The following is a 41,209-nucleotide window of genomic DNA, read 5'->3' as shown; positions in this document are numbered from 1 at the left end:
GGCCAGGCGCGCCTCGGTGGAGGCGATCACCGCGTCGGCGCCCTGGGCGCCCTCGCCGCGGGCACCGGCCAGTTGCCGGTGCAGCGACTCGACGTCGGCCGTCTGGTCCAGCGCCTGCCGCTGCCCGGTGGGCAACGGCAGGTGTTCGAGGTAGTCGCCAGTGGCGGCGACCGAGGTATCGCGGGTGCTGTTATTCATTGGCAGGTAGCTGGTAAGTCCAGGTTTCGCTGAGCGGTTTATCACCCTGGGCGAGGTTGGCGCGCATTTCCACCGGCTTGGTCTGATCCTTGACCTTGAGTCTCAGGGTCAGGCGATAGCCCTTGGTAACCGGGTTGTAGCGCACAGAGTTCTCGACCAGTTCACCGTTGGCGTCCAGGCTGACCTGGGAGCCGACCTGCGAATCCTCGGGCAGATCGTCGAGATTCGGCCCTTCGAAATCGATGATGTAGGCCAGGCTGCCATCGGTCTGACGGACCAGGTTGGACTGGCGCACATCGCCGGTGGACAGGCGAGTCTGAGCGACCCAGGCCAGGTCCTTGGTGTGCAGGTTGGGTTCGTCGGTGGTGAAGTGCAGGCGATAGCTGACATCGATCGGCTGGCCCTTCTCCGGCAGGGTGTCCGGCGTCCAGAAGGCCACGATGTTGTCGTTGGTCTCGTCCGGAGTGGGGATTTCCACCAGTTCGACATGACCCTTGCCCCAGTCGCCCTTGGGCTCGACCCAGCCACTGGGACGCTTGTCGTAGCGCTCGTCGAGGTCCTGGTACTTGTAGAACTCGTGGCCGCGCTGCAGCAGACCGAAACCACGCGGATTCTCGATGGTGTAGGTGCTGACCGAGAGGCGACGCGGGTTGTTCAGCGGACGCCACAGCCACTCGCCGTTGCCGGCGTGGATCGCCAGGCCATTGGAGTCGTGCAGGGCCGGACGATAGTTGACCTGGGCGCTCGGCTGGTTGGGACCGAACAGGTACATGCTGGTCAGCGGCGCGATGCCGAGCTTGTTGACGTTGTCGCGCAGGAACACCTTGGCTTCGACGTCCACGGTGCTGTCCTTGCCAGGCGTCAGCACGAAACGATAGGCACCGGTGGCCCGCGGCGAATCGAGCAGTGCATAGATCACCAGGTTGCGGCGATCCGACTGGGGCTGTTCGACCCAGAACTCGGTGAAGCGCGGGAATTCCTCGCCGGACGGCAAGGCGGTGTCGATGGCCAGACCGCGGGCAGACAGGCCATAGACCTGGTTCTTGCCGATCACACGGAAATAGCTGGCACCGAGCATGGTCATCAGCTCGTCATGCTTGTCCGCCTTGTTCAGCGGATAGAGCACCTTGAATCCGGCGAAGCCGAGATCCTTGAGCTGTGCCTGGTCGATCTGCAGGTTGCCGAAGTTGAACATCGAGGGATCGTATTTGATCTCTTCGACGTTGTTGGCCGTGACCTCGTTGATCTTCACCGGCACGCTGTAGTGCATGCCCTCGTGATAGAAATTCAGCCGGAAGGGCGTCTTGGCATCCTTCCAGTAGGCCTTGTCCTGATTGAAGGTGATCTGCTGATAGTCGGCATACTTCATGCCGCTGAAAGATGCGGGCAGGTTGCTCTTGGGCGCGACGAATTTCTGGCCGGAGAGTTCTTTGGCCCTGGCGGCCACGTCGTCCAGGCTGAAGGCCAGGGTCTGGGCACTGAACAGACCCAGTGCGACGGAGAGCCCGATCAGGGCGAAGCCCTGCTTGCCCGGCTTAACTTTGGAATGAGATAACACGCAGCCTCCTAAATCAGCGTACGAATACGTTTGGCGACGGATAGTCGCGAAACGGATAGGCAGTGGTCCGACTCCCTCAGGGGTCAATGATTCCCCGGTTGGACGACCGTTCAAACTCGAACTGCGCAATCATAGACACTTGGTAGGGCGCTGTAAGGGGCGCCCTCACTAAATCGACAATAAAAATGTCACCGGTCCGTCGTTGATCAGGGAAACCTGCATGTCCGCGCCGAAGCGACCGGTCTGGACCTCGGGCTGGAGGTCACGGGCGAGGCCCACCAGGTGACCGAACAGCCGTTCGCCCTGGGCCGGGGGCGCGGCGGTGGAAAAGCTCGGCCGCCGCCCGCTGCGGGTATCGGCAGCCAGGGTGAACTGCGAGACCAGCAGCAGACCACCGCCGACATCCTGCAGGGACAGATTCATGCGCTGTTCGCCGTCGGCGAATACCCGGTATTCCAGCAGCCGCTTGAGCATCCGGCCACAGGCCGCTTCGTCATCCGCCGGTTCGATGCCGACGAAGACCAGCAGCCCCGGACCTATGGCGCCGACCGTCTCGCCCTCCACCTCGACGCTGGCGCGGATGACCCGTTGCAGCAGCGCCTTCACTCGGCCTCCTGGGGCAGATCGAGCAGCTCACGGGCGATCTGGTCGGTCGCCCGCACCAGGGCGTCGCAGATACCAGGCTCGCTGGCCGCATGACCGGCGTCGCGGATGATCTGCAATTCGCTGCCCGGCCAGGCGTGGTGCAGGGCCCAGGCATTGTCCAGGGGGCACACCATGTCGTAGCGGCCGTGCACGATCACCGCCGGGATATGGGCGATCCTGGGCATGTCGCGCAAGAGCTGGTCGGGTTCGAGAAAGGCTGCGTTGATGAAGTAGTGGCACTCGATACGCGCGATGGCCAGGGCATGCTCGCTGAATTTTTCCAGCACGTCGGGATTGGGCCTCAGGGTCACCGTACGGCCTTCCCAGCACGACCAGGCGCGGGCGGCGGACATCTGCGCCAGTTCGTCCGGGCCGGTCAGGCGGCGATAGTAGGCCTGAATGAGATTGCCGCGTTCTTCCTCGGCGATGGGATGCAGATAGTCCTGCCAGAAATCGGGAAAGAGCCGGCTCGCGCCCTCCTGGTAGAACCAGTGCAGATCCACCGGGCGACAGAGAAAGATGCCGCGCAGGACCATGGCCTTGACCCGCTCGGGATGGCGCTGTGCATAGGCCAGGGCCAGGGTGGAACCCCAGGAGCCGCCGAACAGTACCCACTGCTCGATACCCAGGTGTTCGCGCAGGCGCTCGATGTCCTCGACCAGGTGCCAGGTGGTGTTGTTCTCCAGGCTGGCATAGGGGGTGGAGCGCCCGCAGCCGCGCTGATCGAAGGTGACGATGCGATAGAGATTGGGATCGAAGAAGCGCCGGCTCAGGCGATCGCATCCGGAGCCGGGTCCACCATGGATGAACAGCACCGGCAGACCGTCAGGGGAACCACTCTCGTCGGCATAGAGCAGATGGGGGGCTTCGACGGCCAGTTCGTGGCGGGCGTAAGGCTTGATTTCCGGGTACAGATTCAGCATGTCGCGCTCCGCGGGGCAGGGTCGGCCCCTTCATCATAGACCTGCACCTTACCGGGTTTCTACGCTGCCCGGGCTTGCCTCGCGTCCAGCGGCGCCCGCACCATCGACAGCCTGTCGCCAAGGAGATCGCCATGTCCCATGCCAAGCTGCAATTGCTGCTGATCGATCCACAAAACGATTTCTGCGACCTGCCGGGGGCGGCCCTGCCGGTGCCCGGCGCGGTGGCCGGGCTGCAGCGTGTCGCCGCCCTGATCGAACGCCTGGGTACCCGACTCACCGCGGTCCGGGTGACCCTGGATTCCCACCAGCCGCTGCACATTGCCCACCCGCACGGCTGGCAGGATGCCCAGGGCCGGCCGCCGGCGCCCTTTACCCAGATCAGCGCGGACGACGTGGCCAGCGGTCGCTGGCAGACCCGCGATCCGGCCGAGCGCACCCGTGCACTGGCCTATGTGCAGGCCCTGGAAGCCGGGGGTCGCTATCGCCTGGTGATCTGGCCGGAGCACTGCCTGGTGGGTGGCTGGGGCCATGGCGTACAGCAGGATGTCCACCAGGCGCTCAATGCCTGGGGACGCCAGCAGGGACGTCTGGTGGAATTCATCGCCAAGGGCGGCAATCCCCACACCGAACATTATTCGGCGCTGCGCGCCGAGGTTCTGGATCCGGCGGACCCGGGCACTGCGGTGGACGCCGGACTGATCGCCCGGTTGCAGGCCGCCGACACCCTGCTGGTGGCGGGCGAGGCGCTGTCGCACTGCGTGGCCAGTACCCTGCGTGACCTGCTGGACTGCTGGCCGCCGGAACGGCGCCAGGACCTGATGCTGCTCACCGATTGCAGTCATTCGGTGCCGGGCTTCGAAGCCCAGGGCGAGGCGTTCCTGGCCGAGATGCGTGCAGCCGGTATCCGCCTGGCGAACTCGACGGACGAGTTCTAGCCCGTCCGTACGCGGCGTTACTTGATTTCGTAGAGACCGGTGTAGGCCGCCGAAGCCAGCTGATTGAGGTGGATCATGAAGCGGCCGACCGCATTGGTCGCGTCCGCCGGCACCGGCAGCTGATCGACCTTGAGCGCATGCAGCTGAAAGATGTAGCGGTGCGGGTGGTCACCCTTGGGCGGCGCCGCGCCACCGAAGCCACGGGTGCCGTAGTCGTTGATCAGTTGCAGCGCACCTGCGGGCAGCCCCGAACCATCGGCGCGACCGGCGTCTTCCGCCAGGCCCTGGGTGCCGACCGGGATGTTGACCACCACCCAGTGCCAGAAACCGCTTCCGGTAGGGGCATCGGGATCGTAGACGGTCAGCGCCAGGCTCTTGGTATCGGCGGGCAGATCGGCCCATTGCAAGGCGGGCGAGATGTTCTCGCCATGGGCGCCGAAATCGGCCACGTCGAATTCGTGGCGCTTGGACATGAAGGCGTTATCGGAAAAGGCGTCGGTCCAGAGTTTCACGGGGGTGCTCCTGAGGCCTAGGGCATGTGGGCGTCGGTCTCGCGCCAGACCAGACGATTGAGGTTGTAGCCTTTCTCGCGGGCAATACGCAGCAGCTTCTCGCTCTGCGCCGCGGAGATCTCGGGCTTGCGCGCCAGCAACCAGAGGTACTTGCGATCCGGACTGCCGACCAGGGCGGTCTTGTAGTCGTCGTCGACATAGAGGATCCAGTAGGGCCCCTTGGCCACATTGGGCAGCACGCCGCTGAACCAGGTGTCGAAGCGCACTTCCAGGCGATCGGTCACGCCCGGCTTGATCGGGGTAGCGGTACCCGTGGCTTCCTGGACCTTGCCGCTCAGCGTGCGGCAGCGATTGAACACGGCCACCGAGCCATCGGCCATGACGTGATAGTTGGCGTCGGACTGGGCGCACTTGCGCTGGAAGAACATCGGCAGCCGCGCCACCTCGTACCATTGGCCCTGGTAACGCTGCAGATCGACATTGCCCGCGGTGAGCGGCGGGACTTCGCGCGGACCGCTGGCGCAGGCCGCGAGCAGTCCGGCGGCGCCCACCAGCAGGAGAATCTTGGTAGAGGTTTTCATCGCAGACCCTGCCCGGCGAACATCGCCACCTTGTCGTTGAGATACTGCACGCTGATGAAGGAGCCGCGATCGCCCCAGGTACAGGTGGTGACGCCCAGGGCGCCCGCGCATTCCGTGGGTGCACCCAGGACCTGCTCCACCTCGGCCTTGGTCTGGCCGGCCTTGAGCCGGGAATAGTTTTCCTGATTGACCTTGCCGCAACCGGCCAGCAGCAGACCGCCCACCAGCAACAGCGCCATGCGCCCCTTCATAACTGCCTCCTCTCATCCTGACGGCAAGGCTATAGAGCCCGCCCGGCCGCCAGGGTTCGCTTCGTCAGCTGGCGAGATAGGAGGAACGGGTCAGACCCAGGCGCATGGCGTCGAGGAACTGGGTGCGTTCGCGGGCGGTGAGGCGCGCGCTGGCGACCTTGTCGCGGTAGTAGGTCATCAGTTCCTCGGGCGAGAGGTGCACGTACCTGAGCATGTCTTCGATGGTGTCGTGGGTCTCGATGCCGCCATGGCGCACGCTGCCGTCGGCGTCCTGGTAGACGTTCACCGAATCGGTGTCGCCGAACAGGTTGTGCATGTCGCCGAGGATTTCCTGATAGGCGCCCACCAGGAACACCGCCAGCAGATAGTCCTCGCCTTCGCGCACCTCGTGCACCGGCAGGCTGGTCTCGATGCTCTGCTCGTCGACGTACTGCTTGATCTTGCCGTCCGAGTCGCAGGTCAGGTCCTGCAGCACGGCACGGCGCACCGGCTCCTCGTCCAGGCGGGTCAGGGGCACGATGGGCAGGATCTGGTCGATGGCCCAGGTATCGGGCAGGCTCTGGAACACCGAGAAGTTGCAGATGTACTTGTCGGCCAGCTTGTCGTTGAGCTCGTCGAGCACCTGGCGATGGGAGCGCTGGCGCGCCTTGAGCTGGTTGTACAGGCGCCGGCAGATGGCGAAGTAGCACTGCTCGGCCAGCGCCTTGTCGCTCAGGCTCAGGGTGCCGGAGGCGTACTGGGCGGCGGCTTCGCTGACGTACTGGGTGGCGCGCCAGTAGGTCTCGGTGACCATTTCCGGATCGGTGTCGCCCAGCAGTTCGGCCAGCCACTGGACCACCTCGGCCTTGCCTTCGAAGCGCTCGCTGGCGGGCACGCTGTCGTTGTGGCGCTCGACGTCGGTGACCTGCATCACCAGCATGGCATGGTGCGCGGTCATGGCGCGGCCGCTTTCCGAGAAGATGTTGGGATGCGGCAATTCCTGCTGGTCGCAGAATTCCTTGAGCATGCCGACCACGGTACCGGCGTAGTCGTCCATGTCGTAGTTGATCGAGCTGGCGTTGCGCGAATGGGTGCCGTCGTAGTCCACGCCCAGACCGCCACCGACATCGATGTGATCCAGCGGCAGGCCCAGGGCGCGCAGCTCGGCGTAGTAGCGGATGGCTTCGCGGAAACCCTGGCGATAGTCGGCCAGGTTGGCGATCTGCGAACCCATGTGGAAGTGCAGCAGGCGCACGCCCTGCTCCAGGCCGGCGGCGCGGAAGCGCTCGATCACCGACAGCAACTGGGCCGCGGAGAGACCGAACTTGGACTTCTCGCCACCGGTGTCGGCCCATTTGCTCGACGCCAGGGACGACAGCCGCACGCGCAGGCCGATCTGGGGGGTGACCTTGAGCTCGGCCGCCTCCTCGATGACCAGCGGCACCTCGGATTCCTTCTCGATGACGATAAAGACACTGTGGCCCAGCTTCTGGCCCATCAGCGCCAGGCGGATGAATTCACGGTCCTTGTAGCCGTTGCAGACGATGGTGCCGCCCTTGGGCGCCAGCGCCAGCACCGCCATCAGCTCCGGCTTGGAGCCGGCTTCCAGACCGATGGAGACGTCGCGGGTGGCGATGATGTTTTCCACCACCGCTTCCTGCTGGTTGACCTTTATCGGATAGAGGGCGGTGTAGCGGCCCTGGTAGTCGAGGCGCTCGATGTTGCGATCGAAGGCACCGGTCAGGTGGCGCACCTGGCCCTGGAGAATGTCGGGGAAACGCACCAGCAGCGGCAGCGACAACCCCGCTTCGCGCAGCTGGCCGACCAGCACATGGAGGTCGATCGGCTGGCCGTCCGGGCCGTGGGGGCGGACTTCGACGTTGCCGGTATCGCTGATGGCGAAGTAGCCGGCACCCCAGTGGCGAATACCATAGACGCTGCGGCTGTCCGCCACGGTCCACTGGCTGCCGTCATCTTTGCGCGTGCGTCGTGGGGACATTCGCGGGAATCTCCTGTAGGGAATCTTGCTTTGGATGGACCGCCGCCAGGGGCGGTAAGTTGTGCGCGGGAGCTGGAAGGCCTGGCCTAGCCACCCGCTCGCCTGGTCTTGAAACCGCGTTTTTCGAGTTCGCCGAGCAACAGGTCGACATGGTCGCCCTGGATCTCGATGACGCCATCCTTGAGCGCCCCGCCGGTCCCGCAGCGCCGCTTGAGCGCGCTGGCCAGGTCCTTGAGTGCTTCCTCGTCCAGGGGGACGCCGCTGACCGTGGTCACCGTCTTGCCGCCACGGCCTTTCGTCTCGCGCCGGACCCGGGCGATGCCATCACCGGTCGGGGCCGCTGCCTGGGGTTCTTCCGGGCGAATGCGGCCGACGTCGGTGGAGTACACCAGCCGGCTGAGATCCGCCAGCGACGAGGTTTTCTTGCTCAAGGGACGCTCCTCCCAGTCTGATTCAGACGCCGGGCGCCTGGAGGAAACCTTGGATGCAGCGCCGACCGGCACGGGCCGCGCTGGTCCGGGGCCGCGCAATGTAGCAGCATCGCCCGCGGATGCTAAGGCGCGAATGCGAGAAATTAAGGCAGGGATGCGACATCCGCCCGGCCGATGGCCAGGCGCAGGGCCTCCAGCGAATCCGGGCAATAGGGCCGCTGACGGGCCTCGGCGAGAATCGCCGCCGGGGCCAGGAAGCGTGCCTCCAGCACCTCTTCCGGCTGCAGCCGCAGCGGACCGTTCCAGTGGGCGCTGAACACCCCGCCCCAGAGGCGATTGCCCGGCTCCTCGAAATAGAAGGTGCCGTGCTCGCGCAGGGGGACGCCACTGACGCCCAGCTCCTCGGCCAGCTCCCGGACCGCCGATTGCGCATAGCTCTCGCCCGGCGCCACCATGCCGCCGGCGGCCACGTCCCAGTAGCCCGGGTAGAGCGCCTTGCTCAGGGTGCGCCGATGCACGCAGAGTTCGCCGCGGTCATTGAACAGCAGGATGAAGGTGCAGCGACCGATCAGGCCACGGGCACGCAATTCCGCCCGTGGCACCTCACCCTGGATGCGGTCGTCGTGATCGACCCAGACCACCAGTTCCCGGTCGGAGGCGGCGCGATGCGCCGCTTCGCGAGCGTCCGGTGTCATCAGCCCTGTTCCAGCAACTGGCGCAGGTCGATGATGGCGGCGTTGGCGCGGGAGATGTAGTTGGCGATCACCAGCGAATGGTTGGCCAGGATGCCGAAGCCGCTGCCGTTGAGGATCATCGGACTCCAGACCGGCTGCTGCGCCGCCTCAAGTTCGCGGATGATCTCGCGGACGTTGACCGTGGCGTTCTTCTTGGCCAGGGTGTCGGCGAAGTCCACCTCGATGGCGCGCAGGATGTGCGACAGCGCCCAGGCCTGACCGCGGGCCTCGTAGAAGACGTTGTCGATCTGCAGCCAGGGCGTCTCGACACGCTGCTCGTGCACCTCCGGCACCTGGCCGGCGGGGATGTCCTGATTCGGCCGTACCTCGGCGTCCAGGCGCACCCGGCCGACGCTGGCGGACAGCCGCTGGGACAGCGAACCCAGGCGGGTCTCGACGTCACCCAGCCAGTTGCGCAGGTTGTCCGAGCGTGAATAGAAGTAGGCGGTGGGCTGGCCCTGGGTATTCTGGCCACCCAGGCGCGCCAGGTAGCGATCCAGGGAAGCGATGCCGGCGCGGTATTCCGATTCCGACGAGGGCATGGCCCAGCTGTGGTTGTCGAAGTTGAAGCGCGGCTCGGCCTGGGCCAGGTCGACGTCCTCGGTGGACTGCGACTGGGAGCGGGCGAAGTCCTTGCGCAGGGCGCGCGCCAGATCGCGGGTCTGCACCAGCACGCCGTATTCCCAGGACGGCATGTCGTCGAGCCAGAGGCCCGGCGGGAAGATGTCGTTGGAGAGATAGCCGCCCGGCTTGTCCAGCAGGGTGCCGGCCACCTGCTTGAGGGTCTCGACCGTGGTATAGCCGAGCACCAGCTTGCGACCACTGGCCGCGGCCGCCTCCTGGGCATGCTGCTGCACCGGGAAGAAGTCCGGTTCGCGACTCCAGTACCAACCTATCGCCAGGGTGACCAGCAGGTAGAGCGCGATCAGCACTGCCACCAGCCGGAGCCATCCCGACCTCAAGTTCCACTCCCGCATGGGCAATTCCTTGCAATGATTTCAAAGATGTTGGCGCTTGGACCCCCGCCCGCGACGCCGGTTGCGCCGCCATCGCCGGCGGTACGGGCGCGACGCGCCGGGCAGCCGCTTCCGAGACTAGGGTAACAGGCGACGGACGCTACTCCAGAAGCGACCGACAGTGTCCATGCGAGCGGCATAGCCGCCGCTAACCAGGGTACCGCCTCTCCCCTGCCAGCCAGCAATTGGTAGCATAGGGCCACCATCTCAAGAATGACGGAACAATTCGTGAGCGAACCAGATGATCCGAGCCGGGACCGCCTCAAGCTGCACTTCGCGCAACGGGTCATCCACCAGTCGCGCCAGGTGCTGGAGATCTGGCAACGGCTGCAACGAGACGAATGGACGGCCGGCAGCCTGGTCGAGCTGACCGACGCCAATGCACGCCTGCTGCAATATGCCAAGCGCTTCGAGCAGCAGGGTCATGCCGAACTCGCCGAGGCCATCGGCGCGTCCCTGGCCCAGGTCACCGCCAATCGCGGCCGCCTCAACAGCCAGGCCATCACCGAACTCAGCCAGGCCATGCAGAGCCTGTCGCGCACCGGGCTGCGCCAGGGCGACCAGCTGGAGAGCACCAGCCTGCCGCCGTTGCGCAAGCCCATCTACATCGCCCTGCTCGACAGCGAGCGCGCCGAGCGCCTGGCGCAGCAGATGGAATACTTCGGCGTCACCATCCAGATCATCCATGGCGCCGACGACTTCCGCGCGATGATGGACAGCCGCCACCCGGCGGTCATCGTCATGGACGTGGACTTTGGCGGCGCGGGCGCCGGCATCCAGCTGGCGCTGGAAGCCCAGAGCGGTCTGGAGCGCAAGCTGCCGGTGCTGTTCTACAGCCACCAGGAAGCCGACACTCCCTTTCGCCTGGCCGCGGTGCGTGCCGGCGGCCAGGAGTTCTACACCGGCACCCTGGATTCGGCGCGGCTGCTGGAAAAGATCGAGACCCTCACCCGCACCGTCTACTACGATCCGATCCGTGCCCTGGTGGTGGATGACTCCCGCGCCCAGGCGATGGCTACGGAAATGGCGCTCAACAGCGCCGGGATCGTCACCCGCACCCTGATGCAGCCCGGCGCGGTGATGGCGCACCTGGCCGAATTCGTGCCCGACCTGATCATCCTCGACATGTACATGCCCGAGTGCACCGGCACCGAGCTGGCCAAGGTCATCCGTCAGCACGAACGCTACGTCAGCGTGCCCATCATCTATCTGTCGGCCGAGGACGACCTCGACAAGCAGCTGGACGCCATGAGCGAGGGCGGCGACGACTTCCTTACCAAGCCGATCAAGCCACGCCACCTGATCGCCACGGTGCGCACCCGCGCCGCCCGGGCGCGCAGCCTGCAGGCGCGCATCGTCCAGGACAGCCTCACCGGCCTGTACAACCACACCCACACCCTGCAGCTGCTGGAAGACGCCTGCTTCCGCGCGCGGCGCAGCCAGCGGCCGATCACCTTCGCCATGCTGGACATCGATCACTTCAAGCAGGTCAACGACCACTACGGCCACCCCATGGGCGATCGGGTGATCAAGAGCCTGGCACTGTTCCTCAAGCAGCGCCTGCGCAAGTCCGACCATATCGGCCGCTATGGTGGCGAGGAATTCGCCATCGTCCTGCCCGATACCGACCTGGCCACCGCCACTCGCCTGATCGACGAGATCCGCCAGCGCTTCGCCGAGATCCACTATCCGGCGCCGCCCAAGGAACTCAGCTGCACCTTCAGCGCCGGCGTGGCGCAGCTGCAACCCGGACAGGAGATGCCCGCGCTGGCCAAGCAGGCGGATGAAGCCCTCTATGCCGCCAAGCATGCGGGACGCAATTGCGTGCGCCAGTACGTCTAGCCAGACCGACCGGATGCCTCTGCTATGATCGGCCGCTGCCGATCGCCGAGAAGCCCATGCGTGTCCTGCTGTTCCTGCTCACCCTGCTGCTGACCCTGCCCGCCACCGCCGGCCTGTTCGATGCGCCGCGCCCGACGGCCGCGCTGGGCCTGGACGGTCAGCGTCCCGCTCAGCAATTCCTGCCGGTGGATCAGGCCTTTCGCCTGGAGCAGCGCCGCGACGCCGAAGGCCGCCCCCAGGTGCGCTTCATCATCGCCGAGGGCTATTACCTCTATCGGCAGCGCTTCGCCTTCGACGCCGACCCCGGCCTGCTGACCGCGCCGGTGGCCCTGCCACCCGGCGAGCCCAAGCACGACGAATGGTTCGGCGACGTCCAGGTCTATCACGCCGGCGTCGACATCCCCCTGCCCCTCGCGCCCGACCGCGGCGGCCGGATCCAGGTGACCTACCAGGGCTGCGCCGATCGCGGCCTCTGCTATCCGCCGGAAACCCGCACCCTGACTATCGCCGGCCCCGCGGCCTCCTCCGCGGCGAGCCCGGCGGTCGCCGCCCCGCCCCCTGACCAGGTGGGGTGGAACAGAATCCTGCTGGCCTTCCTCGCCGGCCTGGGACTGACCTTCACCCCCTGCGTCCTGCCGATGCTGCCCATCGTCTCGGCGGTGGTCCTGGCCGGCAAGGCGCGCCCGGGCCGTGGCCTGCTGCTGGCGCTGGCCTATGTGGTGCCCATGGCGCTGAGCTTCGCCGCCCTGGGCGCACTCATGGGCGTCTTTGGCGCCAGTCTCAACCTGCAGGCGCAACTGCAGTCGGCCTGGGTACTGATTCCCTTCGCCGCGCTGTTCGCGCTGTTCGCCCTGGCGATGTTCGGCCTCTTCGAACTGCGCCTGCCGGCGGCCCTGCGCGAGCGCCTGGAACAACTCGCCAGCGGCACCCGCGGCGGCTCCCTGGGCGGCGCGGCCACCCTCGGCGTGCTCTCCAGCCTGATCGTCTCGCCCTGCGTCTCGGCGCCCCTGGCGGGCCTCCTGCTCTACATCAGCAGCACCGCTGACTGGTTCGGCGGCGGCCTGGCGCTGTTCGCCCTGGGCCTGGGCATGGGTGCCCCGCTGATCCTCATCGCCGCTGGCGGCGGCGCCCTGCTGCCACGCAGCGGCGCCTGGCTGGTGGGCATGCGCAACGCCTTCGGCGTGCTGCTGCTGGCGGTGGCCCTGTGGCTGCTCGAACGCCTGCTGCCGGGACCACTGACCTTGGCCGCCTGGGGCCTGCTGGCCGCCGGGGTCGGACTGTTCCTCGGCGCCCTGGAATTCGTGCCCAAGCCACCGCGCCAGCGCCTGTCGCAGCTGGCCGGTCTGACCCTGATGGTCTATGGCGCGGCGGCCGGTATCGGCGCCCTGCGCGGTGCCAGCGACCCCCTGCGGCCGCTGGGCGACGCCGCGGCACCCGCGGTGGCTGCCCGCGCGGAGGTCATGCGCAGCCTGAGCGATCCCGCCGCCCTGGCGAGCAGCCTCGGCAGCGGGCGACCGCTGCTGGTGGACGTCTATGCCGACTGGTGCATCAGCTGCAAGCTGATCGAGCGCGAGGTCTTCGGCAACCCCGAGATCCAGGCGCAATTGCGCGACTTCACGCTGATCCGTTTCGATATGACGCAAAGCACCCGGGAACAGCGCCAGTGGCTGGAGCAGCACGGCCTGTTCGGCCCGCCGGCAATCCTGTTCTACGATGCACGAGGCCGCGAGCAGGCCAAGGCGCGCATCGTCGGCGAAATCGATGCCGCGGGCTTTCTTGCCCGCCTCGACGAAACAAAAAGGCTTATCACCAGCGATTAAAAGAATTTCGCCCAACGTGCGGGCATTTCCGGCAAACGTCTAGCGACTGGACAGTCACCTCCGGTTGCGGCATAGTCCGCGGCCAATCTGGTTGCGAAATCGCGAGGCAAGTTGGCTATGGCGCATCTGCTGGTACTGCACGGGCCCAACCTGAATCTCCTGGGCACCCGCGAGCCGGGCGTCTACGGCGCCACCACCCTGGCCCAGATCAACGCCGACCTCGAAGCCCGCGCCACCGCGGCGGGGCATCGCCTGCAGTCGCTGCAAAGCAACGCCGAGCATCTGCTGATCGAACGCATCCACACAGCGCGCGACGAAGGGGTGGATTTCATCCTGATCAATCCGGCTGCCTTCACCCATACCAGCGTCGCCCTACGTGACGCCTTGCTCGCGGTGAGCATCCCATTCATCGAAGTGCACCTGTCGAACGTGCACAAGCGCGAAGCCTTCCGCCACCACTCCTATTTTTCCGATGTGGCGGTCGGTGTCATCTGCGGGCTCGGCGCCAGTGGCTATCGCCTGGCGCTGGAAGCCGCCTGCGAACAGCTCGCCGCCCGCGGCTGAGCGCGACCCAATATCCAGAACATCACCTGAACCCGAGGGGAGAGCCAACGCCAATGGACATCCGTAAAGTCAAGAAACTGATCGAGTTGCTGGAAGAGTCCGGTATCGACGAGCTGGAAATCCGCGAAGGCGAAGAGTCCGTCCGCATCAGCCGCAATACCGGCCGCAACCAGGGCATGCAGACCGTTTACGCCGCCGCTCCCGCGCCGGTCGCCGCGCCGGCTCCGGCCGCCCCGGCCGCTGCTGCGCCGGCTACCGAAGCCGCCGCTCCGCAACTGACCGGTAACGTGGCTCGCTCGCCCATGGTCGGCACCTTCTACCGCGCTTCCTCGCCCAGCACTCCGGCCTTCGTCGAAGTCGGCCAGCAGGTGAAGAAAGGCGACATCCTGTGCATCGTCGAAGCCATGAAGATGATGAACCACATTGAAGCCGAAGCCAGCGGTACCATCGGCCAGGTGCTGGTCGAGAACGGTCAGCCCGTCGAATTCGACCAGCCGCTGTTCACCATTGTCTAAGCCCGTGGAGCCCACGATGCTGGAAAAAGTCCTGATCGCCAACCGCGGGGAAATCGCCCTGCGCGTGGTGCGTGCCTGCAAGGAGCTGGGCATCAAGACGGTGGCGGTTCATTCCACCGCCGACCGCGAACTGATGCATCTGTCCCTCGCCGACGAATCGGTGTGCATCGGCCCGGCCCCCTCGCCCCTGTCCTACCTGAACATCCCGGCCATCATCAGTGCCGCGGAAGTCACCGGCGCCACCGCCATCCACCCCGGCTACGGCTTTCTCGCCGAGAACGCCGACTTCGCCGAGCAGGTGGAGCAGTCCGGATTCGCCTTCGTTGGCCCCACCGCCGACGTGATTCGCCTGATGGGCGACAAGGTGTCCGCCAAGAACGCCATGAAGCAGGCCGGCGTGCCCACCGTGCCGGGCTCCGACGGTGCCCTGCCGGATGACGAGGCCGAGTGCCTGCGCATCGGTCGCGAAGTCGGCTATCCGGTGATCATCAAGGCCGCCGGTGGCGGTGGTGGTCGCGGCATGCGCGTGGTCGAGGACGAGGCCGAGCTGATCAAGTCGATCAAGCTGACCCAGACCGAAGCCGGCGCCGCCTTTGGCAATTCCATGGTCTACATGGAGAAATTCCTCGGCAATCCGCGTCACGTGGAAGTCCAGGTGCTCTCCGATGGCCAGGGCAACGCCGTGCATCTCTACGACCGCGACTGCTCGCTGCAGCGCCGGCACCAGAAGGTCATCGAGGAGGCGCCTGCGCCCCAGATCGACGAGAAGGCCCGCGAAGAGGTCCTGGCGCGCTGCGTCAAGGCCTGCATCGACATCGGCTACCGGGGCGCCGGCACCTTCGAGTTCCTCTACGAAGACGGCCGTTTCTACTTCATCGAGATGAACACCCGCGTGCAGGTGGAGCATCCGGTGACCGAGATGATCACCGGGGTCGACATCGTCAAGGAGATGCTCAGCATCGCCGCTGGCAATCCGCTGTCGATCAAGCAGGAAGACATCAAGATCACCGGTCACGCCATCGAGTGCCGGATCAACGCCGAAGACGCCAAGACCTTCATGCCCTCCCCGGGCCTGGTCAAGCACTACCATGCACCGGGCGGCAACGGCGTGCGGGTGGATTCGCACCTGTACAGCGGCTACAAGGTTCCGCCGAACTACGATTCGCTGATCGCCAAGCTGATCACCTGGGGCAAGACCCGCGACGAGGCCATGGCCCGGATGCGCAACGCTCTGGACGAACTGATCGTCGACGGCATCAAGACCAACGCCGACCTGCACCGGATGCTGACCCGCGACCAGGCCTTCTGCCGGGGCGCGGTGAACATCCACTATCTGGAGAAGAAGCTCGGCATGCGCCACTAAGGACGTGACGGCTGCGCGTCGGCCAGGCTGCGTTGGAAATCGCCTGGATCGCCAGCCCGGCCTAGGCGGCCCCGTCGGAATGCCCATTTACCCTAGGGAGAATGGGCCTTCTCGGCGATTTCCGCCTTGCCTGACCTGGCTCGCTCGCCCCGTCGGCTTCTTACCTAGTAAACGGGCTGCCCTCGGGCAGCCCGTTTACATTTACCCTCCCCGCTTTGACCCGATTCAGGTAGCCCACCATGTCCTGGCTGCAAGTCCGCCTCGCCCTCACGCCCGCCCAGGCGGAAACCTACGAAGACCTCATGCTCGAACTGGGCGCCGTCTCGGTGACCTTCATGGACGCCGAGGACCAGCCGATCTTCGAGCCCGATCTCGGTACCACCCCGCTGTGGTCCCAGACCCACCTGCTGGCGCTGTTCGAAGGCGATACCGACGCCGCGGCCCTGGAACAGCGCGTGCAACTGCTGGCCAACGGCCTGACCTACGAGCTGGAACGCCTGGAAGACCAGGAGTGGGAACGCAGCTGGATGGACAACTTCCAGCCCATGCGCTTCGGCCAGCGACTGTGGATCGTCCCCAGCTGGCACGAGGCCCCGGAACCCGAGGCGGTCAATCTGCTGCTGGATCCGGGCCTGGCCTTTGGCACCGGCACCCATCCCACCACCTCGCTGTGCCTGCAATGGCTGGACGGCGAACCGGTCAGCGGCCGTCGGGTGCTGGATTTCGGCTGCGGCTCGGGCATCCTCGCCATCGCCGCCCTGCTGCTGGGCGCCGAGCGCGCCGTGGGCACTGACATCGACGTCCAGGCCCTCGAAGCCTCGCGCGACAACGCCAATCGCAACGGCATCGATCCGGCCCGCTTTCCGCTGTACCTGCCCGCCGATCTGCCAGGCGAGCAGGCCGACGTGGTGGTGGCCAACATCCTCGCCGGTCCGCTGGTCGGCCTGGCCGAGCAGATCACCCGCCTGACCCGCATCGGCGGTCGCCTGGCCCTTTCCGGCATCCTCGCCGAGCAGGCCGAGGACGTCCGCGCCGCCTACGCCGGCTGCTTCGACCTGGAACCCACCGCCACCCTCGACGGTTGGGTGCGCATCAGCGGGACCCGCCGCCGCTGATGCGCCATGGCACCACCGGTCCGCTCACCCGGCGGCCCGGTGGGGGCCCTTCTTTCGCCAGGGCCTTCGGGTACACTAGCGCGCTTCACTCCCTGGCTGTCGCCTCGCCATGACCGAATCCCTCGTCGCCCAGTGTCCGCATTGCCATACCCGCTTCCGTGTCACCCAGGAACACCTGGCCGCCGCGGACGGCGACGTACGCTGTGGCGTCTGCCTGGAAGTGTTCAACGCCAGCAACCAGGCCGCGCCCCTGACGGCACCGGAACCCGCGCCCCCCGTGGCCGCGCCGGCGCCCACGCCCAGCGAAGCGGCCTGGCCCCATGACGAACTGGACCTGAGCCACCTGGAGCTGGACGCCGAGGTCGCTCGCCTGGGCGCCCTGGAAGAACAGCGCCGCGCGCCGGTCGCTCCCATGGCGCCTGCCGCCGTGGCCGCACCGCCCGCCGGGACCACGCCCCGGGAAGAGCCGGCACCGGCCCTGGGGCTGGCTGCCCGCCGTCCCCAGGACGACGAAGAGGCCTACGAGCTGCCGTCGCTCGGCGCCGTATCCGCCGCGCGCGAACCCGAGCCGGAGTCGCTGCGACTGCAGGCCGAGCCCGAGGCGGAGCCTGAGTCCCTGTCCCTTACCGCCGCCGAGCCGGAACCGCAATTCGAACCCGAGCCGGCCTTCGCGCCGGAGCCCGAGCCCGAGCCTGCCATCAGCCCCTTGCCTGCCGTAGCGCCGGTGGCCCCGCTCGCGGCCGTGCGCGCCCCGCTGAAGCCCGCCCCGGCCACGCCGCCTGCGCCCCTCACCGCCGCGCCGGCCGAACGCCAGGAGCCCGCGCTCGGCCGGGTCGAAGCTGACGACGACGAACGCGCCGAACCCGGCCTGGGCCGCCTCGACGACTGGCAGGAGCCGGCTGCCGAATCCTTCAGTGCCGCTCGCGACAGCGACGACGAGCCGCCACCGGCCAAGGCCGCGAGCGGCCTGCGCAGCGAGCCGGAATGGCAGGACGATCCGCTGCTGGACCTGCACGACGAACCGCTGCAGCTGGACAGCCACCCACAGCGCCCGCGCTGGAGTCGCCGCCTGTTGTGGATCCTGCTCTGCCTGCTGGCGCTGCTCGGCCTGGCCGGCCAGTACGTCTATTACCACTTCGACGAACTGGCGCGGCAGGACAGCTATCGCCCGCTGTTCGTCCAGGCCTGCGCCAGCCTGGGCTGCAAGGTGCCGTCCAAGGTCGATGTGCAGCAGATCCGCAGCAGCAACCTGGTGGTGCGCAGCCATCCGCAATTTTCCGGAGCGCTGCGCGTCGATGCCATCCTCTACAACCGGGCACCCTTTTCGCAGCCCTTCCCGCTGCTGGAGTTGCGCTTCGCCGACCTCAATGGCCAACTGCTCGCCAGCCGCCGCTTCAAGCCGGGCGAATACCTGAATGGCGAACTGAAAGGCCAAGACGAGATGCCGCCGCAGACGCCGATTCACATCGCCCTGGACATTCTCGACCCCGGTCCGCGAGCCGTGAATTACAGCCTGAGCTTCTTCTCGCCGGAGTAGCGCCAGGGTGAATTGCTCATAAACTAGCCAACTCGCGCTTTATCCGGAGGCGGCGAGCGGGTATCATTCCCAACCCTTTTCAAGCACAGCAGCCCCTGTCCGCGGCCGGTTTCCGGCGCAGGCGGAACAGGCGCCTATTCGCCAGGGAAAAAGATATGTCGATGGTACGCATCGGCCCTTATACCTTGCCCAACCCGCTGATTCTCGCGCCCATGGCCGGGGTCACCGACCTGCCCTTCCGGCGCCTGTGCCTGGCACTCGGCGCCGGCATGGCCGTGTCGGAAATGGTGACCAGTGACGTGCGGCTCTACGACAGCCGCAAGTCGCGGCTGCGCCTGATCCACGCCAGCGAGCAGGAACCGCGTTCGGTGCAGATCGCCGGCGGCGATCCGGCGATGCTGGCCGAGGCGGCCCAGCGCAATGTCGAACTGGGTGCCCAGATCATCGACATCAACATGGGCTGCCCGGCGAAAAAGGTCTGCAACAAGGCCGCCGGCTCCGCGCTGATGAAGGACGAGACCCTGGTGGCCGAGATCCTCGCCGCCGTGGTGGCCGCCGTCGACGTCCCCGTGACCCTGAAGATCCGCACCGGCTGGAATCCCGACAATCGCAACGGCCTGCGCATCGCGCAGTTGGCCGAAGCCGCGGGCATCCAGGCCCTCGCCGTGCATGGCCGCACCCGGGACGACCGTTTCCTCGGCGCCGCCGAGTACGACACCATCGCCGCCATCAAGCAGGCGGTCGGTATCCCGGTGTTCGCCAACGGCGACATCGACAGCCCGGAAAAGGCCCGTTGGGTGCTCGAACACACCGGCTGCGACGGCCTGCTGATCGGCCGCGCCGCCCAGGGGCGGCCCTGGATCTTCCGCGAGATCGCCCACTACCTGGCGACCGGCGAGCACCTGGCGGCGCCCGATGATGCCGAGGTGGAGGCCATCCTGCTGGAGCATCTCGACGCCCTGCATGCCTTCTACGGCCCGGAAATGGGCGTGCGCATCGCCCGCAAGCACGTCGGCTGGTACCTGGCCGACCGGCCGGGCGCCGCGGAATCGCGCGCCCTGTTCAACCGACTGCAAGACACCCAAGCCCAGCACGCCAGCATTCGCGCGTTCTTCGCGCAGCCCCCGACCGGGAAGCAGGTGGCATGAATTCGATGACCGAGACTTTGACTGGAACAGCGCCTGTGAGTGACAACGGCGACCTCAAGCAGCACCTGACCGCTCCCCTGCAGGAGGGTCAGACGCTGCGCGACAGCGTGGAAAAGGCGCTGCGCAACTATTTCGCCCACCTCGATGGGCAGCCGGTGACCGACGTCTACAACATGGTGCTCTGCGAAGTGGAAGCACCCCTGCTCGAAAGCGTGATGAATTACGTCAAGGGCAACCAGACCAAGGCGTCGGAGATGCTCGGGCTCAATCGCGGCACCCTGCGCAAGAAGCTCAAGCAGTACGACCTGCTCTGATCCGCCTCATCGCCGGCGGCCCAGGGGGCTTGACCGGCGGTCTTTCTCCTCCTGATGGACATGACCATGACCGACCAGACCTCTCGCCTCCCCGTCCGCCGTGCGCTGATCAGCGTGTCCGACAAGACGGGCGTCGTCGACTTCGCCCGCGAACTCGCGGCCATCGGCGTGGAAATCCTGTCCACCGGCGGCACCTACAAGCTGCTGCGCGATGAAGGCATCCCGGCGTTGGAAGTCGCCGACTACACCGGCTTCCCGGAGATGATGGACGGGCGCGTCAAGACCCTGCACCCGAAGATCCACGGCGGCATCCTCGGTCGTCGCGGCGTCGATCACGAGGTGATGAGCGAACACGGCATCCGCCCGATCGATCTGGTCGCGGTCAACCTCTACCCCTTCGCCGCCACCGTGGCCAAGCCCGGCTGCAGCCTGGCCGATGCCATCGAGAACATCGACATCGGCGGCCCGACCATGGTCCGCAGCGCGGCGAAGAACCACAAGGACGTCGCCATCGTGGTCAATGCCAGCGACTACGAGGCCATCCTCGACGACCTCAAGGCCGGTGGCCTGACCTATGCCCAGCGCTTCGACCTGGCGCTCAAGGCCTTCGAACACACCGCGGCCTACGACGGCATGATCGCCAACTACCTGGGCAGCATCGACCAGCAGGCCGAGACCCTGACCACCGAAGGCCGCGCCGCCTTCCCGCGTACCTTCAGCGCCCAGTTCATCAAGGCGCAGGACATGAGATACGGCGAGAACCCGCACCAGCAGGCGGCCTTCTATGTCGAGCACGCCAGCGAAGCCTGCGTGGCCACCGCCACCCAGCTGCAGGGCAAGGAGCTGTCCTTCAACAACGTCGCCGACACCGATGCCGCCCTGGAAACCGTGAAGAGCTACGGGGAGCCGGCCTGCGTCATCGTCAAGCACGCCAACCCCTGCGGCGTGGCCGTCGCCGGCGACATCCGCCAGGCCTATGAACTGGCCTATGCCACCGACAGCGAATCGGCCTTCGGCGGCATCATCGCCTTCAACCGCGAACTGGACGCCGAGACCGCCCGCGCCATCGTCGAGCGCCAGTTCGTCGAGGTGATCATCGCCCCCCGCGTCAGCGCCGAGGCCCGCGAGGTCGTCGCCGCCAAGGCCAACGTCCGCCTGCTGGAGTGCGGCGAGTGGCCCGCCGAGCGCAAGCCCGGCCTGGACCTCAAGCGCGTCAACGGCGGCCTGCTGGTGCAGAGCCGTGACATCGCCATGATCACCGCCGACGATCTCAAGGTGGTGACCCGCCGCGCGCCCAGCGAGCAGGAACTGCAGGACCTGATCTTCGCCTGGAAGGTGGCCAAGTTCGTCAAGTCCAACGCCATCGTCTACGCCAAGGGCCAGCAGACCGTGGGCATCGGCGCTGGCCAGATGAGCCGTGTCAATTCGGCGCGCATCGCCGCCATCAAGGCCGAGCACGCCGGTCTGGCGGTGGCCGGTGCGGTCATGGCCTCGGACGCCTTCTTCCCCTTCCGCGACGGCATCGACAACGCCGCGGCCAACGGCATCACCGCGGTGATCCAGCCGGGCGGCTCCATGCGCGACGCCGAGGTGATCGCCGCCGCCGACGAAGCCGGCATCGCCATGGTCTTCACCGGCATGCGTCACTTCCGCCACTAAGGCCCGCCACGGCGAGGGCCGCAGCCTTCGCCGTCGACCCATTTGCGTGGCGGACGTGCTCAGCGCCCGCCCAGAGGAAAGCTTCATGAACGTACTCATCATCGGCAGCGGCGGTCGCGAACACGCCCTGGCCTGGAAGGTCGCCCAGGACACCCGGGTCACCAAGGTCTATGTCGCGCCCGGCAACGCCGGCACCGCCACCGAAGCCAAGTGCGAGAACGTCGCCCTCGACGTCCTGGCCCTGGAGCAACTGGCCGACTTCGCCGCCGCCAACGTCGAGCTGACCATCGTCGGTCCCGAGGCGCCGCTGGTGGCCGGAGTGGTCGACCTTTTCCGCAGCCGTGGCCTGCCCTGCTTCGGCCCCACCGCCGGCGCGGCGCAACTGGAAGGCTCCAAGGCCTTCACCAAGGATTTCCTCGCGCGCCACCAAATCCCCACCGCCGCCTACGCCAACTTCACCGAGGTGGAGCCGGCGCTGGCCTATCTGCGCGAGCAGGGTGCGCCCATCGTGATCAAGGCCGACGGCCTGGCCGCCGGCAAGGGCGTGATCGTCGCCATGACCCTGGCCGAAGCGGAGGACGCCGTGCGTGACATGCTCTCCGGCAATGCCTTCGGCGATGCCGGTGCGCGGGTGGTGATCGAGGAGTTCCTCGATGGCGAGGAAGCCAGCTTCATCGTCATGGTCGATGGCAAGAACGTGCTGCCGATGGCCACCAGCCAGGACCACAAGCGCGTTGGCGACGGCGACAGCGGTCCCAACACCGGCGGCATGGGCGCCTACTCCCCGGCGCCGGTGGTGACCGCGGCGGTCCATGACCGGGTCATGCGCGAGATCATCGAGCCCACCGTGGCCGGTATGGCCAGCGAAGGCAATGTCTATACCGGTTTCCTCTATGCCGGTCTGATGATCGACCAGAGTGGCGCGCCCAAGGTCATCGAATTCAACTGCCGGTTCGGCGATCCCGAGACCCAGCCGGTGATGCTGCGCCTGCAGTCCAGCCTGGTGCTGCTGGTGGAGGCCGCCCTGGCCGAGGCCCTCGACAAGATCGAGGCCTGCTGGGATCCACGTCCGAGCCTGGGCATCGTCCTGGCCGCCGGCGGCTATCCGGGCGACTACGCCAAGGGTGACGCCATCGCCGGTCTCGAGGCCGCCGCTGCCCTGCCGGGCAAGGTGTTCCACGCCGGCACCCGTCTGCACGACGGTCAGGTCGTCACGGCCGGCGGTCGGGTGCTGTGCGCCACGGCCCTGGGCGAAACGGTCTCCGCCGCCCAGCAGAACGCCGCTGCGCTGGCTCGGGAAATCTCCTGGCAGGGCTGCTTCTACCGCAGCGACATCGGCTACCGCGCCATCGCTCGCGAGCGACAGTGAAGCTCGCCTAAGGGATCAGCCTGTTACACTGTTACGTCAACAGACGTGACGGGCTGATCTATACTCGACGTCGGCATTTGCGAAGGGAACTCTCGTGCAACGGCTCTGGATCGCCATAGGCTTTGTGGTTAGCTGGCTGCTGTTGCTGCTGGTGGCCAACTCCGTGCAGGCCGAGAATTCGCCAGATGCGGTCTGGGCGCAGTATGAAGACGTCAGCGGCGAATTCTCGCTCGATGATGTCCGTGATCGGCTGTCCGCCTTCAAACCGCTGACCACCGCCAGGGCCCACCGCCCGGCCGGCTCCGGCGCGCTCTGGCTGCATACCCGCATCCAGCCCGACGCCCAGCAGCGGCTGCTGCGCATCATTTCGCCCAACGTCGGCTATCTGGATTTCTTCGCCTATCGCGACGACCAGTTACTCAGCGAGATCCGCGATGGCCTGTCGCGGCCGCTGCTCAATCCGCAGCAACTCAGTCGCGACTTCGTCTTTCCGATTCCGCAGAGCGACCAGCCGCTCGACCTCTTTCTGAGATTCGAATCGCCCCAGCCGATGCGGATCGCCCTGACCCTGAGCAGCAGTGCCGAAGCCGAGGTCACCCATCGCCTGGTGATGTTCGGCGTGCTGCTCGGCTGCCTGGCCATGCTGGCGCTGTACAACGGCGCCCAGCTGCTCTACCACCGCAGCCGCGCCACCAGTGCCCTGACCCTGCTGCTGGTGATGCTGGTCTGCGTGGCCCTGAACATCTTCGGACTGAGCAAGTTCTTCCTGGGCACCTTCAAGGGCCAGACGCCGCTGCTGACCGATCTGTCGGTGCTGGCCTGCAGCGCCGCCGGGCTGAATCTCGTGGGCGCCTTCTTCGGCTGGCGACGGCTGCCGCTGTGGGTCCGCCGCACGCTGCGGAGCCTGCTGGCCCTGGTCGGCCTGGCCGCCGTGGTGCGTATCGCCGCCGGCGAATTCTATGTCGGCGACTGGCTGATGGCGGTCAATGGCCTGGCGCTGTGTGCCTGCCTGATCATCGCGCTGGAGCGCTGGCACCAGGGCGCCCGCTATGGGCGGCTGCTGATGATGAGCTGCGCCCTGCTGGCCCTGGCCGGGCTGATCGCGCTGCCGATCCTGGCCGGCTACGCCAATCCACCGGTATGGATGGGCCGCGGCCTGATCGCCAGCTGCATGCTCAGCGGCATCCTGCTGACCCTGGCCCTGGAGGAGCGGCGTCGCTATCTGCGCGAGGAACATTTCACCCGCACCCGCGACAGAGCCACGGACCATGCGGAGCTCAAGGGCAAGGCCGAATTTCTCTCGCGCATCAGTCACGAGATCCGCACGCCCATGAACGGCGTGCTGGGCATGACCGAATTGCTGCAGGGCACGGCGCTGTCGGCCAAGCAGCGCGACTATGTGCAGACCATCCACAGCGCCGGCGCCGAGCTCCTCAATCTGATCAACGAGATCATCGACATCACCCGCCTGGAAAGCGGTCAGATCGAACTCGAGGAGGTCACCTTCGACCTCAATGCCCTGCTCGACGACTGCCTGGACATCTTCCGGCCGCGGGCCGAAGAGCACCGGGTCGAATTGCTCAGCTTCATCCAGCCCCAGGTGCCGCGCCGTTTCATCGGCGACCCGACCCGCTTGCGCCAGATCCTGCTCAACCTGCTGGAAAACGCCTTCCAGCGCACCGAGGAAGGCGAGATCCTGCTGGTGATCTCCCTGGAAGAGGCCACCGGCCAACCGCCGCGCCTGCGCATCTCGGTGCAGGACAGCGGCACCCCGCTGGACGCAGCGCTGAGTCGCCAGCTGCTGTCCACCCACCTCGACCGCCGCGACTTCCTCGCCAGCGACACCGACAGCCTGGATTTCGGCCTGATCATCGCCCGCCAGCTGGTGCTGCTGATGCAGGGCGACTTCGGCATCCAGAACAACGCCGAGGGCGGCTCCAGCTTCTGGATCAGCCTGCCCATCCCGGCTCAGGCGCTGGTCCTGTCGCGCGGCGACAGCGACTATCCGCTGCAGGACGTACGGGTGCTGGTGGTCGATGACAACGAACTCTGTCGCAAGGTCCTGCAGCAGCAGTGCAGCGCCTGGGGCATGCAGGCGGTGACCGCCGCCTCCGGGCGCGAGGCCCTGGCCCTGCTGCGCACCCAGTCGCACCTGCGGGAGTACTTCGATGTGGTGCTGCTCGATCAGCAGATGCCAGGCATGACCGGCATGCAGCTCGCCGCGCGCATCAACGAAGACGAGAATCTCAACCACGACCTGCTGCTGATCATGCTCACCGGGCTGAGCAATGCGCCGAGCAAGGTCATCGCCCGCAACGCCGGCATCAAGCGGGTGCTGGCCAAGCCGGTGGCCGGCTATACCCTCAGAGCCACCCTGGCCGACGAACTGTCGCGCCGCGGCCAGCGGGTCAGCGAACCCGAGCCCCAGGAACAGCCCAGCGGCATTCCCAGCGATTTCCGCGTGCTGGTGGCCGAGGACAACAGCATCTCGGTCAAGGTGATCCGCGGCATGCTGAAGAAGCTCGGCGTCGAACCCGATACCGTGAGCAACGGCCTGGAGGCCTTCGAAAAGCTCCAGCAGAACACCTATGACCTCATCCTGATGGATTGCGAGATGCCCCTGCTGGACGGCTTCGGCGCCACCCGCCGGCTACGCGCCTGGGAACAGCAGAATCATCGCTCGCGCACCCCGGTGGTGGCCCTGACCGCGCATATCCTCGCCGAGCACAAGGATCGCGCCCAGGAGGCCGGCATGGACGGCCACATGGGCAAGCCGATCGAACTCTCGCAACTGCGCGAGCTGCTGCTCTACTGGGCCGAGCGGCGGCGCCTGGACGTGACCCGCGCCGGCCTCAAGGCGACTCCTTGAACCTGTCCTCGACATAGGTGATCCGGGTCTTGCCATGGGGCACCGGATTGCCTTCCTCGTCGAGATTGACGAAGACGATCTTGTCGATGGTGAGGATGCTCTTGCGGGTGATCTTGTTGCGTACCTCGCATCTCAGGGTGATGGAGGTACGCCCGAACTCGGTGGCGGTGATGCCCAGCTCGATGATGTCGCCCTGACGCGAGGCGCTGATGAAATTGATCTCCGAGATGTACTTGGTCACCACCTTGGGATTTTCCAGCTGCACGATGGCGTAGATCGCCGCCTCCTCGTCGATCCACTTCAGCAGACTGCCGCCGAACAGGGTGCCATTGGCGTTGAGGTCTTCGGGCTTCACCCACTTGCGGGTATGGAAGTTCATCAGGGCTCCTTGAATTTTCAGGGGGGTTGGGGCATCAGATCAGGGTGCGCGCGGTAGATTCCGGTCGACATGAGGCAGAGCGCCACCCTTTGGGTTTATCGCGATCCTCGTTATACTGCCCGCGCATCGCGGCCACCAGGCCGCCCCGCCTTCCGTTCGAGGGGCGCTGCAGCACGCTGCGTTATCCCATCCTAGCCGACCCGCCGCTGGCGCGGGCATCACGGCCGGCATGACGTCAGACGTTGTCAGGCTCGAACGGAGCGTTATCAGAACGCATCAACGGCGCCCATTCGCACCTAACGAATGGAGACTCTTCAATGAGCGCTGTCCTCACGCCTGCCGCTTTCAACGATTTCAAGGTCGCCGACATCTCCCTGGCCGACTGGGGTCGTCGCGAAGTCATCATCGCCGAATCGGAAATGCCCGCCCTCATGGCGCTGCGTGGCAAGTACGCCGGCGAGCAACCCCTGGCCGGTGCCAAGATCCTCGGCTGCATCCACATGACCATCCAGACCGCCGTGCTCATCGAGACCCTGGTGGCCCTGGGCGCCGAAGTGCGCTGGTCCAGCTGCAACATCTTCTCCACCCAGGACCAGGCCGCGGCCGCCATCGCCGCCGCCGGCATCCCGGTATTCGCCTGGAAGGGCGAGACCGAAGCCGAATACGAGTGGTGCATCGAGCAGACCATCCTCAAGGACGGTCAGCCCTGGGACGCCAACATGGTGCTGGACGACGGCGGTGACCTGACCCAGATCCTGCACGACAAGTATCCGCAGGTGCTGGAGCGCGTGCACGGCATCACCGAAGAGACCACCACCGGCGTGCACCGCCTGCTGGACATGCTCAAGGACGGCACCCTCAAGGTCCCGGCGATCAACGTCAACGATTCGGTCACCAAGAGCAAGAACGACAACAAGTACGGTTGCCGCCACAGCCTCAACGACGCCATCAAGCGCGCCACCGACCACCTGCTGTCCGGCAAGCAGGCGCTGGTGATCGGCTACGGCGACGTGGGCAAGGGCTCGGCCGCCTCGCTGCGTCAGGAAGGCATGATCGTCAAGGTCTCGGAAGTCGACCCGATCTGCGCCATGCAGGCCTGCATGGACGGCTACGAGCTGGTCTCGCCCTATGTCGACGGCCTGAACGACGGCACCGAAGCCTCCGTGGATCGCGCCCTGCTGGGCAAGATCGACCTGATCGTCACCACCACCGGCAACGTCAACGTCTGTGACGCCAACATGCTCAAGGCGCTGAAGAAGCGCGCCCTGGTGTGCAACATCGGTCACTTCGACAACGAGATCGACACCGCCTTCATGCGCCAGCACTGGGGCTGGGAAGAGGTGAAGCCGCAGGTGCACAAGATCCACCGCACCGGCCTGACCGTCGACTCGGCCAACGACGACTACCTGATCCTGCTGGCCGAAGGCCGTCTGGTGAACCTGGGCAACGCCACCGGCCACCCCAGCCGCATCATGGACGGCTCCTTCGCCAACCAGGTGCTGGCGCAGATCCACCTGTACCAGGAGAAGTTCGCCGACCTGCCGGTCGCCGAGAAGACCGCCAACGTCACCGTCATGGTCCTGCCCAAGAAGCTGGACGAAGAAGTGGCGCTGGAAATGGTGAAGGGCTTCGGTGGCGTGGTGACCCGCCTGACCGAAGCTCAGGCCAAATACATCGGCGTGACCCAGGAAGGCCCCTTCAAGCCCGACAGCTACCGCTACTGATGGCCAGGCCACTCGCTCCCCGGAGCGGGTGGCCGCCCACGAGAGAGACGACGTGAAACCCAGTCTGAGTTTCGAATTCTTTCCCTGCAAGACCGAAGCGGGCCACGAGAAGCTGATCGCCACGGCGCGGCAACTGGCGAGTCACGGGCCGGAATTCTTTTCCTGCACCTATGGCGCCGGTGGCTCCACCCGCGACGGCACCTATCGCACCGTGCGCCAGCTCAACGACGAGGTCGGGGTACCGACCGCACCGCACCTGTCGTGCGTCGGAGACAGCAAGGCCAAGCTGCGCGAGTTGCTGCAGCAGTACCGGGAAGCCGGCATCAACCGCATCGTTGCCCTGCGTGGCGACCTGCCGTCCGGCATGGGCCTGTCCGGCGGCGGCGAATTGCGCCATGCCAGCGATCTGGTCGCCTTCATCCGCGCGGAAACCGGCGATCACTTCCATATCGAAGTCGCCGCCTATCCGGAAACCCATCCGCAGGCGCGCAGCTTTACGGACGACGTGCGCAATTTCGTGTACAAGATGGAGGCCGGTGCTGACCGCGCGGTCACCCAGTACTTCTTCAACGCCGATTGCTACTTCCATTTTGTGGAACGTGTCCGCAAACTGGGAGTCGAAGCCCCGGTGATCCCTGGCATCATGCCGATCACCAACTACAGCAAGTTGGCGCGCTTCTCCGATGCCTGTGGTGCTGAACTGCCACGCTGGCTGCGGAAGCAACTGGAAGCCTACGGTGACGACACCCAGAGCATCCAGGCCTTTGGCGAAGAAGTCATGACCGACCTCTGCGAGCGACTGCTCGAGGGTGGGGCACCCGGTGTGCACTTCTATACCCTGAACCAAGCGGAGCCGTGTATCGCCATCTGGCGAAACCTCGGTTTTTGAAGTCGGCCAGGCGAACTGGCGGCGACTTTACCCAATCGTGATTACCGCTATCGGTCATCGTCCGACTCGTCATCCAGCGCAGGATGACGAGGGTGGGCGAGACGTCCCAAGTCTTTCGGACGTCAACCGGCAGCGCAACCGCGCCCCCACGTCGGCGGGACGCCGACAGAGACAGGAACCCCGCATGTCCTTCATTTCCCTCGGTCTCTCCGAGGCCCTTGCCCGCGCTGTCGAAGACGCTGGCTACACGAATCCCACGCCTGTTCAGCAACGTGCCATTCCGGCCGTCCTGCAGGGTCGCGATCTGATGGTGGCTGCCCAGACCGGCACCGGCAAGACCGGCGGCTTCGCGCTGCCGGTGCTCGAGCGCCTGTTTCCCAACGGTCATCCCGATGGTCACCACTATGTGGCCAAGCAGCCCCGCGTGCTGGTGCTGACGCCGACCCGTGAACTGGCGGCCCAGGTCCACGACAGCTTCAAGGTGTACGCCCGCGACCTGCCCATGCGCAGCGCCTGCGTCTTCGGTGGTGTCGGCCTCAAGCCGCAGGTCACCGCCCTGGCCAAGGGTGTCGACGTGCTCGTCGCCTGCCCGGGTCGTCTGCTGGACCTCGCCGGTCAGCAGAGCGTCGATCTGTCCGCCGTCGAGGTCCTGGTGCTGGACGAAGCCGACCGCATGCTGGACATGGGCTTCATCCATGACGTGAAGAAGGTCCTGGCCCGTCTGCCGGCCCGCCGACAGAACCTGCTGTTCTCGGCCACCTTCTCCAAGGACATCACCGACCTCGCCGGCAAGCTGCTGCAGGATCCCGAGCGGATCGAGGTCACCCCGCCGAACACCACCGTCGAGCGCATCGAACAGCGGCTGTTCCGCATCCCCGCCAATCAGAAGCGCGCCCTGCTCGCCCACCTGATCACCCTGGGTGCCTGGGAACAGGTGCTGGTGTTTACCCGGACCAAGCACGGCGCCAACCGCCTGGCCGAGTACCTGAACAAGCACGGCCTGCCGTCGGCGCCAATCCATGGCAACAAGAGCCAGAACGCCCGTACCAAGGCCCTGGCCGACTTCAAGAGCAACGAGGTTCGCGTTCTCGTCGCCACCGACATCGCCGCCCGCGGCCTGGACATCGACCAGCTGCCCCACGTGGTCAACTTCGAGCTGCCCAATGTCGAGGAAGACTATGTCCACCGTATCGGCCGTACCGGTCGGGCCGGTCGCAGCGGCGAAGCCATTTCGCTGGTCTCCCCGGACGAAGAGAAGCTGCTCAAGGCCATCGAGCGTCTGACCAAGCAGAGCATCCAGGACGGCGACATGCAGGGCTTCGACCCGCAGTCCGTGCCGCCCGAGCAGCCGGAAGTCCGGGCACCCCGCGAACCGCGTGGCAAGCCGCAGCAGAATCGCCAGAAGAAAGCCGACAAGCCAGCGCGCAGCGAAGGCAAAGGTCAGGCTCAGGCTCAGGCTCAGAACCCGAGCAAGGCCGCCGGTGGCGAACAGTCCGGCGCCCAGCCCCAGGGCGAGCGCAAGGGTCGTTCCCGCAATCGTCGCGACCGCCGCGATCGCGATGACACCAGCCAGGACAAGGCCACCGCGCAACCCGGCCAGGCCGTTGCCCAGCAGCCGCGCAATCGCGATCCGGAAGAATTCCTGGATGACGCCTACGACAACTTCGGCAACAGCGTCGACTACGTGAGCCCCTACCAGGGCAAGGGTCGCAAGGGTCCGCGCAGTGGCAACGGCGGCAGCGCGCCGCGCGCTGCGGCGACCGGCAGCCAGGGCCAGCCCCGCCAGGGTCAAGGCCAGGCTCCGAGCCAGGGTGCTGCCCGCGGTCCGCGTAGCCAGCAGCAACAGCAGCCCGGCAAGCGGCGTGGTCAGAACGGCCAGCCCCGTGCCGCCCGGCCCTATGAGGCCGCGCCCAGCGAGCCGCGCGCCTATGCCACCGAAGAGCGGGCGTCGAACAAGCCGCAGCCGAAGATCGTGCACAAGCCGTCGCGTGCCGATCGCCTGCCGACCCTGGAGCAACTGGAAGAGATGCCAAGCCGGCCGCGCAGCGAGAAGCCCGCGCTGCTGACCCGCAACCGCGAAGGCTGATGGCCGACGGGCCGCTCAGGCGGCCCGTTCACCAGGCAAAAAGAAACCCCGCCATGGCGGGGTTTCTTTTTTATGCGGCCAATCAGGCGTGGGCGGCGCGCAGGGCGTCGATATAGGGCTCGGCCTGGCGATGGCTACGGATCAGCTCGATGAAGTCTTCACCCTGGTCGTTACGGGCATCCAGGTCGTAGCCGGCCTCCACGAAGAAGCCGACGAAGCGCTCGAAGTCATCCGGGCGCAGGCCGCGATAGGCCTTGACCAGCTTGTGCAGAGACGCGGGAGTATCGTCCGCCGGCTCGACCGCGAGAAACAGCTTGATCTGCTCGTCGCTGATCTCTTCACCGATGACCTGCTTTTTATCCTTGCGCATCCTTTGGCTACCTGTGCTGGGGGATTCTTTGGAGAAAAGGAGGACCGATTCTAACCCCGCCCCTCGCCTGCCCGCCAGTGACAAAACTGCGGCAATACCGCGACCCCGGTCGAAAGTTCAATCGAAATGAGCGCGCATCCAGCTGCGATAGCGCTCTGCATCGGGTGCGCCTTCCAGCGGTGCCCAGGCCGCGCGTTCCCCCTCGCCCAGGGGTACGAAGGGCCCGGCCTTGCATTCGAAGAACAGGCAGTCGCCCTCCAGGGCAACCAGCGCATGGTAGTGCCCGGGAGCGAGATCGACGCCCGGGCAACCGGCGCGCTGGGACAGTTCGCGGCACAGCAGCACCCGTCCGTCTTCGCCGAAGGTCAGTAGCCCGAGCCGGCCCTGCAGCACCAGCAGGCTCTCGGCCTTGTGCGGATCCAGGTGGCGATGGGGCGGTATGTAACTGTCTTCGCACATCCCCACCACCAGGCGATGGCAGGGCTCGTCCATGAGATGCAGGTTGTGATGGGCGCGCCGTCGCGGGCTGGCCGCCGCCTGCCGGAGCAGGTCGGCGAACAGCGCCTGATCGAACAGCCGCGCGGTCACAGCCCTTTCACGGCATAGATGCCGGGCGCGTTGCGCCAGTAGCCCTTGTAGTCCATGCCGTAGCCGAAGATGTAGCGATCGATGCAGGGCAGGCCGACGTAGGTGGCTTCCAGGCCCTTGACCTTGCGGTCGTGGGTCTTGTCGATCAGCACCGCGGTGTGGACTTCGCGGGCGCCGGCATGGCGGCAGAAGTCGATGATGGCCTTGAGGGTGTGGCCCTCGTCGAAGATGTCGTCGACGATCAGCACATCGCGATCAATGAAGGACACCTCGGGCTTGGCCTTCCAGAACAGCTCGCCGCCGGTGGTCTCGTTGCGATAGCGGGTGGCGTGCAGGTAGGACATTTCCAGCGGGAAATGCAGCCGGGTGGCCAGCTTGCCGGTCAGGATCAGACCGCCGTTCATCACGCAGAAGACCACCGGATTGCGCTCGGCGAGATCGGCGGTGATGGACGCGGCGATCCGGTCGATGGCCGCTTCGACCTGGGCTTCGTCATACAGGCAATCGGCTTCCTGCATGATCTGGCGGATGTGGGCGAGATCGGCGGACATGGGGCTTCTCCGGGGGACGGGGCGCCTGCCTGATGGTTGGCGCGGATAAAAGGCGGCAAAGGTACAGACACCGCGAACCGATCTCAAGCGCCGCCAGGCGGCTACTATTGTCGCAGGGTACTGCCCACCTCGGGTCGGATGCTTTAATGTACCGCGGTTTTTTTGTGCGCCTGCCCTTCCTGCGGCAGGCCTTCGGGCCGCCGGTCGTACCGAAAACGTCCTCGATCCGCTGCCCTACCGTCTCTGGAGAATCCCATGCCCGTCCACGAAATCCGCCACCCGCTCATCCGTCACAAGCTCGGCCTGATGCGGCGCGCCGACATCAGCACCAAGAACTTTCGCGAATTGGCCCAGGAAGTCGGCGCCCTGCTGACCTACGAGGCGACGAAGGACCTGCCGGTGGAAGAGGTGGACATCGAAGGCTGGTGCGGCACCGTCAAGGTGGAAAAGATTTCCGGCAAGAAGGTCACCGTGGTGCCCATCCTGCGCGCCGGCATCGGCATGCTCGACGGCGTGCTCAGCCTGATCCCCAGCGCCCGGGTCAGCGTGGTGGGCCTTGCCCGCAACGAATCCACCCTGCAGGCCCACACCTACCTGGAAAAGCTGGTGGGTGAACTGGACCAGCGGATGGCCATGATCATCGACCCCATGCTGGCCACCGGCGGCTCCATGATCGCCACCATCGACCTGCTGAAGAAGGCCGGGGCCAAGGAAATCCGTGCCCTGGTGCTGGTGGCGGCGCCCGAGGGCATCGCCGCGGTCGAGGAAGCCCATCCGGACGTGCGCCTCTACACCGCCTCCATCGACGAACGGCTCAACGAGCACGGCTACATCCTGCCGGGGCTGGGCGATGCCGGTGACAAGATCTTCGGCACCAAGCAGAAGGACGCCTGAGCGTGACCGCGCGGGAACCGCTCTGGCGGGAGATCCTGGTCGGCGCCCAGATGCTCTTCGTGGCCTTTGGCGCCCTGGTGCTGATGCCGCTGATCACCGGCATGGACCCCAATGTGGCCCTCTTCACCGCAGGCTTCGGCACCCTGCTGTTCCATCTCGTCACCGGCCGCCAGGTGCCGGTGTTCCTGGCGTCGAGCTTTGCCTTCATCGCCCCGATCATCGCCGCCAAGGCTGAATTCGGTCTGCCGGCGGTACTGGGCGGGGTGGTGGCGGCCGGCTTCGTCTACACCTTCCTGGGGCTGGCGGTGAAGGTGCGCGGCGTGGGCTTCATCGACCGCCTGCTGCCGCCGGTGGTGATCGCCCCGGTGATCATCTCCATCGGCCTGGGGCTGTCGCCGGTGGCGGCCAACATGGCCATGGGCAAGGCCGGGGACGGCAGCGCCCAGCTGGTGCCCTATGCCACGGCGATGATGATCTCCATGCCGGCACTGGTCACCACCCTGCTGGTGGCCATCTACGGCAAGGGCATGTTCCGCCTGGTGCCCATCCTCGCCGGGGTCTTCGTCGGCTACGCGCTGGCCTTCGTCTTCGGCATCGTCCATACCGAGGGCATGGCCGCCGCCCCCTGGCTGGCGATCCCGGCCTTCGTCGCGCCGGAATTCCACTGGGGCGCCATCCTGTTCATGGTGCCGGTGGCCCTGGCGCCGGCCATCGAGCACGTCGGCGGGGTGATCGCGGTGGGCGGCGTGACCGGCCAGAACTACCTCAAGCAGCCCGGGCTGCACCGCACCCTGCTGGGTGACGGCCTGGCCACCTCTTCCGCCGGGCTGTTCGGCGGGCCGCCGAACACCACCTATGCCGAGGTGACCGGCGCGGTGATGCTGACCAAGAACCACAATCCGCGAGTCATGCTGTGGGCCGCCGGCTTCGCCATGGTGCTGGCCTTCGTCGGCAAGTTCGGCGCGGCGCTGCAGACCATCCCGGTGCCGGTCATGGGCGGCATTCTCTGCCTGCTGTTCGGCTCCATCGCGGTGGTGGGGCTGAACATCCTGATCCGCCACCAGGTGGATCTGTCCGAGGCACGCAACCTGGTGATCGTCTCGGTGACCCTGGTGTTCGGCATCGGTGGCATCGTCTTCGGCAACGGCGAGATCGGCCTCAAGGGCATCTCCCTCTGCGGCCTGATCGCCATCGGCCTCAACCTGGTCCTGCCTGGGCACAACGCCTGGAAGAAGGACGCCGAACCGCCAGAGCGCCCGCTGCTCTGACGGCCAGCCCAGGATGCCGTTACGCCGGCATCCTGGGTTGTTCGATCGGCTGCGGCGGCAGCTCCGCCACTTCCTCGCACAACTCCACCAGCGCCCGGGCCCAGGCCGGGTCGTCGTTGACGCAGGGAATCAGCACCAGCTCCCGGCCACCGGCTTCGATGAACTGCTCGCGCCCGCGATCGCCGATCTCTTCCAGCGTCTCGATGCAGTCGGCGACGAACGCCGGGCACATCACCAGCAGGCGCCTGACCCCCGCCTTGGCCAGCGCGTCCAGCCGCGCCTCGGTGTAGGGTTCGATCCACTTGTCCTTGCCCAGCCGCGACTGGAAGGACACCGACCACTTGCCATCGGGAATGCCCAGGCGCCGGGCCACCAGTTCGGCGGTGCGCTGGCACTGGCTGCGGTAGCAGACGGCCAGGGCCTTGGCGGTGACCTTGCTGCTGTCGGGGGCGCGCAGGTCGTGCTTGCGATCCTTGACCAGCTTGCGGATATGCCGCTCGGGCAGGCCGTGGAAGGACAGCAGCAGGTGGTCGTAGGGCTCTTCGAGATAGGGCTCGACGCTGGCCGCCAGCGCCGCCTGGTATTCCGGACGGTCGTAGAACGGCGGCAGGATCTTCAGCGTCAGCGGCAGCTGGTGGGCCTCGATCACCCGCCGCGCCTCGACGATGGCGGTGGTGGTGGTGCTGTCGGCGAATTGCGGATAGAGCGGCGCATAGGTCACCTCGCGGATGCCCTGGCTGGCCAGGCGCTTGAGCACCGTTTCCACCGAGGGTTCGCCGTATCTCATGCACAACTCCACCGGACCGTGCCGCCAGAGTGGCCGTACGGCTTCCTGCAGCCGGCGGCTGAGCACGATCAATGGCGAGCCGTCGTCCCACCAGATCGACTCATAGGCCTCGGCCGAGGCGGCGGGTCGCTTGATCAGCACCAGGGATACCAGCAGACGGCGCAGCGGCCAGGGCAGATCGACCACATAGGGGTCCATCAGAAACTGGTTCAGATAGCGCTTCACGTCGGGGACATGGGGCGAATCGGGCGAACCCAGGTTGGCGAGCAGCAGAGCGTTGGTAGTCATCGTGAATCCTTGGCAGCGAGCAGGTCGGCCAGGGCCGCATCCAGCTCGGGATAGCGAAAGACATACCCGGCCGCGAGCAGGCGCTCGGGTCGGGCGCGCTGGCCACCCAGCAGGAGGATGGACAGCTCTCCCATCAGGCGCAGGGCGAAGGCGGGAATCAGCAATCGCGCCGGGCGCCGCAAGGCCCGTCCCAGCGCCTCGGTGAATTCCCGGTTGCGGACCGGCTGGGGGGCACAGAGATTATAGGGACCCTGGGCATCGCTTCGGTTGAGAAGAAAATCGATGGCCCCGATTTGATCCTGCAAATGAATCCAGGGCATCCACTGGCGTCCATTGCCCAGGCGCGCGCCCAGCCCGAAACGGAAGGGCGGCAGCAGGCGCAGCAGGAAGCCGTCGTCGGCGGCCAGCACCAGGCCGGTGCGCAGGTTGACCACCCGGATGCCCAGCTTCTCGGCTTCGTTGGCGACCTGCTCCCAGGCCAGGCACAACTCGCCGGCGAAGTCGGGACCGGCCAGGCTGTCCGCCTCGCTCACCGGCTTCTCGCCGCTGTCGCCATAGAAGCCGATGGCCGAGCCGGACAGCAGGACCGCGGGTTTCTGCGGGCGGCCCTGCAGCCATTCGATCAGGCGCTCGGTGGTGCCGATGCGGCTCTGCCAGAGTTCGGCCTTGCGACCTTGGGTCCAGGGCTTGTCGGCGATGGGGGCGCCCGCCAGGTTGACCACGGCATCCAGGTGTTCGTCGCCCAGCGCCTCCAGTTGGGCGATGCCGCGCACGCCGGGTCCGCATTCGCGCGCCACCCGCCCCGGGTCGCGACTGAGCACGGTGAGTTGGTGCCCGGCGGCCGCCCATTGGCGGCACAGCGCACGGCCGATCAATCCGGTGCCACCGGTCAGCAGGATATGCATGTCGTCACTTCCTTCTCGTATTGCCCTGCCGCCCGTATGCATCTGAACGAAGGGAAGAGGATTGTTTGGTATGGTCGTGGGTCGAAAGATCCAGAACGGTTGCCAGTCGTAGCCGTAGAGCCCTTGCGCGCGCAAACGTTCGACAAGGGCGAATCGTCAGACAAGCGAGGTCCATCATGACTGCCCCCATCGCCATCGTTGGCGCAGGAATAGCCGGACTTGCCGCGGCCCAGACGCTGATTCGCGCCGGGCAGCAGGTCCAGATCTTCGACAAGAGCCGCGGCAGCGGCGGCCGCATGGCCAGCAAGCGCAGCGAAGCCGGTGCCCTCGATCTGGGCGCCCAGTATTTCACCGCCCGCGACCGGCGCTTCATCGACGCCCTCAACGAGTGGCGTCGGGCCGGCTGTGCAGCGGAATGGAATCCGGCACTCTACCAGTATCGCGACGGTCGCCTGAGTCCGTCCCAGGACGAGCAGCCGCGCTGGGTCGGGGTACCGCGCATGAGCGCCATCACCCGCCACCTGCTGGCCGATCTGCCGGTCACCTTCGACTGCCGCATCACCGAGGTCTTTCGCGGAGCCCAGCACTGGCACCTGCTGGATGCCGGCGGCGAGACCCACGGGCCCTTCGCCCAAGTCATCATCGCCATGCCGGCGCCCCAGGCCACGGCGCTGCTGTCCAGCGTGCCCAAGTTGGCGGCCACCGTGGCTGGCGTCAGCATGGAACCGACCTGGTCGGTGGCCCTGGCCTTTCCCACGCCCCTGCAGACCCCGGTGGAAGGCTGTTTCGTGCAGGGCAGCGAACTGGACTGGCTGGCGCGCAATCGCTGCAAGCCCGAGCGCGACACCACCCTGGACACCTGGGTCCTGCATGCCACCAGCGCCTGGACCAAGGCGCACCTCGACGCCTCCAAGGACGAGGTGATCGAACGCCTGCACGGCGCCTTCGCCGAGCTGATCGGCTGCCCGTTGCCGGCACCGACCTTCAGCCTGGCCCATCGCTGGCTCTATGCCCGTCCCGCGCAACCCCACCAGTGGGGCGCCCTGGGCGATCCCGACATGGGCGTCTTCGTCTGTGGCGACTGGTGCTCCAGCGGTCGGGTGGAAGGTGCCTGGTTGAGTGGTCATGAGGCCGCGCAGCAGCTCCTCGGCAGTCTGGATTAATCGACGAAGCGCACGCCGTCTGTAACCTGCGGCGAATCTTTTACCGCAGCCCCCTGTCGAAAGTTGCACCAAACTTGTACAAGTAGGAAAGCCTTGTACAAGAAAATACACGACAGGGGATCTCCATGGTTGCCAACGCCTCCTCCAGCCTGCCCCGCCCGCGCCTGGGCATCAGCGCCTGCCTGCTGGGTGACGAAGTCCGCTACAACGGCGGACACAAGGAATCCCGGCTCTGCAGCCAGACCTTCGCCGAGCACTTCGACTTCGTCAGGGTCTGCCCGGAAATGGCCATCGGCCTCGGCACGCCCCGCGAACCCATCCGCCTGGTGGGCGACTCCCAGGCGCCACGCGCGGTGGGCACCGTCGACCCCAGCCTGGATGTGACCGCCGCCCTGACCGGTTACGGGGAAAGGATGGCGGGCGAGCTGACCGACCTGTCCGGCTTCATCCTCATGCAGAAATCGCCCTCCTGCGGCATGGAGCGCGTCAAGGTCTACCACGCCAACGGTCAGGGCAGTGAAACCGATGGCCGCGGGCTGTTCGCCGCCGCCATCATGCGTCTACAACCGGACCTGCCAGTGGAAGAAGCCGGCCGGCTGAACGATGCGGTGCTGCGGGAAAACTTCGTCACCCGCGTCTTCGCCCATGCCCATTGGCAGCAACTGCTGCAACAGGGTCTGACGGCGCGGGCGCTGCTGTCCTATCATTCGCGTTACAAGTACCAGCTCATGGCCCACGATGCCCATCGCGCGCGGACTCTTGGCCAACTGGTCGGCAGCATCGGCCAGCGCAATCTGGACGAGCTGGGTCAGGAGTACTTCAGCGGCCTGATGGCTGCCTTGAAGAAGTGCGCCACCCGCGGTACTCATTGCAATGTGCTCTATCATCTCTTCGGCTATCTGCGGCGGGTCCTGAGCGACAGCGAGAAGCAGGAAATGCAGCTGCTGATCGAGCAGTACCACGAGGGCATCGTCCCTCTGGTCGTGCCTCTGACGCTGCTCAAGCACCACTTCCGCCAGCATCCGGATCGTTATGTGAACGAGCAGGCCTATCTGCAACCCCACCCCGAACGTCTGAGTCTACGAAATGCCATCTAGCGTCACGCCCTTGCCTTCGCCGTCGAACGGCGAAGACCAGGACTACCAGTCCGCTCTTCACGAAGGCTGGCTGCCTATCCGGGAAATCGCCCGCCGCACTGGCGTGAACGCCGTGACGCTGAGGGCCTGGGAGCGGCGCTATGGCCTGCTGGTTCCCAAACGCACGCCCAAGGGCCATCGGCTGTACAGCGAGGCCCATGTGGTCCGCGTGCAGCAGATCCTCGCCTGGATCGCCCGTGGCGTGGCGGTCAGCCAGGTCAAGGGGCTGCTCGACGAACAGCGACCCACGGTGATCCCCGGCGACACGCCCTGGCAGGCCATCCATCAGGAGATGATGGACGCCATCGGCCGACTGGCTTCGCGTGCGCTGGACGAGGCCTACAACCGCGCCGCCTCGCTCTATCCACCGCGGGTGCTGTTGGACCAGTTGCTGTGGCCGCTGCTGCGGGAGCTGGAGCGCCTGAGTCAGGCGACCGACGACGGTCGCCTGACTCAGGTGTTCTTCCAGTCCTGGCTGCGCAGCAAGCTGGGTGCGCGGATCTATCACAGCCAGCACAGTCTGCGGGGCGCGCCCCTGGTGCTGCTGAATCTCGACGACACCCCGATGAACACCTCGCTGTGGCTTTGCGCCTGGTTGATCAGCGCCGCGGAGTGTCCGGTAGAACTGGTGGAGTGGTCGGTCCCCGCAGGTAACCTGGATCGCCTGGTCGAGCAGCTCGAACCCCGGGCACTGATCCTTTGCCGTGACAGCCGTCCCGACAGCGAGCTGCGGCGCCAGCTGCAGACCTTCGCCAATCGCCATACCCGCCCGTGCCTGACGCTTGGTGCGCTGGGTGAATCCCTTACCGCCGATGCCGCACCCGCGCGCAGTCCCGGCGAAGCCTTCGATCGCCTGCAGAGTGCCGGGCTGCTGCATCAGGAACGCCATGCATGAATCAGCTCGTCTGGTTTCGAACTGACCTGCGCACCCTCGATCATCCCGCTCTCCACGCCGCCGCCGAACAGGGCCCGGTGGCAGCCGTCTTTCTGCTGAGTCCTGCCCAATGGCAAGAGCACGACGAGGCGGCGATCAAGGTCGACTTCTGGCTGCGCAACCTCGCCGAACTGGGCAAGACGCTCAAGTCGCTCGGTATTCCCTTGCTGGTCCGCAGCGCCGAGCGCTGGGAGCAGGCCCCCCAGGTGCTGCTCGACCTGGCCCGGGAGCTGGGCGCCGAACACCTGCATTTCAATGACGAATACGGGATCAACGAAGCCGCCCGTGACGACGCCGTGGTCACGGCCTTCGACGACGCGGGCCTGGCAACCCATCGCTATCTGGACCAGACGCTGTTCGCGCCGGGTACGGTGCTGACCAAGAGCGGTGGCTACTTCAAGGTTTTCGGCCAGTTCAGGAAGACCTGCCTGGCGCGTCTGGAAACCGGTCTGCCGACGCCCTTGCCCGCCCCGGGCAAGCAGCGCAAGAGCCCGGTGCCGGCGGATGAGCCGCCCAGTTCGGTCGAGGGTTTCGCGGCGCCCGCCGCCGACCTGCAAGGGCTATGGCCGGCAGGGGAAGAGGAAGCACTGCAGCGTCTGGAAGCCTTCATCCGGGATGATCTCGAAGACTATCAGCGGGCGCGGGACATTCCCTCCGAACCCGGTACCAGCCAGTTGTCGGCCTATCTCAATGCCGGGGTGCTGACGCCTCGCCAGTGCCTGCAGGGGGCGGTCCGCGCCAACGACGGCCTGCTCAGCGGCGGCAAGCAGGGCGCGGCCACCTGGATCACCGAGTTGCTCTGGCGCGAATTCTATCGGCACGTGCTGGTGGGCTATCCCCGGGTTTCCCGGCACCAGCCATTCAACCAGGAGCTGACCGGCCTGCCCTGGCGCGATGACCCCGAAGGCCTCGCAGCCTGGCAACAGGGGCGCACCGGGATTCCCATCATCGACGCCGCCATGCGCCAGCTCCTGCAGACCGGCTGGATGCACAATCGCATGCGCATGCTGACGGCCATGTTCCTGTGCAAGAACCTGCTGATCGACTGGCGCGAGGGCGAACGCTGGTTCATGCAGCATCTCATCGATGGCGACCTGGCCTCCAACAACGGCGGCTGGCAGTGGAGCGCATCCACCGGCACGGATTCGGTGCCCTATTTCCGGGTATTCAACCCTCACACCCAGGCCTTGAAGATCGATGCGCGCGGCGATTACGTGCGTACCTGGGTGCCGGAATTGGCCGACCTCAAGGGCAAGGCCGTGCACACCCCCGGGGACCACTACCTGACGCCCCTGGTGGACCTGGGCGAAAGTCGCCCGCGCGCGCGGGGGGCCCACCCCCGCCCGGCGCGCCACAACGGCCCAAAAAAA

39 protein-coding genes and 1 riboswitch are annotated in these 41,209 nt (G+C 66.4%); of the genes, 22 read left to right on the top strand and 17 right to left on the bottom strand.

Annotated features, from left to right (window positions below):
* The 4 genes from QMX82_RS16045 to pip all read right to left on the bottom strand — a co-directional run.
* Positions 1–198, bottom strand: a 198-nt coding sequence (locus QMX82_RS16045; RefSeq protein ID WP_282285321.1) for a hypothetical protein, incomplete at its 3' end; no start/stop codon positions are given.
* Positions 191–1,711: a glucan biosynthesis protein G gene (locus QMX82_RS16040; protein ID WP_410003714.1), complete on the bottom strand. Its 1,521-nt coding sequence runs from the start codon at positions 1,709–1,711 to the stop codon at positions 191–193. The genes QMX82_RS16040 and QMX82_RS16045, both read right to left, overlap by 8 nt.
* A gap of 213 nt (positions 1,712–1,924) precedes the next feature.
* Positions 1,925–2,362 (bottom strand): D-aminoacyl-tRNA deacylase, encoded by a 438-nt coding sequence (gene dtd / locus QMX82_RS16035; RefSeq protein ID WP_208693827.1) that lies wholly within the window; start codon positions 2,360–2,362, stop codon positions 1,925–1,927.
* Positions 2,359–3,324 carry a prolyl aminopeptidase gene (pip, locus tag QMX82_RS16030; protein WP_208693826.1) on the bottom strand — a complete coding sequence of 322 codons (966 nt, stop codon included), beginning with the start codon at positions 3,322–3,324 and terminating at the stop codon, positions 2,359–2,361. Before pip ends, dtd begins: the two co-directional genes overlap by 4 nt.
* Positions 3,325–3,455: 131 nt before the next feature.
* Here pip and QMX82_RS16025 point away from each other — a divergent pair, with 131 nt between their 5' ends.
* Entirely contained in the window at positions 3,456–4,259 is an 804-nt protein-coding gene (locus QMX82_RS16025; RefSeq protein ID WP_208693825.1) for a hypothetical protein, read from the top strand.
* 17 nt (positions 4,260–4,276) lie between these two features.
* Here the strand turns inward: QMX82_RS16025 and QMX82_RS16020 are convergent, their stop codons facing one another.
* From QMX82_RS16020 to QMX82_RS15990, 7 genes are all read right to left on the bottom strand, one after another.
* Positions 4,277–4,771, bottom strand: coding sequence for a YbhB/YbcL family Raf kinase inhibitor-like protein (locus QMX82_RS16020; protein ID WP_282285314.1), 495 nt, complete (start codon positions 4,769–4,771; stop codon positions 4,277–4,279).
* 17 nt (positions 4,772–4,788) lie between these two features.
* Positions 4,789–5,352 carry a lipocalin family protein gene (locus QMX82_RS16015; protein ID WP_208693824.1) on the bottom strand — a complete coding sequence of 188 codons (564 nt, stop codon included), beginning with the start codon at positions 5,350–5,352 and terminating at the stop codon, positions 4,789–4,791.
* Positions 5,349–5,603 (bottom strand): hypothetical protein, encoded by a 255-nt coding sequence (locus tag QMX82_RS16010; protein WP_133861518.1) that lies wholly within the window; start codon positions 5,601–5,603, stop codon positions 5,349–5,351. Before QMX82_RS16010 ends, QMX82_RS16015 begins: the two co-directional genes overlap by 4 nt.
* Before the next feature lie 64 nt (positions 5,604–5,667).
* Complete coding sequence (gene speA / locus QMX82_RS16005; RefSeq protein WP_208693823.1) at positions 5,668–7,581, bottom strand: arginine decarboxylase; 1,914 nt, start codon at positions 7,579–7,581, stop codon at positions 5,668–5,670.
* An 86-nt stretch (positions 7,582–7,667) separates the two neighbouring features.
* On the bottom strand, positions 7,668–8,012 hold the full coding sequence (locus QMX82_RS16000) for a translation initiation factor Sui1 (RefSeq protein ID WP_208693822.1): 345 nt from the start codon (positions 8,010–8,012) through the stop codon (positions 7,668–7,670).
* A 143-nt stretch (positions 8,013–8,155) separates the two neighbouring features.
* Positions 8,156–8,707 (bottom strand): NUDIX hydrolase, encoded by a 552-nt coding sequence (locus tag QMX82_RS15995; RefSeq protein WP_282285309.1) that lies wholly within the window; start codon positions 8,705–8,707, stop codon positions 8,156–8,158.
* Positions 8,707–9,723 (bottom strand): DUF2333 family protein, encoded by a 1,017-nt coding sequence (locus QMX82_RS15990; protein ID WP_158890967.1) that lies wholly within the window; start codon positions 9,721–9,723, stop codon positions 8,707–8,709. Before QMX82_RS15990 ends, QMX82_RS15995 begins: the two co-directional genes overlap by 1 nt.
* Positions 9,724–9,990: 267 nt before the next feature.
* On the opposite strand from QMX82_RS15990, the gene QMX82_RS15985 reads away from it, so the two are divergent.
* The 12 genes from QMX82_RS15985 (at position 9,991) to QMX82_RS15930 (ending at position 25,877) form a co-directional block, all read left to right on the top strand.
* A complete protein-coding gene (locus QMX82_RS15985; RefSeq protein WP_208693820.1) occupies positions 9,991–11,604 on the top strand; it encodes a response regulator in 1,614 nt (537 codons plus the stop codon).
* A gap of 56 nt (positions 11,605–11,660) precedes the next feature.
* The gene (gene dsbD, locus QMX82_RS15980; protein ID WP_282285301.1) at positions 11,661–13,424 is read left to right on the top strand and encodes a protein-disulfide reductase DsbD; all 1,764 of its coding nucleotides are present in this window, start codon (positions 11,661–11,663) and stop codon (positions 13,422–13,424) included.
* Between the two features lie 117 nt (positions 13,425–13,541).
* Positions 13,542–13,988, top strand: a complete 447-nt coding sequence (aroQ, locus tag QMX82_RS15975; protein WP_273810220.1) for a type II 3-dehydroquinate dehydratase — start codon at positions 13,542–13,544, stop codon at positions 13,986–13,988.
* A gap of 53 nt (positions 13,989–14,041) precedes the next feature.
* On the top strand, positions 14,042–14,503 hold the full coding sequence (accB, locus tag QMX82_RS15970) for an acetyl-CoA carboxylase biotin carboxyl carrier protein (RefSeq protein ID WP_282285289.1): 462 nt from the start codon (positions 14,042–14,044) through the stop codon (positions 14,501–14,503).
* Positions 14,504–14,519: 16 nt separating this feature from the next.
* Positions 14,520–15,866, top strand: coding sequence for an acetyl-CoA carboxylase biotin carboxylase subunit (gene accC / locus QMX82_RS15965; RefSeq protein WP_282285287.1), 1,347 nt, complete (start codon positions 14,520–14,522; stop codon positions 15,864–15,866).
* Positions 15,867–16,105: 239 nt separating this feature from the next.
* Positions 16,106–16,981 (top strand): 50S ribosomal protein L11 methyltransferase, encoded by an 876-nt coding sequence (prmA, locus tag QMX82_RS15960; protein ID WP_282285285.1) that lies wholly within the window; start codon positions 16,106–16,108, stop codon positions 16,979–16,981.
* A 109-nt stretch (positions 16,982–17,090) separates the two neighbouring features.
* Positions 17,091–18,518 carry a DUF3426 domain-containing protein gene (locus tag QMX82_RS15955; protein ID WP_282285283.1) on the top strand — a complete coding sequence of 476 codons (1,428 nt, stop codon included), beginning with the start codon at positions 17,091–17,093 and terminating at the stop codon, positions 18,516–18,518.
* A 155-nt stretch (positions 18,519–18,673) separates the two neighbouring features.
* Entirely contained in the window at positions 18,674–19,666 is a 993-nt protein-coding gene (gene dusB, locus QMX82_RS15950) for a tRNA dihydrouridine synthase DusB (RefSeq protein WP_208693813.1), read from the top strand.
* The gene (gene fis, locus QMX82_RS15945) at positions 19,663–19,980 is read left to right on the top strand and encodes a DNA-binding transcriptional regulator Fis (RefSeq protein WP_026083845.1); all 318 of its coding nucleotides are present in this window, start codon (positions 19,663–19,665) and stop codon (positions 19,978–19,980) included. The genes dusB and fis overlap by 4 nt, the downstream gene beginning before the upstream one ends.
* A gap of 66 nt (positions 19,981–20,046) precedes the next feature.
* Complete coding sequence (purH, locus tag QMX82_RS15940) at positions 20,047–21,639, top strand: bifunctional phosphoribosylaminoimidazolecarboxamide formyltransferase/IMP cyclohydrolase (RefSeq protein ID WP_282285276.1); 1,593 nt, start codon at positions 20,047–20,049, stop codon at positions 21,637–21,639.
* Positions 21,640–21,724: 85 nt separating this feature from the next.
* Positions 21,725–23,008 (top strand): phosphoribosylamine--glycine ligase, encoded by a 1,284-nt coding sequence (purD, locus tag QMX82_RS15935; RefSeq protein ID WP_282285274.1) that lies wholly within the window; start codon positions 21,725–21,727, stop codon positions 23,006–23,008.
* Positions 23,009–23,102: 94 nt separating this feature from the next.
* A complete protein-coding gene (locus tag QMX82_RS15930) occupies positions 23,103–25,877 on the top strand; it encodes a response regulator (RefSeq protein WP_282285272.1) in 2,775 nt (924 codons plus the stop codon).
* Here the strand turns inward: QMX82_RS15930 and QMX82_RS15925 are convergent.
* Positions 25,861–26,256 (bottom strand): acyl-CoA thioesterase, encoded by a 396-nt coding sequence (locus QMX82_RS15925; RefSeq protein WP_064309293.1) that lies wholly within the window; start codon positions 26,254–26,256, stop codon positions 25,861–25,863. The two genes, QMX82_RS15930 and QMX82_RS15925, sit on opposite strands and share 17 nt — an antisense overlap.
* Positions 26,257–26,408: 152 nt before the next feature.
* Positions 26,409–26,551: riboswitch (S-adenosyl-L-homocysteine riboswitch) on the top strand.
* Positions 26,552–26,573: 22 nt separating this feature from the next.
* Here QMX82_RS15925 and ahcY point away from each other — a divergent pair.
* The 3 genes from ahcY to QMX82_RS15910 all read left to right on the top strand — a co-directional run bounded on the left by ahcY (position 26,574) and on the right by QMX82_RS15910 (position 30,955).
* Positions 26,574–27,980: an adenosylhomocysteinase gene (gene ahcY, locus QMX82_RS15920; RefSeq protein ID WP_208693809.1), complete on the top strand. Its 1,407-nt coding sequence runs from the start codon at positions 26,574–26,576 to the stop codon at positions 27,978–27,980.
* A 52-nt stretch (positions 27,981–28,032) separates the two neighbouring features.
* Positions 28,033–28,869 carry a methylenetetrahydrofolate reductase [NAD(P)H] gene (gene metF / locus QMX82_RS15915; RefSeq protein WP_282285267.1) on the top strand — a complete coding sequence of 279 codons (837 nt, stop codon included), beginning with the start codon at positions 28,033–28,035 and terminating at the stop codon, positions 28,867–28,869.
* 184 nt (positions 28,870–29,053) lie between these two features.
* Entirely contained in the window at positions 29,054–30,955 is a 1,902-nt protein-coding gene (locus QMX82_RS15910) for a DEAD/DEAH box helicase (RefSeq protein WP_282285266.1), read from the top strand.
* Positions 30,956–31,037: 82 nt separating this feature from the next.
* Here the strand turns inward: QMX82_RS15910 and QMX82_RS15905 are convergent, their stop codons facing one another.
* From QMX82_RS15905 to QMX82_RS15895, 3 genes are all read right to left on the bottom strand, one after another.
* Positions 31,038–31,325, bottom strand: a complete 288-nt coding sequence (locus QMX82_RS15905) for a PA4642 family protein (RefSeq protein ID WP_007161573.1) — start codon at positions 31,323–31,325, stop codon at positions 31,038–31,040.
* A gap of 117 nt (positions 31,326–31,442) precedes the next feature.
* Positions 31,443–31,913, bottom strand: coding sequence for a WbuC family cupin fold metalloprotein (locus QMX82_RS15900; RefSeq protein WP_282285262.1), 471 nt, complete (start codon positions 31,911–31,913; stop codon positions 31,443–31,445).
* The gene (locus QMX82_RS15895) at positions 31,910–32,464 is read right to left on the bottom strand and encodes a hypoxanthine-guanine phosphoribosyltransferase (protein ID WP_133861537.1); all 555 of its coding nucleotides are present in this window, start codon (positions 32,462–32,464) and stop codon (positions 31,910–31,912) included. Before QMX82_RS15895 ends, QMX82_RS15900 begins: the two co-directional genes overlap by 4 nt.
* Positions 32,465–32,719: 255 nt before the next feature.
* Here QMX82_RS15895 and upp point away from each other — a divergent pair, with 255 nt between their 5' ends.
* Positions 32,720–33,358: a uracil phosphoribosyltransferase gene (gene upp, locus QMX82_RS15890; RefSeq protein ID WP_017641072.1), complete on the top strand. Its 639-nt coding sequence runs from the start codon at positions 32,720–32,722 to the stop codon at positions 33,356–33,358.
* Positions 33,359–33,360: 2 nt separating this feature from the next.
* Positions 33,361–34,626 carry a uracil-xanthine permease family protein gene (locus QMX82_RS15885; RefSeq protein WP_133861538.1) on the top strand — a complete coding sequence of 422 codons (1,266 nt, stop codon included), beginning with the start codon at positions 33,361–33,363 and terminating at the stop codon, positions 34,624–34,626.
* Positions 34,627–34,645: 19 nt separating this feature from the next.
* On the opposite strand, the gene QMX82_RS15880 is transcribed toward QMX82_RS15885, so the two are convergent.
* Together QMX82_RS15880 and QMX82_RS15875 are read right to left on the bottom strand one after the other, a co-directional pair.
* The gene (locus tag QMX82_RS15880) at positions 34,646–35,701 is read right to left on the bottom strand and encodes a ferrochelatase (protein WP_282285257.1); all 1,056 of its coding nucleotides are present in this window, start codon (positions 35,699–35,701) and stop codon (positions 34,646–34,648) included.
* Positions 35,698–36,606, bottom strand: a complete 909-nt coding sequence (locus QMX82_RS15875) for a TIGR01777 family oxidoreductase (protein ID WP_280308589.1) — start codon at positions 36,604–36,606, stop codon at positions 35,698–35,700. Before QMX82_RS15875 ends, QMX82_RS15880 begins: the two co-directional genes overlap by 4 nt.
* Positions 36,607–36,671: 65 nt before the next feature.
* On the opposite strand from QMX82_RS15875, the gene QMX82_RS15870 reads away from it, so the two are divergent.
* From QMX82_RS15870 to QMX82_RS15855, 4 genes are all read left to right on the top strand, one after another.
* Complete coding sequence (locus tag QMX82_RS15870; RefSeq protein WP_208693802.1) at positions 36,672–37,769, top strand: NAD(P)/FAD-dependent oxidoreductase; 1,098 nt, start codon at positions 36,672–36,674, stop codon at positions 37,767–37,769.
* 125 nt (positions 37,770–37,894) lie between these two features.
* Positions 37,895–38,866, top strand: a complete 972-nt coding sequence (locus QMX82_RS15865) for a YbgA family protein (protein WP_282285248.1) — start codon at positions 37,895–37,897, stop codon at positions 38,864–38,866.
* A complete protein-coding gene (locus QMX82_RS15860) occupies positions 38,856–39,800 on the top strand; it encodes a MerR family transcriptional regulator (RefSeq protein WP_282285246.1) in 945 nt (314 codons plus the stop codon). Before QMX82_RS15865 ends, QMX82_RS15860 begins: the two co-directional genes overlap by 11 nt.
* On the top strand, positions 39,797–41,209 hold a 1,413-nt coding region (locus tag QMX82_RS15855), incomplete at its 3' end, for a cryptochrome/photolyase family protein (protein WP_282285245.1). The genes QMX82_RS15860 and QMX82_RS15855, both read left to right, overlap by 4 nt.

The organism is Pseudomonas sp. PS02302 (assembly GCF_029959585.1).
Classification (GTDB): Bacteria; Pseudomonadota; Gammaproteobacteria; order Pseudomonadales; family Pseudomonadaceae; genus Chryseomonas; species Chryseomonas aestiva.
Note: the sequence above shows the minus strand (reverse complement) of the source record. Positions and strands in the feature narration are given on the sequence as shown.

Bases quoted from the DNA above. Each gene is read 5' to 3' on its own strand.
- pip (WP_208693826.1), bottom strand. From the start codon at position 3,324: ATGCTGAATCTGTACCCGGAAATCAAGCCTTACGCCCGCCACGAACTG.
- prmA (WP_282285285.1), top strand. From the start codon at position 16,106: ATGTCCTGGCTGCAAGTCCGCCTCGCCCTCACGCCCGCCCAGGCGGAA.
- QMX82_RS15905 (WP_007161573.1), bottom strand. From the start codon at position 31,325: ATGCGCAAGGATAAAAAGCAGGTCATCGGTGAAGAGATCAGCGACGAG.
- QMX82_RS15925 (WP_064309293.1), bottom strand. From the start codon at position 26,256: ATGAACTTCCATACCCGCAAGTGGGTGAAGCCCGAAGACCTCAACGCC.
- QMX82_RS15880 (WP_282285257.1), bottom strand. From the start codon at position 35,701: ATGACTACCAACGCTCTGCTGCTCGCCAACCTGGGTTCGCCCGATTCG.
- QMX82_RS16025 (WP_208693825.1), top strand. From the start codon at position 3,456: ATGTCCCATGCCAAGCTGCAATTGCTGCTGATCGATCCACAAAACGAT.
- speA (WP_208693823.1), bottom strand. From the start codon at position 7,581: ATGTCCCCACGACGCACGCGCAAAGATGACGGCAGCCAGTGGACCGTG.
- QMX82_RS15955 (WP_282285283.1), top strand. From the start codon at position 17,091: ATGACCGAATCCCTCGTCGCCCAGTGTCCGCATTGCCATACCCGCTTC.
- QMX82_RS16010 (WP_133861518.1), bottom strand. From the start codon at position 5,603: ATGAAGGGGCGCATGGCGCTGTTGCTGGTGGGCGGTCTGCTGCTGGCC.
- ahcY (WP_208693809.1), top strand. From the start codon at position 26,574: ATGAGCGCTGTCCTCACGCCTGCCGCTTTCAACGATTTCAAGGTCGCC.
- upp (WP_017641072.1), top strand. From the start codon at position 32,720: ATGCCCGTCCACGAAATCCGCCACCCGCTCATCCGTCACAAGCTCGGC.
- dsbD (WP_282285301.1), top strand. From the start codon at position 11,661: ATGCGTGTCCTGCTGTTCCTGCTCACCCTGCTGCTGACCCTGCCCGCC.
- purD (WP_282285274.1), top strand. From the start codon at position 21,725: ATGAACGTACTCATCATCGGCAGCGGCGGTCGCGAACACGCCCTGGCC.
- QMX82_RS15895 (WP_133861537.1), bottom strand. From the start codon at position 32,464: ATGTCCGCCGATCTCGCCCACATCCGCCAGATCATGCAGGAAGCCGAT.
- QMX82_RS15910 (WP_282285266.1), top strand. From the start codon at position 29,054: ATGTCCTTCATTTCCCTCGGTCTCTCCGAGGCCCTTGCCCGCGCTGTC.
- QMX82_RS15865 (WP_282285248.1), top strand. From the start codon at position 37,895: ATGGTTGCCAACGCCTCCTCCAGCCTGCCCCGCCCGCGCCTGGGCATC.
- fis (WP_026083845.1), top strand. From the start codon at position 19,663: ATGAATTCGATGACCGAGACTTTGACTGGAACAGCGCCTGTGAGTGAC.
- purH (WP_282285276.1), top strand. From the start codon at position 20,047: ATGACCGACCAGACCTCTCGCCTCCCCGTCCGCCGTGCGCTGATCAGC.
- QMX82_RS15875 (WP_280308589.1), bottom strand. From the start codon at position 36,606: ATGCATATCCTGCTGACCGGTGGCACCGGATTGATCGGCCGTGCGCTG.
- accB (WP_282285289.1), top strand. From the start codon at position 14,042: ATGGACATCCGTAAAGTCAAGAAACTGATCGAGTTGCTGGAAGAGTCC.
- accC (WP_282285287.1), top strand. From the start codon at position 14,520: ATGCTGGAAAAAGTCCTGATCGCCAACCGCGGGGAAATCGCCCTGCGC.
- dusB (WP_208693813.1), top strand. From the start codon at position 18,674: ATGTCGATGGTACGCATCGGCCCTTATACCTTGCCCAACCCGCTGATT.
- QMX82_RS15995 (WP_282285309.1), bottom strand. From the start codon at position 8,707: ATGACACCGGACGCTCGCGAAGCGGCGCATCGCGCCGCCTCCGACCGG.
- aroQ (WP_273810220.1), top strand. From the start codon at position 13,542: ATGGCGCATCTGCTGGTACTGCACGGGCCCAACCTGAATCTCCTGGGC.
- QMX82_RS15860 (WP_282285246.1), top strand. From the start codon at position 38,856: ATGCCATCTAGCGTCACGCCCTTGCCTTCGCCGTCGAACGGCGAAGAC.
- QMX82_RS16015 (WP_208693824.1), bottom strand. From the start codon at position 5,352: ATGAAAACCTCTACCAAGATTCTCCTGCTGGTGGGCGCCGCCGGACTG.
- QMX82_RS15990 (WP_158890967.1), bottom strand. From the start codon at position 9,723: ATGCGGGAGTGGAACTTGAGGTCGGGATGGCTCCGGCTGGTGGCAGTG.